This window comes from Dyella acidisoli (genome assembly GCF_030160295.1).
Classification (GTDB): domain Bacteria; phylum Pseudomonadota; class Gammaproteobacteria; order Xanthomonadales; family Rhodanobacteraceae; genus Dyella_B; species Dyella_B acidisoli.
Map to the genome: position 1 here is coordinate 171948 of NZ_BSOB01000061.1, position 57199 is coordinate 229146.

The 57199-nt window shown below is 59.6% G+C and carries 48 protein-coding genes and 12 tRNA genes (2 of these 60 only partly in view); 34 read left to right on the forward strand and 26 right to left on the reverse strand.

Going from position 1 to position 57199, the window contains the following annotated elements; translation table 11 throughout:
- From QQJ86_RS21550 to QQJ86_RS21580, 7 genes are all read right to left on the reverse strand, one after another.
- On the reverse strand, positions 1-734 hold the 5' portion of the coding sequence (locus QQJ86_RS21550) for a YhdH/YhfP family quinone oxidoreductase (protein ID WP_284323034.1). The gene continues 262 nt to the left of window position 1, outside the view; only the first 734 of its 996 coding nucleotides appear in the window; the start codon lies at positions 732-734; the stop codon falls past the left edge of the window.
- An 8-nt stretch (positions 735-742) separates the two neighbouring features.
- Positions 743-1339, reverse strand: coding sequence for an LOG family protein (locus QQJ86_RS21555; RefSeq protein WP_284323035.1), 597 nt, complete (start codon positions 1337-1339; stop codon positions 743-745).
- Between the two features lie 229 nt (positions 1340-1568).
- On the reverse strand, positions 1569-2993 hold the full coding sequence (lpdA, locus tag QQJ86_RS21560; RefSeq protein ID WP_284323036.1) for a dihydrolipoyl dehydrogenase: 1425 nt from the start codon (positions 2991-2993) through the stop codon (positions 1569-1571).
- A gap of 112 nt (positions 2994-3105) precedes the next feature.
- The gene (odhB, locus tag QQJ86_RS21565; protein ID WP_284323037.1) at positions 3106-4305 is read right to left on the reverse strand and encodes a 2-oxoglutarate dehydrogenase complex dihydrolipoyllysine-residue succinyltransferase; all 1200 of its coding nucleotides are present in this window, start codon (positions 4303-4305) and stop codon (positions 3106-3108) included.
- A gap of 50 nt (positions 4306-4355) precedes the next feature.
- Complete coding sequence (locus QQJ86_RS21570; RefSeq protein ID WP_284323038.1) at positions 4356-7199, reverse strand: 2-oxoglutarate dehydrogenase E1 component; 2844 nt, start codon at positions 7197-7199, stop codon at positions 4356-4358.
- Positions 7200-7458: 259 nt separating this feature from the next.
- Positions 7459-7974, reverse strand: coding sequence for a DUF7931 domain-containing protein (locus QQJ86_RS21575; RefSeq protein WP_284323039.1), 516 nt, complete (start codon positions 7972-7974; stop codon positions 7459-7461).
- The gene (locus QQJ86_RS21580) at positions 7971-9182 is read right to left on the reverse strand and encodes a cupin domain-containing protein (RefSeq protein ID WP_284323040.1); all 1212 of its coding nucleotides are present in this window, start codon (positions 9180-9182) and stop codon (positions 7971-7973) included. The genes QQJ86_RS21575 and QQJ86_RS21580 overlap by 4 nt, the downstream gene beginning before the upstream one ends.
- 82 nt (positions 9183-9264) lie before the next feature.
- On the opposite strand from QQJ86_RS21580, the gene QQJ86_RS21585 reads away from it, so the two are divergent.
- A complete protein-coding gene (locus QQJ86_RS21585; RefSeq protein ID WP_284323041.1) occupies positions 9265-9873 on the forward strand; it encodes a hypothetical protein in 609 nt (202 codons plus the stop codon).
- Positions 9874-9901: 28 nt separating this feature from the next.
- Here the strand turns inward: QQJ86_RS21585 and QQJ86_RS21590 are convergent, their stop codons facing one another.
- Complete coding sequence (locus QQJ86_RS21590; RefSeq protein ID WP_284323042.1) at positions 9902-10651, reverse strand: sulfite exporter TauE/SafE family protein; 750 nt, start codon at positions 10649-10651, stop codon at positions 9902-9904.
- 67 nt (positions 10652-10718) lie between these two features.
- A complete protein-coding gene (gene purB, locus QQJ86_RS21595; protein WP_284323043.1) occupies positions 10719-12086 on the reverse strand; it encodes an adenylosuccinate lyase in 1368 nt (455 codons plus the stop codon).
- A 223-nt stretch (positions 12087-12309) separates the two neighbouring features.
- Here purB and QQJ86_RS21600 point away from each other — a divergent pair, with 223 nt between their 5' ends.
- Positions 12310-13707, forward strand: a complete 1398-nt coding sequence (locus QQJ86_RS21600) for a class II fumarate hydratase (RefSeq protein ID WP_284323044.1) — start codon at positions 12310-12312, stop codon at positions 13705-13707.
- Between the two features lie 72 nt (positions 13708-13779).
- Here QQJ86_RS21600 and QQJ86_RS21605 read toward each other — a convergent pair whose 3' ends face one another.
- The 6 genes from QQJ86_RS21605 to QQJ86_RS21630 are packed head-to-tail and all read right to left on the reverse strand — an operon-like array spanning position 13780 to position 17488.
- Entirely contained in the window at positions 13780-14379 is a 600-nt protein-coding gene (locus QQJ86_RS21605; RefSeq protein ID WP_284323045.1) for a YggN family protein, read from the reverse strand.
- A 10-nt stretch (positions 14380-14389) separates the two neighbouring features.
- A complete protein-coding gene (locus QQJ86_RS21610) occupies positions 14390-14917 on the reverse strand; it encodes a YggN family protein (RefSeq protein ID WP_284323046.1) in 528 nt (175 codons plus the stop codon).
- Between the two features lie 49 nt (positions 14918-14966).
- Positions 14967-15938 (reverse strand): ABC-2 transporter permease, encoded by a 972-nt coding sequence (locus tag QQJ86_RS21615; protein WP_284323047.1) that lies wholly within the window; start codon positions 15936-15938, stop codon positions 14967-14969.
- Positions 15935-16792: an ABC transporter ATP-binding protein gene (locus QQJ86_RS21620; protein ID WP_284323048.1), complete on the reverse strand. Its 858-nt coding sequence runs from the start codon at positions 16790-16792 to the stop codon at positions 15935-15937. The genes QQJ86_RS21615 and QQJ86_RS21620 overlap by 4 nt, the downstream gene beginning before the upstream one ends.
- Complete coding sequence (locus QQJ86_RS21625; protein ID WP_284323049.1) at positions 16789-17163, reverse strand: GntR family transcriptional regulator; 375 nt, start codon at positions 17161-17163, stop codon at positions 16789-16791. Before QQJ86_RS21625 ends, QQJ86_RS21620 begins: the two co-directional genes overlap by 4 nt.
- 4 nt (positions 17164-17167) lie before the next feature.
- The gene (locus QQJ86_RS21630) at positions 17168-17488 is read right to left on the reverse strand and encodes a hypothetical protein (protein WP_284323050.1); all 321 of its coding nucleotides are present in this window, start codon (positions 17486-17488) and stop codon (positions 17168-17170) included.
- A gap of 279 nt (positions 17489-17767) precedes the next feature.
- Here QQJ86_RS21630 and QQJ86_RS21635 point away from each other — a divergent pair, with 279 nt between their 5' ends.
- From QQJ86_RS21635 to zipA, 4 genes are all read left to right on the forward strand, one after another.
- Positions 17768-18070 carry a YciI family protein gene (locus QQJ86_RS21635; RefSeq protein ID WP_284323051.1) on the forward strand — a complete coding sequence of 101 codons (303 nt, stop codon included), beginning with the start codon at positions 17768-17770 and terminating at the stop codon, positions 18068-18070.
- On the forward strand, positions 18067-18327 hold the full coding sequence (locus tag QQJ86_RS21640; protein WP_284323052.1) for a BolA family protein: 261 nt from the start codon (positions 18067-18069) through the stop codon (positions 18325-18327). The genes QQJ86_RS21635 and QQJ86_RS21640 overlap by 4 nt, the downstream gene beginning before the upstream one ends.
- 135 nt (positions 18328-18462) lie before the next feature.
- Complete coding sequence (gene smc / locus QQJ86_RS21645; protein ID WP_284323053.1) at positions 18463-21972, forward strand: chromosome segregation protein SMC; 3510 nt, start codon at positions 18463-18465, stop codon at positions 21970-21972.
- Between the two features lie 29 nt (positions 21973-22001).
- Positions 22002-23006 (forward strand): cell division protein ZipA, encoded by a 1005-nt coding sequence (zipA, locus tag QQJ86_RS21650; RefSeq protein WP_423372990.1) that lies wholly within the window; start codon positions 22002-22004, stop codon positions 23004-23006.
- A gap of 113 nt (positions 23007-23119) precedes the next feature.
- On the opposite strand, the gene QQJ86_RS21655 is transcribed toward zipA, so the two are convergent.
- On the reverse strand, positions 23120-23701 hold the full coding sequence (locus QQJ86_RS21655; protein ID WP_284323055.1) for an FMN-dependent NADH-azoreductase: 582 nt from the start codon (positions 23699-23701) through the stop codon (positions 23120-23122).
- A gap of 115 nt (positions 23702-23816) precedes the next feature.
- Between QQJ86_RS21655 and QQJ86_RS21660 the strand changes: the two genes are divergently transcribed.
- The 18 genes from QQJ86_RS21660 (at position 23817) to QQJ86_RS21745 (ending at position 40339) form a co-directional block, all read left to right on the forward strand.
- A complete protein-coding gene (locus QQJ86_RS21660) occupies positions 23817-24806 on the forward strand; it encodes a LysR substrate-binding domain-containing protein (RefSeq protein ID WP_284323056.1) in 990 nt (329 codons plus the stop codon).
- Between the two features lie 41 nt (positions 24807-24847).
- Complete coding sequence (locus QQJ86_RS21665) at positions 24848-25993, forward strand: pyridoxal phosphate-dependent aminotransferase (protein ID WP_284323057.1); 1146 nt, start codon at positions 24848-24850, stop codon at positions 25991-25993.
- Positions 25981-26784 (forward strand): amidohydrolase, encoded by an 804-nt coding sequence (locus tag QQJ86_RS21670; RefSeq protein ID WP_284323058.1) that lies wholly within the window; start codon positions 25981-25983, stop codon positions 26782-26784. The genes QQJ86_RS21665 and QQJ86_RS21670 overlap by 13 nt, the downstream gene beginning before the upstream one ends.
- A 174-nt stretch (positions 26785-26958) precedes the next feature.
- Positions 26959-27035 (forward strand) — tRNA-Arg (locus QQJ86_RS21675).
- 169 nt (positions 27036-27204) lie between these two features.
- Positions 27205-27281, forward strand: a tRNA-Pro gene (locus tag QQJ86_RS21680).
- 23 nt (positions 27282-27304) lie between these two features.
- Positions 27305-27381, forward strand: a tRNA-Arg gene (locus tag QQJ86_RS21685).
- A gap of 14 nt (positions 27382-27395) precedes the next feature.
- Positions 27396-27472 (forward strand) — tRNA-His (locus QQJ86_RS21690).
- Positions 27473-27487: 15 nt separating this feature from the next.
- Positions 27488-27563 (forward strand) — tRNA-Lys (locus QQJ86_RS21695).
- Between the two features lie 371 nt (positions 27564-27934).
- Positions 27935-30277, forward strand: coding sequence for a glycoside hydrolase family 31 protein (locus tag QQJ86_RS21700; protein ID WP_284323059.1), 2343 nt, complete (start codon positions 27935-27937; stop codon positions 30275-30277).
- Positions 30278-31052: 775 nt separating this feature from the next.
- Positions 31053-31137, forward strand: a tRNA-Leu gene (locus QQJ86_RS21705).
- 83 nt (positions 31138-31220) lie between these two features.
- Positions 31221-32513 carry a trigger factor gene (tig, locus tag QQJ86_RS21710; protein WP_284323060.1) on the forward strand — a complete coding sequence of 431 codons (1293 nt, stop codon included), beginning with the start codon at positions 31221-31223 and terminating at the stop codon, positions 32511-32513.
- A gap of 234 nt (positions 32514-32747) precedes the next feature.
- Entirely contained in the window at positions 32748-33377 is a 630-nt protein-coding gene (clpP, locus tag QQJ86_RS21715; protein WP_284323061.1) for an ATP-dependent Clp endopeptidase proteolytic subunit ClpP, read from the forward strand.
- A 106-nt stretch (positions 33378-33483) separates the two neighbouring features.
- Positions 33484-34785 (forward strand): ATP-dependent Clp protease ATP-binding subunit ClpX, encoded by a 1302-nt coding sequence (gene clpX, locus QQJ86_RS21720; RefSeq protein WP_284323062.1) that lies wholly within the window; start codon positions 33484-33486, stop codon positions 34783-34785.
- A 268-nt stretch (positions 34786-35053) separates the two neighbouring features.
- Positions 35054-37564, forward strand: coding sequence for an endopeptidase La (gene lon, locus QQJ86_RS21725; RefSeq protein WP_284323063.1), 2511 nt, complete (start codon positions 35054-35056; stop codon positions 37562-37564).
- A 327-nt stretch (positions 37565-37891) separates the two neighbouring features.
- Positions 37892-38164 carry an HU family DNA-binding protein gene (locus QQJ86_RS21730; protein WP_284323064.1) on the forward strand — a complete coding sequence of 91 codons (273 nt, stop codon included), beginning with the start codon at positions 37892-37894 and terminating at the stop codon, positions 38162-38164.
- A gap of 17 nt (positions 38165-38181) precedes the next feature.
- Positions 38182-38256, forward strand: a tRNA-Val gene (locus QQJ86_RS21735).
- Positions 38257-38263: 7 nt separating this feature from the next.
- Positions 38264-38340 (forward strand) — tRNA-Asp (locus tag QQJ86_RS21740).
- Positions 38341-38422: 82 nt separating this feature from the next.
- On the forward strand, positions 38423-40339 hold the full coding sequence (locus QQJ86_RS21745) for a SurA N-terminal domain-containing protein (protein ID WP_284323065.1): 1917 nt from the start codon (positions 38423-38425) through the stop codon (positions 40337-40339).
- 285 nt (positions 40340-40624) lie between these two features.
- Here QQJ86_RS21745 and QQJ86_RS21750 read toward each other — a convergent pair whose 3' ends face one another.
- Both QQJ86_RS21750 and gloB read right to left on the reverse strand, forming a co-directional pair.
- A complete protein-coding gene (locus tag QQJ86_RS21750; protein ID WP_284323066.1) occupies positions 40625-41869 on the reverse strand; it encodes a LysM peptidoglycan-binding domain-containing protein in 1245 nt (414 codons plus the stop codon).
- Positions 41866-42630, reverse strand: coding sequence for a hydroxyacylglutathione hydrolase (gene gloB / locus QQJ86_RS21755; protein WP_284323140.1), 765 nt, complete (start codon positions 42628-42630; stop codon positions 41866-41868). Before gloB ends, QQJ86_RS21750 begins: the two co-directional genes overlap by 4 nt.
- Before the next feature lie 262 nt (positions 42631-42892).
- On the opposite strand from gloB, the gene QQJ86_RS21760 reads away from it, so the two are divergent.
- The 3 genes from QQJ86_RS21760 to dnaQ are packed head-to-tail and all read left to right on the forward strand — an operon-like array spanning position 42893 to position 44771.
- The gene (locus QQJ86_RS21760) at positions 42893-43570 is read left to right on the forward strand and encodes a methyltransferase domain-containing protein (protein WP_284323067.1); all 678 of its coding nucleotides are present in this window, start codon (positions 42893-42895) and stop codon (positions 43568-43570) included.
- A gap of 41 nt (positions 43571-43611) precedes the next feature.
- Complete coding sequence (gene rnhA / locus QQJ86_RS21765) at positions 43612-44055, forward strand: ribonuclease HI (protein ID WP_284323068.1); 444 nt, start codon at positions 43612-43614, stop codon at positions 44053-44055.
- The gene (gene dnaQ / locus QQJ86_RS21770) at positions 44052-44771 is read left to right on the forward strand and encodes a DNA polymerase III subunit epsilon (protein ID WP_284323069.1); all 720 of its coding nucleotides are present in this window, start codon (positions 44052-44054) and stop codon (positions 44769-44771) included. Before rnhA ends, dnaQ begins: the two co-directional genes overlap by 4 nt.
- A gap of 29 nt (positions 44772-44800) precedes the next feature.
- Here dnaQ and QQJ86_RS21775 read toward each other — a convergent pair whose 3' ends face one another.
- The 4 genes from QQJ86_RS21775 to ppsA all read right to left on the reverse strand — a co-directional run bounded on the left by QQJ86_RS21775 (position 44801) and on the right by ppsA (position 49138).
- Complete coding sequence (locus tag QQJ86_RS21775) at positions 44801-45502, reverse strand: PP2C family protein-serine/threonine phosphatase (RefSeq protein WP_284323070.1); 702 nt, start codon at positions 45500-45502, stop codon at positions 44801-44803.
- A 275-nt stretch (positions 45503-45777) separates the two neighbouring features.
- Positions 45778-45867 (reverse strand) — tRNA-Ser (locus QQJ86_RS21780).
- Between the two features lie 74 nt (positions 45868-45941).
- On the reverse strand, positions 45942-46640 hold the full coding sequence (lepB, locus tag QQJ86_RS21785; protein WP_284323071.1) for a signal peptidase I: 699 nt from the start codon (positions 46638-46640) through the stop codon (positions 45942-45944).
- A gap of 122 nt (positions 46641-46762) precedes the next feature.
- The gene (ppsA, locus tag QQJ86_RS21790) at positions 46763-49138 is read right to left on the reverse strand and encodes a phosphoenolpyruvate synthase (protein WP_284323072.1); all 2376 of its coding nucleotides are present in this window, start codon (positions 49136-49138) and stop codon (positions 46763-46765) included.
- Between the two features lie 227 nt (positions 49139-49365).
- Between ppsA and ppsR the strand changes: the two genes are divergently transcribed.
- Positions 49366-50181, forward strand: a complete 816-nt coding sequence (gene ppsR, locus QQJ86_RS21795; RefSeq protein ID WP_284323073.1) for a posphoenolpyruvate synthetase regulatory kinase/phosphorylase PpsR — start codon at positions 49366-49368, stop codon at positions 50179-50181.
- A 179-nt stretch (positions 50182-50360) separates the two neighbouring features.
- Complete coding sequence (locus QQJ86_RS21800; protein WP_284323074.1) at positions 50361-50822, forward strand: DUF1249 domain-containing protein; 462 nt, start codon at positions 50361-50363, stop codon at positions 50820-50822.
- 158 nt (positions 50823-50980) lie between these two features.
- Here the strand turns inward: QQJ86_RS21800 and QQJ86_RS21805 are convergent.
- From QQJ86_RS21805 to QQJ86_RS21815, 3 genes are all read right to left on the reverse strand, one after another.
- Positions 50981-51057, reverse strand: a tRNA-Asp gene (locus QQJ86_RS21805).
- Positions 51058-51141: 84 nt separating this feature from the next.
- Positions 51142-51217 (reverse strand) — tRNA-Glu (locus QQJ86_RS21810).
- 8 nt (positions 51218-51225) lie between these two features.
- Positions 51226-51301 (reverse strand) — tRNA-Ala (locus QQJ86_RS21815).
- A 157-nt stretch (positions 51302-51458) separates the two neighbouring features.
- Between QQJ86_RS21815 and QQJ86_RS21820 the strand changes: the two genes are divergently transcribed.
- The 5 genes from QQJ86_RS21820 to QQJ86_RS21840 all read left to right on the forward strand — a co-directional run bounded on the left by QQJ86_RS21820 (position 51459) and on the right by QQJ86_RS21840 (position 56504).
- Positions 51459-53225, forward strand: coding sequence for a cation:proton antiporter (locus QQJ86_RS21820; RefSeq protein ID WP_284323075.1), 1767 nt, complete (start codon positions 51459-51461; stop codon positions 53223-53225).
- A 168-nt stretch (positions 53226-53393) separates the two neighbouring features.
- On the forward strand, positions 53394-54191 hold the full coding sequence (locus QQJ86_RS21825; RefSeq protein WP_284323076.1) for an FKBP-type peptidyl-prolyl cis-trans isomerase: 798 nt from the start codon (positions 53394-53396) through the stop codon (positions 54189-54191).
- 153 nt (positions 54192-54344) lie between these two features.
- Entirely contained in the window at positions 54345-55688 is a 1344-nt protein-coding gene (locus tag QQJ86_RS21830; RefSeq protein WP_284323077.1) for a UDP-glucose dehydrogenase family protein, read from the forward strand.
- 2 nt (positions 55689-55690) lie between these two features.
- Complete coding sequence (locus QQJ86_RS21835) at positions 55691-55903, forward strand: SlyX family protein (RefSeq protein WP_284323078.1); 213 nt, start codon at positions 55691-55693, stop codon at positions 55901-55903.
- Positions 55904-55949: 46 nt separating this feature from the next.
- Positions 55950-56504: a DUF2058 domain-containing protein gene (locus tag QQJ86_RS21840; RefSeq protein ID WP_284323079.1), complete on the forward strand. Its 555-nt coding sequence runs from the start codon at positions 55950-55952 to the stop codon at positions 56502-56504.
- Positions 56505-56600: 96 nt separating this feature from the next.
- Here the strand turns inward: QQJ86_RS21840 and QQJ86_RS21845 are convergent, their stop codons facing one another.
- A protein-coding gene (locus QQJ86_RS21845) for a 3-hydroxyacyl-CoA dehydrogenase NAD-binding domain-containing protein (RefSeq protein WP_284323080.1) crosses the window boundary here: on the reverse strand, positions 56601-57199 show its 3' end. 1465 nt of this gene lie beyond the right edge of the window; 599 of the gene's 2064 nt are visible here — the last part of the coding sequence; its start codon lies off the right edge, out of view; it ends in the stop codon at positions 56601-56603.

The following is a 57199-nucleotide window of genomic DNA, read 5'->3' on the forward strand; positions in this document are numbered from 1 at the left end:
CCGCAAATGGCGACATTGCCGTAGGGTACGATCAGCGGCAACAGACCGGCGAGCATCGCACCGCCAACGTTGTCCAGTGCGCCGCCAAAACGGGCCGAATCCATGGGCTTGCCGCTAAAGGTGAGCTGATGGCGATCGATGCATTCGGTTGCGCCGAGACTGCGCAAGAAGTCGAAATGCGCAGCCTTGCCACTGATGGCGTGCACTTCGTAGCCCGCGCGCGTGAAGATATCGATAGCCAGCATGCCCACGCCGCCGCTGGCACCGCTGACTGCGATGGGGCCAAGCGCGGGTGTTTGGCGATTGTCCTGCATGCGCAACAAGGCAAGGGCAGCCGTAAAGCCGGCTGTACCCAGGATCATGCCTTCACGGAGATTCAAGCCGGCTGGCAGCGGAATCGCCCACTGCGAAGGCAGTCGGATGTATTCGCCGTAACCGCCGTCACGCGTTTCAGAAAGGCCGCTGCCAGTGCACAGCACTTTGTCGCCTTCCTTGAACAGCGCATCGGAAGAAGCTACGACGACGCCCGCCGCATCGATGCCACCATTGAGTGGATACTGGCGAAGGATCTTTCCTTTGCCGGTGCCTGCCAATGCGTCTTTGTAATTCACCGACGAGTAGGCCACTTTCACCAGCACTTCGCCCGGACTCAGTGCATCAGCGTGCATGGTTTCGATACCGCCGCGATAACCGTGGGCATCGTTGTGGATGCGAAACGCTTGGAATGTAGTCATGGCGTGCCTCAGGCCTTGATGCTGGAGCTATCGATGCCATGCGGAGCAAGACTGACATCGTAGTGGCTCATCCACTCAAACAATTCGTCGATCGACTCGCCGAACCAAATGCTGTCGCGCCGGCTTTGCGCAACGAACCCTTCGGCGACCATATGGTTCATCATGCTACGCAAATGACCGTAATAGCCGTGCGTGTCGAGAAATCCGCACGGATAGCGATGCAATCCAAGTTGTGCCCATGTGAGCATCTCGAACATTTCGTCCATGGTGCCGAAACCGCCGGGCAGGGCGACGAAGGCATTGGATAATTCGTACATGCGCGTCTTGCGCTGATGCATGGTGTCGACCACAACAAGTTCAGTCAGGCCCTTATGTGCAACTTCGCGGTCGACAAGCTGGCGCGGTATGACGCCAATGACTTTGCCGTCTCCTGCCAGTGCAGCATTCGCGACCGTACCCATTAATCCGACTTTGCCGCCACCGTATACCAGCGTGATATCGCGCCTGGCCAGTTCCAGGCCGAACGCGTGAGCAGTTTCAGCATAGACGGGGTTGTCGCCGCTTTGGGAGCCGCAGTAGACGCAGAGAGCGGTGGGTTGGGGCATGGCCTATATCGCGTGATGGTTGAGTGTGAGCCTTCTCCCTCCGGGAGAAGGTGCCCGAAGGGCGGATGAGGGTGCGATCGAAGCGTGTTGCCAAAGTCGCGCGCGAGCATTTGTTAGCGCGCTTCGCCCGAACCCTCACCCCAACCCCTCTCCCGGCGGGAGAGGGGCCAAAAAAACCGGCCCGCCCATGTCGCCACGAGCGGGCCGTTCTTCATCATGCCATGGTGTTTCAGTTGCCCTTGTGAATCGCGCGCTTGTCCACCGACAGCGCCGCTTCGTGCACGGCTTCCGACAGTGTCGGATGCGCGTGGACGATACGGGCCAGGTCTTCGGCGGAGCCCTTGAACTCCATCGTCACCACGGCCTCGGCGATCAGCTCTGACACGCCTGGGCCGACCATGTGCACGCCGAGCAGGCGATCGGTTTCGGCATGGGCGATCACCTTCACCTGGCCGATGGCCTCGTTCATGGCCACGGCACGACCGATGGCGGCGAAGGGGAAGGTGCCGATCTTGTACGGCACACCGGCGTCCTTCAGTTCCTTTTCGGTCTTGCCGGCCCAGGCAATTTCAGGCTCGGTGTAGATCACCCACGGCACCGTATCGAGGTTGATGTGGCCAGCTTTGCCGGCGATCCACTCGGCCACTGCGACGCCTTCCTCGGAGCCCTTGTGCGCCAGCATCGGCCCGCGCACAGCATCACCGATCGCCCACACGCCGTCCACGCCGGTGTGGTTGTGCTCGTCGACCACGATGCGTCCACGCTCGTCCAGCTTCACGCCGGTGTCGTCGGCCAGCAAGCCTTCGGTATAAGCGCGGCGGCCGACGGCCACCAGCAGCTTGTCGACGGTAAGTTCGTGTGCGCCGTCCTTGTCTTCATAGGACAGCAGCACTTCATTCTTCTTCACCTCGGCCTTGGTGAGCTTGGCGCCGAGTTTGATCGTGAGGCCCTGCTTCTCGAATTCTTTCTTGGCGATCTTGGCGACATCCGCGTCGGCGACCGAGAGGAAATCCGGCAGTGCTTCGAGAATGGTGACGTCGGCGCCAAGGCGCTTCCACACGCTGCCCAGTTCCAGGCCGATCACGCCCGCGCCGATCACGCCCAGGCGCTTCGGCACTTCGTTGATGTCGAGGGCACCGGCATTGTCGATGATGTTCTTGCCGTCGAACTTGGCGAACGGCAGTTCGATCGGCACCGAGCCGGAAGCCAGGATCACGTTGGTGGCGCTGATCGTCTGCTTGCTGCCGTCGTTGCCAGTGATCTCAACATTGTTGCCCTTCAGCAGCTTGCCCTTGCCAAAGAACGGCGTGACCTTGTTGGCCTTGAACAGCTGGCCGATGCCGCCGGTGAACTGCTTGACGATCTTGTCCTTGCGACCGATGAAGGTCGCCATGTCCACCTTGGCATTTTCGACGCTGATGCCATGCGCCGGCAGGTTGTGCGCCAAGTTGTAGTACTGCTTGGACGAGTCGAGCAGCGCTTTGGACGGAATACAGCCCACGTTGAGGCAGGTGCCGCCGAGGGCCTGCTTGCCGTCTTTGCCGACGAAGGCATCGACGCAAGCGGTCTTGAGGCCGAGTTGTGCGGCGCGGATCGCGGCTACGTAGCCTGCTGGACCGGCGCCGATGACGATGACGTCGAATTTGTCGCTCATGGTTTGGGGTTTCCTAGGGAGCGGAATCGTGCCGTATATGGCGGCGCGTAAGGGATTTCGAAAGAGGTTTGCTAGCCGGGGCTGCAGCGAGTGCGCCCCGGCCGGCAGGCAATTACATGCCAAGCAGCATGCGCTGCGGATTTTCCAGTTGGTTCTTGATGTCGACCAGGAACAGCACTGCATCCTTGCCATCGATGATGCGGTGATCGTAAGACAGTGCCAGATACATCATCGGTGCGGCGATCACCTGGCCGTTCTCGACGATTGCACGCTCCTTGATGGTGTGCATGCCGAGAATCGCGCTCTGCGGCGGATTCACGATCGGTGTCGACAACAGCGAACCGAAGGTGCCGCCATTGGTGATGGTGAAGGTGCCGCCCTGCAGATCATCCAGGCCAAGCTTGCCTTCGCGTGCTTTCTTCGCGTAGTTGGCGATACCGCGTTCGACGTCGGCGAAGCTCATGTTCTGCACGTCGCGCAGCACAGGCGTTACCAGACCTTTTTCCGTCGCCACGGCAATGGAGATGTCCTGGTAGCCGTGATAGACGATGTCGTTGCCATCGACCGACGCGTTGATGATGGTGTGACGCTTCAGTGCCTCTGCAGCGGCCTTCACGAAGAAGCTCATGAAGCCAAGCTTCACGCCGTTCGCCTTTTCGAACTGCTCACCCAGCGTCTTGCGCATCTTGGTGACTTCGGCGAGGTTCACTTCGTTGAACGAGGTGAGCATCGCGATGGAATTCTTCGACTGCATCAGGCGCTCGGCGATGCGCGCGCGGATGCGCGTCATCGGCACGCGCTCTTCCGGACGGGCGCCCGGAGTCGGCTGCGCGACAGGTGCGGCGGTAGCGGGAGCACCGCCCTTGCCGTAGTTCACCAGGTCTTCCTTGGTGACGCGGCCGTCGCGGCCGGTGCCGGCGACTTTGGAGACGTCGATCTTCTCTTCGGTGGCGACACGCAGGCCGGCGGGGGAGAGATTTTCCGTGCCCTTGGCGGCAGCCTGCGGAGCAGCGGCGGCGGGAGCAGGCGCAGGTGCGGCAGCAGCCGGAGCAGGTGCGGCCGCAGCGGCCACAGCGCCTTCCTCAATCACCGCGATCACCTGCTGGCTGGTCACCGTGTCGCCGGCCTGGAACTTCAGTTCCTTCAGCACGCCGTCGACCGGCGAGGGCACTTCCAGCACGACCTTGTCGGTTTCCAGGTCGACCAGGTTCTCATCGCGCTTGACCGCATCACCGGCCTTCTTGTGCCAGGTCGCAATAGTGGCGTCGGAGACGGACTCGGGCAGAACGGGGACTTTGACTTCGGTGGACATAGATGATCCTGGGGTTGGTCGCTCATCCGTGAGCGCGAGAATCCTGGATGTTATTCAGCAGAATGATCGTCGCCGATCGGTGCAACCAGCGCCTGTTCGACTAGCGCGGACTGTTCGGCAACGTGATCGTTGAGGTGACCCGCGGCAGGCGCGGGCGAACGCGCGCGACCTGCATAGGAAAGGCTCTGCTTGCTATTTACGCAGGCTTGCAGGTGATGGCGGATCTGGAACCAGGCGCCCTGGTTCATCGGCTCTTCCTGGCACCACACCACTTCCTTGGCGGAAGGGTATTTTTCCAGTTCGGCCGTGACTTCCGGACGCGGGAACGGATAGAGCTGCTCGACGCGCACGATAGCCACATCATTGAGGCCGCGCTTCTCCGAGTCTTCCAGCAGGTCGTAGTAGACCTTGCCGGCGCACAGCACTACGCGCTTGACCTTCTTCGCCGGCAGATCGCGATGCTCGCCGATCACCAACTGGAAGCTGCCGTTGGCGAGCTCGTCCAGCGTGGACACTGCCAGCTTGTGGCGCAGCAGCGACTTGGGCGTCATCACGATCAACGGCTTGCGCACCGGGCGCAGCATCTGGCGGCGGATCATGTGGAAATCCTGCGCCGGCGTGGTCGGCACGCACACTTGCATGTTGTCCAGGGCGCACAACTGCAGGAAGCGCTCCAGGCGTGCAGAAGAGTGCTCCGGACCCTGGCCTTCGTAGCCGTGCGGCAGGAACAGCGCGAGACCGCACAGGCGATCCCACTTCGCTTCGCCAGAGCTGATGAACTGGTCGATCACCACCTGCGCGCCGTTGGCGAAGTCGCCGAACTGCGCTTCCCAGATGTTGAGCGTGTACGGATCGGTGGTGGCGTGGCCGTATTCGAAGCCCATCACTGCTTCTTCGCTGAGCAGCGAGTCAATCACTTCGACATCGGCATCCGGACGCAGCGAAGCGAGTGGTAGATAGGTGTGGCCGTCCTTCTGGTCATGCAGCACGGCATGACGATGGAAGAAGGTGCCGCGTCCCGCGTCTTGGCCGACCATGCGCAGGTTGTGGCCTTCGTCGATCAGCGTGGCGTAGGCAAGGTTTTCGGCGAAGCCCCAGTCGCCCGGCAGTTCGCCAGCGGCCATCTTGCGGCGGTCGTCGTAGATCTTGGCAACGCGTGCGTGCAGCGTTACATCCTTTGGCAGATCCAGAATGCGGCCGGCCAATTCCACCAGCTTCTGCTTGGGCACCGTGGTGTTGCACGGCGCGGACAGCTTGCCGCCGATGAACTGGCTCCAATCCACTTCCACGTCCTTGGTGAGTGACGGATGCAGATCGGTCATGGCCGCGCCCGCTTCGAGGCGGTTGCGGTAATCCTCGGCCAGCTTCTGCGCATCGCCTTCGGCCAGCACGCCTTCCTTCACCAGTTGCTGCGCGTAGAGTTCGCGCGTGGTGGGGCGCTTGCGGATGATCTGGTACATCACCGGCTGCGTGGCGGCCGGTTCGTCCGCTTCGTTGTGGCCGTGGCGGCGGTAGCACACCAGGTCGATCATCACGTCCTTGCGGAACGTCTTGCGGAATTCGTAGGCGAGACGGGTCACCTGGATCACCGCTTCCGGATCGTCGCCGTTCACATGGAACACCGGGCCGTTGATCATCTTGATCACGTCGGTGCAGTACAACGTGGAGCGTGTGTCCTGCGGGTTGGAGGTGGTGAAACCTACCTGGTTGTTCACCACGATGTGCAGCGTGCCGCCGATCTTGAAGCCGCGGGCCTGCGACATGTTGAACAGTTCCATGTTCACGCCCTGGCCGGCCAGCGCGGAGTCGCCATGGATCAGCACAGCGAACGATTTGGTGCGGTCGTTATCGCGACGGCGCACCTGGCGCGCATGCACCGAACCGGCTACCACCGGATTGACGATTTCCAGATGCGAGGGATTGAACGCCAATGCCACATGCACGCCACCCTTGGGCGTGCGCACGTCGGCGGAGAAGCCCATGTGGTACTTCACGTCGCCGGAATGGGCGGGATCGTCTTCGTGATGTTCGAAGATGCCTTCGAATTCGTTGAACAAGGTTTTCGGCGGCTTGCCGAGGATGTTCACCAGCACGTTCAAGCGGCCGCGATGGGCCATGCCGATGACCACGTCGCGGATGCCGTTGTCGCCCGCGGCCTGCACCACGTCGTCCATCATCGGGATCAGGCTGTCGCCGCCTTCCAGCGAGAAGCGCTTCTGGCCCACGTACTTGGTGTGCAGGTAGCGCTCCAGGCCTTCGGCGCCGGTGAGGCTGCCGAGCAGGCGCTGTTTGCTTGCCTTGTCCAGACCGGCGCTGCCATTGGCCTGTTCAAGGCGGGAGTAGAGCCAATTGCGCTGCGTGTGGTCGGAGATGTGCATGAACTCCGCGCCGATGGTGCTGGTGTACACGCGCTTCAAGCGCGCATACAGCTCGCGCAGCTTCATGCGCTGACCACCGCCGGCGAAGTTGCCGCAGTCGAATTCGGTATCCAGGTCGGCGTCCGACAGGCCGTGGAAGGGCAGATCCAGATCGGGGGCGTGTGTCTTGGGGGCGAGGCCGAGCGGGTCGAGGTCGGCGGCGAGATGGCCGCGCGAACGGTAAGCCGTCAGCAGGCGCAGTACACCGGCCTGTTTACGCGCATGCTCATCGCTGGTGGGCGCTGCCGCCGCGTAGCCGGGGCGCTGTTTTTGCGCCGCCTCTATACGCGCAATGGCCGCGGTATGGGAGACGTCTCCCGACTCGCGGCCCTTGAAGGTCTGGAAGTACGTGTTCCACTCGGCTGGCACCGATGCGGGATCGGCCAGCCAGGCGTCATATAACGATTCGACATAATCGGCGTTGCCGCCTGCGAGTTGCGAGGATTCGAAAAACTCGCGGATCAGGTTTGTGCTCACGTCACCACCGGCAGGGAAAGGAAGCCTCAGCGAACCGCCTTGTCGTAGGACCGGTTCGCCGGCGAAAAATCCTGTTAATTATAGCCTGGGGCTTCCGCACTGCGGCAAGCCGACTCAGGCCGCGCAACGTGCCGTATGGTTTGCCGTTCGACGTCCATTACATATAGGCGACAACCGGCTCCCTTCGCTGCAAACAGGGGGAGGGGCTGATACGAGGCTACATCGCGCAACGGCCCTGATTGGGCATGGCTTGCACGGTTTACAAGCCCAGTGGCTGCACCAGGGTGGCGGGTGCGGCACGTTCCCAGATCTGCTCGAACTGCAACAGCAGAGGTGCCAGTCCCGGCCCATCGCGCAGGGCGGCGCGGCCTTCCCAGCTATCGGCGTTCGGCAGAAACAGGTAGCCGGCAGTGTCGTTGAGTAGCCAGGCGCTCGCGTTGGTCTCGCTGCTCTCTTCGTCATTGTCGGATGGCGTGCGGATGCGTATCGCGCTTGGTAGCCGTTGTGCGAGATCTAACAGGCGATGACCCGCGCGCATGGCCGCGGCAGGGTCACCCAGCACAATGCGAATCTCCGCCCCACGTCCGGAGATGGCGATACGCCGTAATTCTGCCAATTCCACCGGACTGCTGAGGGTGGTGGACGTCAACGTTGGCAGATGGATCGCCAGCTTGAAGCGGGCTGCTGCCAGCACCTGCAAGCGCATGGCGGCAACGGCTTCTTGGCCCGACACGGCCAGAGCACCCTCGTTCGGCACAGCGGATGGCGTGTTCACGCGTTGCGTCCTTTTAGACGGCGAAGAATCAGATGTCCATCATTGATCAATGCCAACAGCAGCGCGGTATCTACAGCCGATAGATTGAACGGAGGTGACAACGTGCGTTGCGCACACAACTGCGTAGCCCATGGTGCTGAGGCGGGATACGCATGGCCATTGGCGTAAAGCGTGCAGCGCGAGCCGGTTTGTGCCCAGGCCATGCGCGACCATGGATGGCGCAGCAGCGAAGCGCCGCCGGCCAATTGCTTCATCAGTGCTGCCTCGCTCAGCGGTTTGGCGGGTGCCAGCGGCGTCTGCGCGGTGCGATAGCGGGTGATGAAGCGGCCGAACCAATCGAGCAGTACGGCGTCATCTAAGGTGGCTGCAAGGGGTACGGCGGCTTGCACGCGTTTTAGAGCGGCTTTGTCGATTTCACCTGCGCGCTTGGCGGGTGCGAGGTCCGGATCGGTGTAACGCTGGTCTTCCGACAGATGTTCGGCGAGATAATCGGCAAGATCACCTACTAGTTCTGCCTGCGAAGGCGCACGCATGCCGACGGAGAACGTCATGCAGGGGCCGCCAAAGGCCACCCCGTCGTGGGGGACGCCAGGAGGCAGATAAAGCATGTCACCCGGATCGAGCAGCCATTCATGCGTGGGCTCGAAGTGCTTGAGCTGCTTGAGCTCGACGTCGGTGCGAAATTCCTTCGGCGCGTTCGGATCGGTGCTGATCGCCCAATGCCGCTGTCCGACGCCTTGTAGCAGGAAGACATCGTATTGATCGACGTGTGCGCCGACGCCACCACCGGGCTCGGCATAAGAGATCATCACGTCATCCACGCGCCAGTTCGGCAGGAACTGGAAATGGTCGAGCAGGGCGGCCACGTCCATGTCCCATTTGTCGACGTCCTGCACCAGCAGCGTCCAATTGGCGTTGCCGGTCTTGGCGAAATCGCTTTCCTTGAGCGGACCGGTCTTGACGCGCCAGCGTTCGCGGGCTTCATCGTGCTGGATCAAGCGTGAGAGCGCGCCTTCTTCGCAAGCGAGGCCAGCTAGATCTTCCGGCTCGACCGGTGTGGTGAAATCAGGAAAAGCGTTGCGGATCAACAACGGCCGTTTCTGCCAGTAATCGCGCAGGAACTGTGCGGGCGTCATGCCGAGCGGGAGTTTGGGCGTGCCACACACTTCGATGGGCAGGGGCTTGCGGGAAGAAGGCGAGAGCGTCATAGGGCGGCATTGTATGGAATCCACCTGACGATGGGCGTAGCCTCCGCTGCACCCGTCCATCCGGGGACAACAGGAGGAGAGCATGGCTGCGCTGAAACAGGCTGCACCGAAGTTCCTTGTGTCGTTGATCGTGGGGATAGCAGGGTCGATGGGAGCCGCCTTTGCGGTCGGCGCGGATGAGAACGTGCAAAACCCCACTGCGATATTCGCCGGGCCGCAGCATGACGGCTCGCATGATTTCGATTTCCTCATCGGCGACTGGAAAGCCCATGTGCGCCGCTTGCCGGATCGCCTCAATGGCTCCCATGCCTGGGTGGAGTACGACGGCATTTCCAACCATCATAAGCTGCTCGATACCAACGCCAATTTCGAACAGTTCGAAGTCACCAGCACGGACAAGAAGCAGCACATCAAGGCGCAGACGTTGCGCATGTATAACCCGCAGACGCATCAGTGGATCATTTACGGCTTGGATTTGGATAACGCCGAACTTGATCCCGCTGCTCCCGTCGTGGGGCAGTTCCACGGCAACCGCGGGGAGTTCTTCAACCGCACCATCTGGAACGGACGCGTCGTGCTGGTGCGATGGATGTGGCTCAACGTTTCGCCACACGCGGCGCACATGGAGCAGTCGTTCTCACCCGATGGCAAAAACTGGGAAGTGAACTGGATCTGCGATCTGTCGCGGTAGGTTAGGGTTTACACCGCAACCTACGTGATCACCCCAGCAGGCGATAGAAGTTGTAGATGCCGAGTGCCAGCACGGCGAGGCCAGCCATCAATGTGCATACGCGCGACGGCAATCGCCGCACCAGCCAAGCGCCGAACGGCGCGGCGATCACACCGCCCAGAATCAAACCTAGCACCACGTGCAGCTTGCTCTGTCCGATGCTAAGCAGAAACGTGATGCTGGCCGCCAGGCTTACGATGCACTTGGCCAGATGCACGCTGCCGATCACAAAGCGCGGTTCCTGACCGCGCGCCACCATGGTGGTGACGGTGAGCGCGCTCCATCCGCCACCGCCTGCCGCATCAAGCAACCCTGCAACGAAACCCAGCACGCCTGTGCCGCGCGGTACGTCGGTACGAAGATCCTTGCGTCGCGCGGTGCGAAAAACCAGAAATAAACCCATTACGAGCAGATACGGCGTGAGGAAATAGCGCATCCATATCGGCGACAAATGTGCGAGCACCGTAGCGCCGATAATGGCACCGATCACGCCCGGAATGACCAGCACCAGGAACAACCGACGCCGCACATTGCCCGCCCACCAGTGGCTGAGACCGGAGGCGCCACATGTGAAGGTTTCTGCGTAATGCACACTGGCGCTCGCCATGGCCGGCGGCATACCCAACCCCAGCAACATGCCTGCTGACGTCACGCCATAGGCCATGCCCAGTGCGCCGTCCACGATTTGGGCGAGCGCACCAATGCCGGTGAAGATCAGGAATTCGGAAAGAGGCGCCATGACGCTGGTCGAAGCAGGGCAGATGCCATGATGACAAATGCCGCCCCGCTTTGTCCGGTCCGGCGGGTCAGATCGTCTTTGCCAGATCGGTGGCCAGGCCGATGTAAGTGGCCGGTGTGAGGGCGAGCAGGCGCTGCTTGGCGTCTTCGGGCAATGCGAGGCCGGTGATGAACTCGCGCATCGAATCGCGCGTGATGCCCTGGCCGCGCGTCAGCGCCTTCAACTGCTCGTAAGGTTCGGGCAAACCATAGCGACGCATCACTGTCTGCACGGCCTCGGCCAGGACTTCCCAGCTCGCATCAAGGTCGGTGGCAAGGCGGTCGGCATTCACGTTGAGCTTGCCCAGGCCCTTCTGCAGCGATTCCAGTGCCACCAGCGTGTGGCCGAATGCGGTGCCGAGTGCGCGCAGCACTGTCGAGTCGGTCAGGTCGCGCTGCCAGCGGCTGATCGGCAGCTTTTCGGCGAAATGGCCGAGTAGTGCGTTGGCCAGGCCGAAATTACCCTCGGCGTTTTCGAAGTCGATCGGGTTGACTTTATGCGGCATGGTGGACGAGCCCACTTCGCCCGCCTTCAGCGCTTGCTTGAAATAACCCAAAGAAATGTAGCCCCACACGTCGCGAGCCAGGTCGATCAGGATGATGTTGGCGCGGCGGACGACGTCGCAGTATTCGGCGACGCCGTCATGGGGCTCGATCTGCGTGGTGTACGGGTTGTAATCCAAACCTAGACCGGTCACGAAGCGCTGAGAGAAAGCGCGCCAGTCCACTTCGGGATAGGCGATGGCATGAGCGTTGTAATTGCCCACGGCCCCGTTGATCTTGCCGGGAATTTCCACGTTGGCGAGCTGCTTGCGCTGGCGCTCCAGGCGCGCGACGACGTTGGCCAGTTCCTTGCCCAGCGTGCTAGGCGAAGCGGTCTGCCCATGCGTGCGCGACAGCATCGGCAAATTGGCGTTCGCATGGGCAAGTCCGCGCAGCGTGGTGATGATCTTGTCTAGCCAAGGCAGCAGCACGTGCGTGCGTGCGTCGCGCAGCATCAGTGCGTACGAAAGATTGTTGATGTCCTCGCTGGTGCAGGCGAAATGCACGAATTCCTTGGCTTGCGCCAGCGCTTCGTCGTTGCCGATGCGTTCCTTGATGAAGTACTCGATCGCCTTGACGTCGTGATTGGTGGTGGCTTCGATCGTCTTGATACGCGTGCCGTCGTCAACACTGAAATCGGTGGCGATGGCCTTCAGCCTGGCAACCTGCTCTGCCGTGAAGGCAGGCAGCTCGGCGATACCCTTCTCAGCGGCCAGCGCTAGCAACCATTCGATTTCCACCTGCACGCGACGATGCATCAGGCCGAATTCGCTGAAGATCGGACGCAGCGCTTCGGTCTTGCCGGCGTAGCGGCCGTCCAATGGCGAGAGGGCGGTGAGGGCGTGAGTGGACATCGGGGAGCTTCCGGGAAGATCAGAATCCGGCATTTTACATTGCTCCGCAGTCACCTGAATAAGTCGTCGCCCCGGCGAAGGCCGGGGCCTAGTGACTTTGTTGGCCCCCTTCAAAGACGCTGGGTCCCGGCTTTTGCCGGGACGACGAATCTGGAGTTGGTCAGCGCATCTCTACGTTTGCAGGCTTATAGTCAGGCCGATTTCCACCCGCATGAGGCGAACCATGGCCGACTTCCGCATCGAGCACGACAGCATGGGCGAATTGAAGGTGCCCGCCAAGGCGCTGTACGGCGCACAGACCCAGCGCGCGATCGACAATTTCCCGATCTCAGGCTTGCATCTGCCGCGAGCCTTCATTCGCGCGCTTGGATTGATTAAGGCGGCGGCGGCCGAGGCCAATCTTGCCCTCGGTTATCTGAAGAAAGGGCAGTCGGCGGCGATCCGCAAGGCGGCGCTGGCGGTGGCCGAGGGGCAGTACGACGACCAGTTCCCGATCGATGTATTCCAGACTGGCTCGGGCACCAGCACCAACATGAATGCCAACGAGGTGATCGCGCATCTCGCCGCCAAGGCCGGCAGCAAAGTCCATCCAAACGATCACGTGAATTACGGACAGAGCTCCAATGACGTCGTCCCCACCGCCATCCACGTAAGCGCCGCGCTGACCACGCACGAAGAGCTGCTGCCAGCGCTGAAACATCTCAAGCGTGTGATCGACCGCCGTGCACATGAGTTACGCAACGTGCCCAAGACCGGACGCACGCATTTGATGGACGCCATGCCGGTGACGTTCGGGCAGGAACTGTCGGGCTGGTCGGCGCAGATTGACTCGGCCATTGAACGGATCGGCGATAGCTTAAAGCGCATGCGGCAATTGCCGTTGGGTGGCACGGCAGTGGGAACCGGCATCAACGCCGATCCGAAATTCGGCCCGGCAGTGGCGCGTGAATTGAAGGCACTCACGGATGTCCGCTTTGAATCGGCAGCCAATTATTTCGAAGGCATGGCGGCGCAGGATGCTGCAGTGGAGCTCTCCGGCCAACTGAAAGCGTTGGCCGTGGTGCTGATGAAGATCGCCAATGATCTGCGCTGGATGAATTCCGGTCCGTTGGCTGGATTGGGTGAAATCGAATTGCCGGCGCTGCAGCCGGGTTCATCCATCATGCCCGGCAAAGTCAATCCGGTGATTCCGGAGGCCACCGCGATGGTGGCTGCGCAGGTGATCGGCAATGACGCGACGATTACCGTTGCTGGTCAATCAGGCAATTTCCAGCTCAACGTGATGTTGCCGTTGATTGCGCACAACCTGCTGCAGTCGATCCATATTCTCGCGAACGTGTCGCGGTTGCTGGCGGACAAGGCGATTGATGGTTTTCGTGTGAACACTGAGCGCGTCAATCAGGCTCTGGCGATGAATCCGATTCTGGTTACCGCACTGAATCCGGTGATCGGCTACGAAAAGGGCGCAGCGATCGCCAAGCAGGCTTACAAGGAAAAGCGGCCGATCATGGATGTGGCGCTGGAGCAGTCAGGGCTTTCAAAAGAGGAATTGAAGAAGCTGCTCGATCCACGTGCGCTGACCAAAGGTGGCATTCACGGCGGCGGAGGTGGTGGCGGTTGATGCTTTCGTACTCTCTCATGGCCGTCACGCCCGCTTTCGCGGACATGACGGCCCGCTTTCCCGGCAACCTGTTCAGTCGTCCTTGTCTTTCTTGCAATCGTCCACATCGCTGCCGCTGATGACATTTCCATAAGGCTTGAACGCCGGCAGCGTCGCAGCAAGCTGATCCTGGCTGTTCTTGACGCCGCCAAGGTCGTCGCAGATCTTCATCGCCGCTTCCTTGAGCGGTTTGACCTTGGCGTCGATGTCCTGCTGGATCTTGTCGGGGCTGCCGCTGGCGAGTCGCGTCAGCACACTCTTGGCGGCTTGCTCACCGACCGCAGCCCCGGCTTTGCCGGTGGCGATGCCGTCGGTGAGGATCATCGTGGCGTTGCCGTAGTAAGACTTGAGCAGCTCACGTTGCGCAGCGTTGACTGCAACGTCGCGTTGATCGATGCGCAAATCGCCATTGACAGTGATGACGGCATCAGGCGTGTTGTCGGCGCGCACGGTAACGTCGCCATTGCCGAGATGAATGCTGCCGTGAGACAGCCCGCCGATGTCGCTGTTGATCACCGTGATGCGCCCGTCCGAATGCATGACTGTGATGGAATGATCATCCGAATGATCGCCGCATGCAGTGAGCAGGCTACACAACGCAATGATGCCAACGGAAAGAGAAAAACGACGCATGGCGGCGCTCCTAGTTGTCCTTCATGCATTCATCGATGCTACGGCCGGGGAAGATGCCTCCGTAGGGTTTGAATACCGGAATCTGCGCGGTGAGCTGGTCCTGAACTGCCTTGAGGTTGGCTTCGTCCTGGCACATCTTCAGGGAAAGCTGATGCGTCTGTGAGGACACCTGGTCATCGATCTTCTTCTTTTCGTTTGGGTCGGGTTTGCTGCTCATGGAGTTCTTCAGCGCTTCCACTCCAGCCGCGGCACCAGCTTTGCCCATGCCAAGCGCTTGCTCACGGATGTCCATGACGCCCTGGTAGTACAGCATCAGCAGACCATGTTGCGTTGGAGAGAGCGACACGGCTTTGCCATCGATAGTGAAGTCGCCCGAGGAGCCCAGTGTTGCATTCGGTACCCCGTCGACATGGAGCGTCAATACATCGCTATCCAATGTGATCCTGCCGTTCTTGCCACTGTAGTTGAAGTTAGACATGTCGCAGGCAGCGATGGCGGCACACATGGCCAACAGCACGATCACCCTTTGGTACTTCATGATGTGTCCCCTTCAGATCATGGATCGCCAGATTACGGTCTGACGAGTTTCAGCCTTCGTCGCGCCAGCGGCGGAACCATACAGCGCCGACCAGCATCGCGATACCAGCCACTGCGCCAATCCAGATGTCCGGCGCGGCGAGCACGGCGTAGGAGTTGGACAGGTTGAAGAAGTTGCCGATATTTTCCGGGTTATCACCCAGATGCTGCGCAGCACTGTCATGCAGCCAGCCACCCGGGAATACGCTGAACAGTACACGTGCCACGATCTCGCGCCAGTACCAGTTGCTCTTGAAGCCAGCTGAGCCGAGCAGGTTGAACCAACTGATCATCACGCCAAGCGCCACCGGAATGACCACAGCCCACAAGAACGGCTTGGCTTTGGCCCAGGACGAACACAGCATCAGCCAGCCCACGGTCGGCAAGGCCCACAGCAAATAGAGCGGAATGCTTCCAATCAGGAACCCAACCATCTGGAACGGATGCGCAAGCACCAACAGCGACCACATGCTCACGCCGTGAAACGACAATGTGAGGGTGAACAGCAGCAACATCGCGATGCCAGTAAGCACACCACAGATCACCACGATGACAGGAGCAATAAGCACTGCTGCAATAACTTTGGAAAGCACCGTCGCGGAATCAGAAACCGGCAATGATTTCCAGAACAGGATGCTGCGATCGCGCCGGTCATCGTAGAGCGCGCCAAGGCAGTAGAAAAACACCACGAAGGCGAACACCACGCTGATCAAGAAGCTGGAAGAAAGCATGGCCAGATCAAGCGCGGAGCCCACCTGCTGCATCTGATGGACATCGAGCGACTGAATTTTCGCTGCAAGATCCTGACCCTCCAGCGGACCGAAATGGAAGCCATGACGGGCGCCCAACACTTCTCCGCTGACGATACCCATCATGTTCAACACCAGAAACACAATCCCCGTAATCACTGGCGCCCAGATAAAGCCGCCGCGATGTTCCCAGAATTCGCGCCTGATAAGCCAATAAAGTGTCTTCGCGTTCATGCGTAGGTCCCCTTCATGGTGGCGACGAACAGATCGCTGACCGAAGGCCGGCGGATTTCGCCCAGTGCCCGCAGCTGCGACTGATCGACGCCGTCGAACAGAAAGATGCTCTTGCCGAACACCTGGCGCTCATCCAGCGGTTTGAGCTGGCGTGCGGTCGCGGCCATGTCCGCGCTCACCATCACTTCGGCGAAACGTTCACCCATGGCGTCCATGTCGGTGTTGAGCACGATCCTGCCGTCGCGGATGAACATCAAGTCAGTGAGGATGTGTTCGATCTCCTCGACCTGGTGTGTGGTGACGATGATCGTTTTGTTCTCGTCGAAATAGTCTTCCAGAAGGTTCTGGTAGAACCGCTTGCGATAGAGGATGTCCAGGCCCAGTGTAGGTTCGTCCAGCACCAGTAGCTTGACGTCGATGGCCATCACCAGCGCCAGGTGAAGCTGCACGATCATGCCTTTGGACATCTGCCGTACGCGCTGGTTGGTCGTGAGCTTGGTGCGCGCCAGGAAGGTTTCGCACTTGGCGCGATTGAAGCGCGGGTGCACGTTGGCGACAAAATCGATTGCCTCGTGTACGCGGATCCAGCGAGGCAGCACGGCGACGTCGGCGATGAAACAGACCTCCTCCATCAGCTTGTCGCGCTGTGTGCGCGGGTCCAGGCCCAGCACGTTGAGATGACCCTGGAAGTCGGTAAGACCCAGGATCGCCTTCAGCGCGGTTGTCTTACCGGCGCCGTTGGGGCCGATCAAACCCACGATGCGGCCGGCGGGGATCTGGAAGTTGACGTTGTCCAGCGCAAGCGTGTTCTTGTAGTGCTTGCTCAGACCGTTGGCGGTGACGACCGCATTCATGACGGGTTCTCCGAATCTTTCGGCGCTTCGCGCATCAGGGTTTTCAGGTCCAGCCCCAGGCGCTGCAAGCGTGCATACAGTGCCGGCCATTCTTCGCGCAAAAAGCGCTCGCGTTCGGATTTGAGCAGCGCCTCGCGCGCTCCATCGGTGACGAACATGCCCAACCCCCTCCTTTTCTCGACTAGTTGATCGTCGACCAGTTCCTGGTACGCCTTTGAAACCGTCAGCGGATTGATTTGGAAATCCGCCGCCACCTGGCGTACTGACGGCAGCGGGTCGCCCTCGTTCAAGGCGCCGTCCAGGATCATCGCCACTACGCGTTCGCGTAGTTGGCGATAGATCGGGACGCTGTCGTTCCAGGTGATGGACATGGATTTATTCCTTGCTGATACGGGCGAGCTTGGTGGAGCCAAACGAATAGTAGGGCATGGTCAGCTGCGCTCCGAGCAGGCTTGCACCGCTTTCGACCTTGTTGCTGAGCGGTGAGTTGACGATGGCCAGGCTGGCCGTGGTCAACATGGCGGCGGCGCGCTGGTCTTCGGCAGTGGGGCGCACGTCGACCGCAGGCAAGCTGATCACTTTCATGCCGTTGATCTCGGTAGCGGGGGATTTGGGGGTGTTGGGGCTCAGGGCGATCAGGCTGACCGTGGTGAACAGAACCGCGGCAGTGATGGCGATGGGGTTCGGCGCTTTCATCTCTGCTCTCCTTTGGTGCTCTCGTGGACCGGTGTTGTAGTGAACTATAACACTGTCTTCAAAACCGTCAAGGACGACTTGCTATGACTGATGGCCTAGGGCGTATCGACGGGTCAAAGATGGCGCTGCGTCTGGGTTCCAGGGCGGAAACAAGCGTGCGCGGTATCGGACGAGCCCGGCAGCGGCCGGTGTCAGGGATCGGATCTGACAGGCATCACCCTAGGACCAGGCCCCGCACAGTCGGCTAAAATCGCCGATTCCTTCGAGGAGCACCGACATATGTGGTACGCCATCATCGGTACGGACCGTCCTGGATCACTGGAACGCCGTTTCGCCGCGCGTCCGGCCCATCTGGCGCGCCTGCAGCAGCTGCAGGCGGAAGGGCGGTTGTTGCTGGCTGGGCCGTTTCCCGCCATCGACGCCGAACAACCCGGGCCGGCCGGTTTCACCGGCAGCCTGATCGTGGCTGAATTCTCCTCGCTGGCCCAGGCCGAGCAATGGGCCAAAGCCGATCCCTATGTCGAAGCCGACGTGTACGCCAGCGTGAGCGTCAAACCGTTCCTCAAGGCGCTGCCCGCATGACGACGGCGATGGTCGAGGAAATCCGCCGGCGGCTCGCTGAGGCTTTGCAGCCGATCGAATTGGATGTGGTGGATGAGGGCTACAAGCACGTCGGCCACGCCAATGAAGGGAAGGGGCACTTCCATGTGCGTGTAGTGAGCGCCGCTTTCGCAGGTCAATTACCGATCAAGCGGCATCGTTTGGTGTACGCGGCGCTCGGCGAGCTGATGGATCACGGTATCCACGCGTTGTCGATCGACGCGAAAGCGCCAGAATGAAGCGGATCAATCGCTTGCAACGCAATCCTCGCGTTGCCTGATCGCTCTCTACGCATTGCGGCGCTGTCCCGTGTTTGGCACAGTGACCCGTCGCCCGCCGCAGCGGGCTATCCTCTTTCGAGCTCCTGAATCTGCATGCGCCTAACCACGATCAAACTCGCCGGATTCAAGTCTTTCGTCGACCCTACAACCTTGCACTTGCCCACCAACATGACTGGTGTGGTGGGGCCGAACGGCTGCGGCAAGTCCAACATCATCGACGCTATCCGCTGGGTGATGGGCGAAAGCGCGGCCAGTCGCCTGCGTGGTGATTCGCTGACGGACGTGATCTTTTCAGGTTCCAGCGCACGCAAGCCGGTGGGGCAGGCCACGGTGGAGCTGATCTTCGACAACGCCGACGGCACCATTCAAGGTGAGTACGCCCAATACGCCGAAATATCGGTGAAACGCCAAGTGACACGCGACGGGCAGTCGTCGTACTTCCTCAACGGTGCGCGTTGCCGCCGCCGCGACATCACGGATCTGTTCCTCGGTACCGGTCTCGGGCCGCGCAGCTACTCGATCATCGAGCAGGGCATGATCAGCCAGATCATCGAGGCGCATCCGGAAGAGTTGCGTATGCATCTGGAGGAGGCGGCCGGCATTTCCAAGTACAAGGAGCGCCGCAAGGAAACCGAGAGCCGCATCAAGGCCACGCGCGAAAACCTCGATCGTGTGCGCGATGTGCGCGATGAAGTGGACAAGCAACTCGAACATTTGAACCGTCAGGCGCGTGCTGCCGAACGCTGGAAAGCTTACAAGGAAGAACAAACGCGCAAGGAAGCCGAGCTGCGTGCGCTTGAATACCGTGGGCTCAAGGGCCAACACGATGGTCAAGGGCAGGGCCTTTCCGCTGCAGAAATCGAAATCGAGAAGCGCGTGGCCGAACAGCGCCAGATCGAATCGCAGATCGAAAGCGTGCGTGAGCGGCACATCGAAGCCAGCGAACATTTGAACGAAGTGCAGGCCGAGGTTTACAAGGTCGGCGCCGAGATTGCGCGCGTCGAGCAACAGGTGCGCCATAACAAGGAAACCGCTGAGCGCTTACAGCGCGCGCAGCAAGATGCCGAACGTGAGCACGACGAGCTGGCCTCGCACATCACCACCGATCGCGACCAGGTCGAAACGCTGCGCATGGCTTTGGCCGAAGGCGAGCCGAAGTTGGAAGCCCTGCAGCAAATGCAGGATGAAACCAGCGAAGCCCAGCGCGAAACCGAAACCAAGCTGGCCGACTGGCAGCAGCGCTGGGACACCTACACGCGCACCGCCGGCGAAGCGAGCCGGGCTGCGGAAGTGGAACGTACCAAGCTGGCCTATCTCGATCGCCAGTCAGTGGATCTCTCCAAGCGCAAAGATGCCTTGGAAACCGAGCAGAAGGCCACCGACGTCGATGCGCTGGATGCCGCGGCCGAGCAACTGCACAACGAGCACGATACGCAGCGTGAGCGCGTTGAGTCGCTCGGTGGCATGCTCGATCAGCACAAGCTGGCGTATGAGAAAGTGCTTGACGACGAGCGTCAGGTGCAAGGCTCGCTCAACGATGCGCGTCAACAGTTGCAGACTGCGCGAGGACGCCTGGCGTCGCTCGAAGCTTTGCAACACGCTGCGCTTGGCCAGGAAGAAAGTGCAGCCAGTTCCTGGTTATCGCAATTTGGCCTGGACAAGAACCGTCGTCTCGGCGAAGTGCTGCAGGTTGAAGCGGGTTGGGAAACTGCGGTGGAAACTGTGCTTTCCGGTTTCATCGATAGTGTGCTGGTCGACGGCTCGCACGATCTGGCCAAGGAATTTCCTGGCTTGAGCAATGCCGATGTGGCCTTGCTCGATGCTGCCGAAGGTGGTGCCGCCACCACGGGTACGTTGGCTGCGCATGTGCGTGGCCCGGCGGCCGCCATCACGATGCTTGGCCATGTGCTTACCGCGGAAAACATCGACGAAGCGCATCGCCGCGTTTCGGGCCTGTCCGCATTGGCGCCGTATCAATCGGTGATCACGCGCACTGGCGAATGGCTGGGGCCAGGCTGGGCCAGCGTGCGCCGCGCGCAAGGCAATCAGCTTGGCGTGCTGGCGCGCGAACGCGAGATCCGCATGTTGACCGAGCAGGTCGAATCGCTCGAGGCTCGCATTGAGGAAGCCACTGCGCGCCTCGATGATCTGCGCACTAGCAAGTTCGAGGCAGAGCGCGCACGTGATGATGCGCAGCGCGAGTTGTACAACGCACATCGCCGTCAGTCGGAACTCGCAGGCCAGTTGCAAAGCCATCGCGGCAAAGTGGAAACGGCGCGTGCGCGTGCTGAGAAAGTGGCCGGCGAACTGTCGGTGCTGCTCGAACAGATGGAAGAGCAGCAGATACAGACGCGCGAAGCGCGAGCGCGCCTGGACGAATCCGTCAACAACATGGGCGATCTGGAAGATCAGCGCCGTGAGCTGGAAAACGAACGGCGCGCCTTGCTAGAAGCGCGTGAAGAAGCGCGCATGAACGCGCGAGAGGCTGCCGACCAGGCGCATGCCTTGGCGCTGAGCCTGGAATCGAAGCGTTCCTCGCTCGCCTCGCTGGAACAGGCGCTGGCGCGCATGGAAAACCAGATCCGCCAGATCGAATCGCGTCGCACTGAGATCACCGAACAACTGGCGGCGGGCTCCGATCCGATCGCCGAACTGGAAGCTGAGCGCCAGACGTATCTCGATCAGCGCTTGCTGGTGGATCGCCAGCTGGTGGAAGCGCGTCGTGCGCTGGAAGATTGCGACATCGAGATGCGCAAGCTAGAGCAGCAGCGGCATAACCTGGAACAGGAACTGTCCGGTCTGCGCGAAAGCCTGTCCGAAAAGAAGCTTGCCGCGCAGGCGCTGCAGATGCGCGCCGAACAGCTGGCTGAAGCGATCGCAGCGTCAGGGCTCGATCTTGAAACCCTGCTCAACGAGTTGGCCGAAAACGTCGACGCGGCGCAATGGCGTCAGCAGCTTGCTGACCTCGGGCAGAAGATCGCGCGCCTGGAGCCGGTGAATCTCGCAGCCATCCAAGAGCACGCCGAGCAGAGCGAACGCAAGACGTACCTGGACAACCAGCTCACGGACCTCACTAGCGCGATGGAAACGCTGGAGAACGCCATCAAAAAGATCGACCGCGAAACGCGCCAGCGCTTCAAGGAAACCTTCGATCGCGTCAATGCCGGTGTGCAGGAACTGTTCCCGCGGCTGTTCGGCGGCGGTCATGCTTATCTGGAACTCACCGGCGACGATCTGCTCAGCACTGGCGTGTCGATCATGGCGCGTCCGCCCGGCAAACGCGTCACCAACATCACGCTGCTGTCAGGTGGTGAAAAGGCATTGACCGCGGTGTCGCTAGTGTTCGCAATCTTCGCGCTTAATCCTGCGCCGTTCTGTCTGCTGGACGAGGTGGACGCGCCGCTCGACGAAGCGAATGTCGGCCGCTTCTCAAACATGGTGCGCGAGATGAGCGAAAAGGTGCAGTTCATCTTCGTCTCGCACAACAAGGCCACTATGGAAGCGGCCAGCCAGCTCTGCGGCGTTACGATGCGTGAGCCGGGTGTTTCGCGCTTGGTGCAGGTCGATCTTGCCGAGGCCGCCAAGCTGGCCGGTGCGGCTTGAGGTAGAGGCCACTAGAAGTAAGGATGTTCATCATGCTTGGATCCGAATTGGCTGTTGCGTGGAACCCTTGGGTTGGCATTCCGTTGGCGATCGTCGGCGTGATCGTGCTGTTGCTTGTCTGGTTGTTCGGTGAGCCAAAGAAAGCGCAGGGCAAACGACGCTTGGCACCAGAGCCGACCGCAGAACGGCGTGAGCCTACATTGGGCGGATCGGTCGACGAGCACGAAGCGTTCGGGGGCGACGTGCACGAACGCATGGATCCCCTCTTCCGAGAACCCGAGCCTCAGCAGGGCGAACTGGACGTAAACCTGCGTACGGAACTCGAAAAGCTGGGTGCCGCGTTGGCCGACCAACGGCATGAAACCGTGCATAGTCCCAAGCCAACCGGGCAATCCGCGTCCATTGTGGAAATGCTGCGTTCGCCCTCGCAGCCGGAGTCGGTTCGCATCGCACCCGCCGAACAAACGCCCGTCGCTTCGCCAGTGCCCGCCGCGGCACCGGCCTCTGCTGTTCCGGCGCCTCCTTCTGCGGCACCGTCTCCTCGCATTCCGCCCCGATCCGATCTAGGTAAACGCCCGACGCAAGTTCCGGTTGAGCGCATCGTGAGTTTGTTTGTGATGGCGCGTGAAGGTCAGGCCTTCAACGGTACGGATCTGATTGTCGCGGCGGAAAAAGCCGGCCTGGAATACGGCGATATGGGCATCTACCACCGTCTTGTGGATGGCAAGCGTGAAGCGGGGCCGATCTTCAGCGTGGCCAATATGGTCAAGCCTGGCAGCTTCGACCTGACCCGGCTTGATGCTTTGCGTACGCCCGGCCTGAGCTTCTTCATGACGCTGCCTGGTCCGGTCACGGCGCTGGATGCATGGGATGCCATGTTACCCACTGCACAACGCCTGGCTGAGTTGCTCGACGGCCAGGTGCTGGACGAGGAGCGCAACGCACTGGGTCGCCAACGCATCGCGCATATCCGCGATGAACTACGTGGCTGGGATCGAGAGCACGACGGCGGCGAGATTCGTTTCGGTCGTTGATTCCTCTTCGGTGGGTCATCTTTTCTCCGAAGACCGATTTGCCCTGCCTTTGCCAAAAAAAGAGCGCCCGACTGGGCGCTCAATTTAGAGGGGAGGGGGAGCGAGCCGCTCTATCAGGCAGCTTTGGTCGCCAGAGATCCAATGCTGTCCCGAGCCGAGGCAATCGCCTTCACCTTGTGCTCGGCACTGATGTTCACACCTTCAGCGCGCACGAACTCCACATCGGTGATGCCGATAAAGCCCAGAATCGTGCGCAGGTAGGTTTCCTGGAAATCAAAGCCGGCCGCTGGGCCGCTGGTGTATACGCCGCCGCGGCTGGAGGCCACGATTACGCGCTTGCCGTTGGCCAGACCCTGCGGGCCGTTCTCGGTGTAACGGAAGGTTTGGCCGGCTACCACCACGCGGTCGATCCAAGCTTTGAGCTGGCTGGGAATACCAAAGTTATACATCGGGGCTCCGATGACGATGACATCGGCAGCCTGGAATTCGTCCATCACCTGCTGACCCAACTGAGCCGCGGGGCTTTCGGCATCAAACACCGGAGTCCAATGGGGCAGGGGCTGTGCGGTAAGGTCGCGGTAGGTGATCTGCAGCGAAGGGCCTTCCTGGGCGAGCTGGTCGACAATAGCGGCGCTCAGTTCGCGGGAGACGGAATGTTGGCCCAGCGGGCTGGCATCAAGATGCAAGAGGTTCATGGTCATATCTCATGTCCAAGTCGGGCGGGCCGACGATGGGATTAAAGATATATTCGAAACAAACGCGCGATAAGATAGGGCTTTCGGAACTTATCGTTCCTAAAAGGAAACAGCGATGAACGCCTTGCCAGGGGCCATGCAAGACCTGAACGACCTGTACTTCTTTGCGTCCGTGGTGGAATACGGAGGGTTTTCGGCGGCCGGGCGTTCTTTGGGGGTGCCTAAGTCGAGACTGAGCAAGCGAATCGCCCAGCTGGAAGACCGGCTTGGTGTGCGGCTGCTGCAGCGTACGACACGACGCTTTGTGGTTACCGAGGTGGGTGAGCGTTTCTACGGTCATTGCCGCGCCGTGCTGGAAGAGGCGCGTGCCGCGCAGGAAGCTGTGGACGAACTGCGTGCCGAACCGCGTGGCGTTGTGCGGCTTAGTTGTCCCATTTCGATTGCTCAAACGGTGCTTGCTTACATCCTGCCGGAGTTCATGGCGAAGTACCCGAAGTTGCAAGTGCGGGTGCTCTCGAACAATCGACGCGTCGACCTTATCGGCGAGGGCTACGACTTGGCTATTCGCGTGCGCACCAAGCTCGATACGGATTCCAACATGATCATCCGCAGCTTTGGTCAGGCGCGCATCTTTCCGGTGGCAAGCCCAAGCCTGCTCAAAACGTATGGCCATCCCAAACATCCCGAAGACCTCGCGCGCCTACCGGCTTTGTCGATGCAAGAACACGAGGGTTCACAGATCTGGGAGTTAATCGACGCACAGGGCGAGCGTGTCAGCGTAGAAGTGCAGGCGCGCGTCATCACCGGCGATTTCGCGGTGTTGCTGGAAGCTGCGCGCGCCGGCATCGGTGTTGCCTTGTTGCCGGAGACGGTGTGCGCGCCGGCCATCGCTAACGGTGAGCTGGAGATTCTGTTGCCGGAGTGGAGTGCACCGCAAGGCATCATGCATTTCGTTTATCCCAGTCGTCGCGGCATGATGCCGGGTGTGCGTGCGCTGGTGGATTTTCTGGCGGAGCGCTTGCCGGAAGCTGCCCGCATCAGCCACGAGAAATGCACGCGCCGCCCGCTCCGTGACTTGGAGTCACCCGGCGAGCCTTCCGCCTGACCCGTGCTAGTCTTTGCGTTTAGCCATCCATACTGCTGCCCATGACCGTCGAAACTAAGCTTCCGAAAGTAGGCACCACCATTTTCAGCGTGATGAGTCATCTGGCCGTGCAACACAAGGCCGTGAATCTTGGCCAAGGTTTTCCAGATTTCGAACCGCCGCAGGCGTTGCAGGACGCACTGAGCCATGCCATGGGGAAAGGACTCAACCAATACGCACCGGGCATCGGCACGCCTGCGCTGCGTGAGCAGATCGCGCTGAAGACTGAGCGGCTTTATGGACATAAGCTAAGTCCGGATACCGATATCACCGTCACTTCTGGCGCGACGGAAGCATTGTTCGCAGCCATCGCGGCGGTGGTGCGTGCGGGTGATGAAGTGATCGTGTTCGATCCTGCCTACGATTCGTATGAGCCGGCGATCGATCTGCAAGGCGCGCGCGCAGTGCATATTCCGCTCACCGTGCCGAGTTTTTCAGTCGACTGGCAGCGTGTGCGCGATGCGATCACGCCGCGCACACGCATGATTCTGATCAACAGCCCGCACAATCCTTCCGGCGCCGTGCTGTCTGCGCAGGATCTCGACGAACTGGCAGCGATCGTGCGCGACACGCAAATCATCGTGCTGTCGGACGAGGTTTACGAGCACATCGTTTACGACGGCGCCGCACATCAGAGCGTGCTGCGCCATCCGGAACTGGCGGCGCGCAGCATCGTGGTATCCAGCTTTGGCAAGACATATCACTGCACTGGATGGAAAGTCGGTTACGCGGTGGCGCCGACGAAGCTCTCAGCGGAATTCCGCAAGGTGCACCAGTACCTCACCTTCTGCACGTTCCATCCTGCACAGGTGGCGTTTGCCGAGTTCCTGGCGAGCACGCCGGAGCATTATCTGGAGTTGCCAGCGTTCTATCAGGCCAAGCGCGATCGCTTCCGCAAGCTGCTGGCGCCATCGCGCCTGAAGCTGCTGGATGTGCCTGGCGGCTATTTCCAACTGGTCGACTACTCAGCCATTCGCAACCAGGACGACGTGGCGTTTTGCGAGTGGTTGGTGAAAGAGGGTGGTGTGGCGGCCATTCCGTTGACGCCGTTTTACGAAAAGGCGCCGGGTACACATCTGGTGCGACTGTGCTTCGCTAAAAGCGACGCCACCATGGAAGCTGCGGCGGAGCGTTTATGCAAACTCTGAACGTAACCCTCGTGCAGGGTGCTACGCGCTGGCACGATGCACCTGCCAACCGCGAGTACTACGGTGCGCTGGCGCGTCGCGTGGCAGGGAAGAGCGATCTCGTCGTACTGCCGGAAACGCTGCTTTCCGGCTTCAGCAACGACACGCGAGCCAGTGCGGAAGACATGGATGGCGAAGGTGTGGCGTGGATGCGCGCACTGGCGAGCGAAGTAAACGCCGTCGTTACTGGCAGCTTGGCCATTCGCGAAGGTGACAAGGTCTACAACCGACTAATCTGGGCGCGCCCGGACGGGACGTATGAGCAGTACGATAAGCGCCACCTGTTTCGCATGGCCGGTGAGCACACGCGCTATGGTGGCGGTTCGCAGCGCCTCATCGTTGAACTCAAAGGTTGGCGGATTTTGCCGCAGGTCTGCTACGACCTGCGTTTCCCAGTGTGGCTGCGCAACCACCGGCTGGAATCGGCAGCTGGCGGCATGGATTACGACTTGGCGTTGTTCGTGGCCAATTGGCCCGCACCGAGGCGGCAGCCGTGGCGCACGCTGTTGCGGGCGCGAGCCATTGAAAACCTCGCCTATGTGATCGGTGTGAATCGCGTGGGTGTGGATGGCAACGATCTGCCCTACGCGGGCGATAGTGCGGTAATCGATCCTGTGGGCGAGCCGCTGGTCGAGCTCGGTACGCAGGAGCAAGTGGTTACGGTGGCAATCGATCCCGCACCCTTGCTGCAGCATCGCGAGCGCTTTCCAGCCTGGATGGATGCTGACGAGTTCACGCTCAACGTGGAGTGAGTGGCGTTATCGGGAAGTGGTGCGAGGTGTCCGGCACATGAACACTGTGCTTCAAAAAAACTTCACAAAAGTATTGACGACCGCATCGTCTACCTGAATAATTCCGCTTCTTGCTTCGGCGCATTCCGAATTTCGGGCAGTGACCAAGGTGAAGAAGATTTAAGGTTTAGCCACGCGCCCGTAGCTCAGTTGGATAGAGTACCAGGCTACGAACTTGGTGGTCGGGAGTTCGAATCTCTCCGGGCGCGCCATATTTACAAGACACGGTGTTGGTTTAAGTCGTGTCTTTGCAGGCAAAATATCGCTTGCAAAACCGGACGAAGAAGTCCGGCGTGTTCGATACGGATTGACGGGCCAGAGTGTCACCCGTAGCATTTCAAAGCTCAGGTTGCCAGATCCTGACCGGGTTTCGAAAAAAAACGGGGTATAGCTCAGCCTGGTAGAGCGCCAGCTTTGGGAGCTGGATGTCGTGGGTTCGAATCCCTCTGCCCCGACCAGCAGGTGTTCTGCTTTTAGTCAAGCGCCTGTAGCTCAACCGGATAGAGCATCGGCCTTCTAAGCCGACGGTTGCAGGTTCGATTCCTGTCGGGCGCGCCAGATTCGTGATTACGGTGGGCGTAGCTCAGTTGGTTAGAGTACCGGATTGTGATTCCGGTTGTCGTGGGTTCGAGTCCCATCGTCCACCCCAATTTCAAGTAGTTCTGGGCCGTTAGCTCAGCTGGTAGAGCAGTTGACTCTTAATCAATTGGTCGTAGGTTCGAATCCTACACGGCCCACCAGCTAAACCAGGCACTTAGGGTTCTCCCTGAGTGCCTTTTTCTTTTTTACGGCCTGGCATTTGCTGTTTGTTAGCCGGCTGTCTTCGACTTCGTGATACCCGATGCTTCAGTACGCCCAAGCGGCATCTATCTATTGGAGCTTGCGCGGCCGTCGCTCCGCTCGTGCTTCACGGGCTTGAACTCGGAGCCGTTAACGTTGCCGCCCCTGCTTCGTGCTCGTCTTTTGCTTAATCACCCAACTCGTATAGCGAATTTAATCGCTTGGCCGGGAAGGGCGACGGGGAAGCTCCATTTATATGATAAATAGCCGGACATTCGACTGCGCGCATCTAGTGACGCGGGAAATGTGTGTGCTAACAGGAAGGGGTGTCGTGCGTCCGTCCAACATTGCATTGCTGAGCTTGGGCTTGTCTTTCGCCGCGGCCGTTACTGTCGCTAATGCGGCACCGATGGTCACGCTTGATCGGCACGGTACGTGGGTAAGCGTTGAGGCTTATGGTCCTAATGTCATCCATGTAACGATTGCCGCTGACAAGGCCGAAGCGCTGAAGGCACCGGGCTACGGGATTCTCGCCGACCACGCCGATAATTCGGCTTTCCGTCAAACGAGTGATCAGAGCGGCGACACCTTTGCATCCTCAGCGTTGACCTTGCATGTCGACACAGCGCCGCTGCCGCACACGCCGGGCGTGACAGAGCGGTACTTTGCACCGAATCTGGCACCGGTTCGACTGCAGGTGAAGAACGCCAGGGGCGAAACGATCGTCAACATGACCGGTTGGGAAATGTCGCCGCATGAAGTGGCGGGTGAAGCCACCTATCAAGTTGGTGCTACTTTTTCAGCGCCTGCCGATGAGCACTATTACGGCATGGGTCAGAATCAGGACAGCTTTGGCCCGCTCGATCTGCGCGGCCGTGTCATCGATTGCCAGCACTGGTATGACGCCCCAACAGGCGAAACAGTCTGCGTGCCCTTCATGGTGTCGTCGAAGGGTTACGGCATCATCTGGGACAATCCATCCGATACGCGTTTTGTGGCCGGCATCCGCGGTCGCACGAGTTTCCAATCAAAAGTGGGTGAGCGTGTCAGTTTCTTTGTCGTCACAGGCGACAAACCGGAAGAGATCTATTCGGCTTATGCGCGGGTGACTGGCAAGACGCCGATTCCGCCCAAGGCGGCCTTCGGTCTGATCCAGTCCAAGGCGCGCTATGACAGCCAGGCAGAAGTATTGCGTGTTGCGCGCACATATCGTGAAAAGCACTATCCGCTCGATGTGATGGTTGTCGACTGGTTCTATTGGACGCACATGGGCCAGCTGGATATCAATCCGGCCGAGTTTCCAGATCCCGATGGCATGAACAAACAGCTTCACGACATGGGCATGAAGTCGATCGTGTCGATCTGGCCGCGCTTTGAACGATCCGGGCGTTATTTCAAGGAGCTTGATGCCAAGGGTTACTTCCTGAAGGACAAGGACGGCAAAACAGTCGATGGCTTACCGTTCCGTTCGGACCGTGCAGGCGCTCTCATCGACTCGACCAATCCTGCGGCGCGCAAGTGGTATTGGGAGCATGCGCGCGACAACGTTCTCTCGCACGGCTTCGACTATCCATGGCTTGACGAGACCGAGCCGGATCTGGTGCCAGATGGATATTTCTATTCGATCGGCTCGGGTGACCGTTATCACAACGTTTTCCCGCTGTTGCACGTAGAAGGCGTCGCGCAGGGTATGCGCGCCTGGAAGCCTAGTAAGCGTGTGTTGATTCTTTCCCGTGCGGCTTATCTGGGATCGCAGCGCACGGGTGCGCTCTTTTGGTCATCAGATATCGATCCAACTTGGGAAGCTTTGCAACGTCAGATTCCCACCGGCCTCAACATGACTGCATCCGGCATCGCCTATTGGGGCAATGACATCGGTGGTTGGCAATGGTTACCGCAGACGACCAGCGCCACCAAGCCGCCGTTGCTTGATCCTTCTGATGCACGCGACACAGTGGGTCAGAACAACGATTATCCAGAACTGCTAACGCGCTGGTTCGAGTACGGCACCTTTCTGCCAACCCTGCGTTTGCATGGCGATCGCAAACACACGGAAATCTGGGCTTTCGGTCATCAAGCCGAGGCGATCATGGCGAAGTACGACGCGCTTCGTTATCGCCTGATCCCCTATATCTATAGCCGAGCCAAGACAACGTATGACACGGGTGCACCCTTCATGCGGCCGTTGTGGATGGATTTCCCGAACGATCCCAACGTCGTCAATCTGGGTACGCAATACATGTTCGGTCCAGCCTTCCTGGTGGCGCCTGTCACCGAGCAAGGCCAGACGGAAAAGGATGTTTATCTGCCTGCAGGCAGCGACTGGTACAACTTCTGGACCAACGAAAAGCTGGCAGGTGGACGTTGGGTGAAAGTGGCTGCGCCCATCGATCAAATCCCTGTCTTCGTTCGTGCGGGCTCGATCGTGCCGCTGGGTTCAGACATTCAGTCGACCGCGTCGAAACAGTCGATTGCCGAGATTCGTGTCTATCCCGGCAAGGATGCCGACTTTGCGCTGTATGACGACGACGGCACGTCGTACGGCTATGAAGCGGGTAACAGCTCTACCACCCAACTGCACTGGAACGATGCATCCCGCGCATTGAGTGCGACCGGCGGTGATGACGTGTTCGACAAGACGGTCCCGAAACTCGCCAAGGTGATTGGCAAGTAAGGTCGGAGGGCCAGGCAAAGAGTGTCTGGCCTTCAAGACCCCCTTGTTTCAAGCAACAATGGGGAGGGCAACGTGCAATCCGGATGCATGCGGCTATGGGACAAGAAACACGCTGCGTGTTGGCAGGTCAGATCAACAGCAGTAGCAGATGCTCGCGCAAATCTTGCCGCTGTACGAACATGAGGTCGCACCGGGGATAAGCGCCTTGCCAGTGCAAGGATCGGTCAAGGCGACTCGGTGGCAGCAGCACCTTCGATGTAAAGCGGATCCCTGGATTGCACAGGTCTTCTTCGCCACTCAGCCAACCCGAAACGACTTCACCCACCTGTTGCATAACTATTTCCTTTTGCTACGCAAGAGTTAGAACAGAGAAGGCTGTGTATTACGGCAGCTACAGGTTCCCTCCGCTCCTAAGTCCGAGCCGCTTAGTTGCGTTGAAACACATGGACACGCGGTTTGCCGACAGATTTACGCTCTTGCACGTGGGGCGTTGCGGGCATACCGCAGGTGCCATGCACCGCTGGCGATTCCAGTGTCAATCGCCGGTTGTGCGGCGATTCGCCGTTTCCGCCCGAAAGACGGTGGTGGTTTTTGCGTCGCAGCAACGGGCGAAAGTAGGTGGCACGTGCTTGTGCTGGACCTTCACCGAACCGTAAAATGCATCTCTTTGGCGCAAGGTAGCCATCGCCCCAGGTCGCGGCAGGGCAGGCATTCGACGGTCTTGAGTTGACCCAAGAAAGTCGTTGAGAATCCGCAGCTTAATCCGGCGAACGATGCGAAAGTGGCGGAATTGGTAGACGCACTGGATTTAGGTTCCAGCGGGTAACCCCGTAAGGGTTCGAGTCCCTTCTTTCGCACCATCGGACCTTGAGCTTTTCGTGCAGGCGGCTGGGGCCGCCTGTGGCGCTATCACGGGCCATTACAGGACATTCCAGGAGACGTCATGCAGTTTTCGGTTGAAAACGTCGGCAAGCTCGAGCGCAAGCTCACGGTTAAATTTCCGGCTGAGCGCTTCGAGTCGCAGGTCAGCGCGCGCATCGCTGAGATGAGCCGCACGGTTCGGCTGAAAGGCTTCCGCCCGGGCAAGGTGCCCGCCAATGTGATCCAGCAGCGCTTCGGCGCGCAAGTGCGTGGCGAAGTGCTCTCCGACTTGATCAGCAGCACGCTGCGCGAGGCGTTCGAGAAGGAAAACCTGCGCCCCGTTGCCAACCCGGCCATTAACACCACTGGCCAGCCGGAAAACGGCGAAATCGCCTATACGGCCACTTTCGAGGTGATGCCGGAATTCCCTGAAATCGACGTCGCTGCGCTGGAAATCGCTCGTCCGGTGGCCGAAGTCACCGACGCCGATGTTGAGAAGATGATTGGTACGCTGCGTCAGCAGCGCCGCAGCTTCAATGAAGTCGAGCGTCCCTCCGCCGAGGGCGATTTCGTGATGTTCGAATACGCCGCCGTAACCGGTGACTACCGCTTCCCGGCCGAAGGCCTGGAGCGCGCCGGCAGCGTGTTGGGTTCAGGCACCCTGTTCAAGGCGCTGGATGGCGCGCTCACTGGCCGCAAGGTGGGTGAGTCGTTCGAAGACGACATCGAATTCCCAGCCGATTTCCGTAACGAGCAGCTCGCTGGCAAGACGGCGAAAGTGAACTTCAGCATCGTGAAGGTGCAGGAGCCGAAGCTGCCGGAAGTGGATGCCGAGTTCATCAGCCTGTTCGGCATCGACGATGGCGACATGGATCACTTCCGCAAGGAGGTGCGCGCCAACCTGGAGCGTGAGCTTAAGGCTGCTCTGATGGGCCGCCTGAAGTCTCAGGTTGCCGAGAAGCTGGCCCAGGCACACAGCGAGCTCGAAGTGCCTAACCTGATGGTGCAGGGCGAAGCGCGCAACTTGGCGGCTTCAAGCGTGCCGCGTGGCCAGCAGCCTCCGCCGCAGTTGGTCGACGCCGCTATGCCGGCCGCACGCTTGCGCGTCATCGCTGGTCTCCTCATGGGCGAAATCGCCCGCAAGAAAGAGCTGAAGCTGGATCGCACCCGCTTGGCCGAGCAACTCGCAGCTATCGCCTCAACTTACGAGGAGCCGGAGAAGGTCATTGAACTCTATAACGGCGATCCCCAGTTGATGTCAGGGTTGCAGAACCGCGTCATGGAAGATCAGGTAGCCGAGTGGGTGGCCGAACATGCCAAGACCACCGTGGATAACCTGAGCTTCGACGAAGTGATGCGCCCGGTCGGCGCCTGAGACGATTCGATCAGGGCTGGCTAGCACGCCAGGGCGTAGGGAGAGTGCTTTCCCGCACTTTCCGACGCGCCTGGTTCGACTTATGTCGAATGTGGGTCAGCGCATCGAGCATGCGAAAAATGCTGGATTTGCGGCTGATTTCCATCGGCTTTGCTAGCGAAGGGATTTCCCGACCTGCTAGTCTGGTTTGAGCATACGAATCGCATTCAGTCCCCACTCCGGAGAGTCGCACGCATGGCCATGGACCCGATCCAGAACCTCAACCTTGTGCCGATCGTCGTCGAGCAGACCGCTCGCGGTGAGCGTTCGTATGACATCTACTCACGCTTGCTCAAGGAGCGCGTGATCTTCCTGGTCGGCGAAGTAAACGATCAGGTAGCTAATTTGCTTGTAGCGCAGATGCTGTTTCTTGAGTCGGAAAATCCCGACAAGGACATCCATCTGTACATCAACAGCCCTGGCGGCGCCGTCACCGCGGGCCTCGCCATCTACGACACCATGCAGTTCATCAAGCCCGATGTGAGCACCATGTGCGTCGGTCAGGCATGCAGTGCTGCTTCCCTGTTGTTGATGGCCGGCGCCAAGGGCAAACGTTATTCGCTGCCTAATTCGCGTGTGATGATCCACCAGCCTTCCGGTGGCGCGCGTGGCCAAGCCACGGATATCGAGATCCAGGCTCAGGAAATCCTGTATTTGCGTCGCCGGCTGAACGATATCTACGTCCAGCACACTGGCCAGCCGCTCGATAGGATCGAACGTGATATGGAGCGTGATCGTTTCATGAGTGCTGACCAGGCCAAGGAATACGGTCTGATCGACGCCGTTCTGGACCGTCGCGCCGTCGAAACGGTCAAGTCGGCCTGATTTCAGCCGATTCTCCCTCCACAAACGAGGTTCCGCGTCCGGGTGCGGACTCGGAACCCTGTGCTATTCTCGACCCGTACCGGGATTTTCCAGCAGGATCAAACGAATGACTGACGAGCGGCAGGGCCGTTCCAACGACAGCGGCAAGATTCTTTACTGCTCCTTCTGCGGCAAGAGCCAGCACGAGGTGCGCAAGCTGATCGCGGGTCCATCCGTGTTCATCTGCGATGAGTGCGTGGAGCTGTGCAACGACATCATCCGCGAGGAGCTGGAAGAGAAGGCTGCCTCCGGGCGTAACCAGTTGCCCAAGCCCAAAGAAATCATGGAGACCCTCGATCAGTACGTGGTCGGGCAGACGCGTGCCAAGAAGGCGTTAGCCGTCGCGGTCTACAACCACTACAAGCGGATGGAATCGCGCCAGCGCAGCGACGACATCGAGCTGGGCAAGTCCAACATCTTGCTTATCGGACCGACCGGCTCGGGCAAGACGCTGCTGGCCGAAACGCTAGCGCGCCTGCTCAACGTGCCGTTCACCATCGCCGACGCCACCACGCTGACCGAAGCCGGTTATGTGGGTGAGGACGTCGAAAATATTATCCAGAAGCTGTTGCAGAAGTGCGACTACGACGTCGAAAAGGCGCAGTCGGGTATCGTCTACATCGATGAGATCGACAAGATTTCGCGTAAGAGCGAAAACCCGTCGATCACGCGCGACGTATCTGGTGAAGGTGTGCAGCAGGCGCTGCTCAAGCTGATCGAAGGCACGTTGGCTTCTGTGCCGCCGCAGGGTGGTCGTAAGCATCCGCAGCAGGAATTCCTGCAAGTCGACACGAAGAACATCCTGTTCATTTGCGGTGGCGCGTTCGCTGGTCTGGAAAAGGTCATCCAGCAGCGCTCCGAAACCATCGGCATCGGCTTTGCCGCCGAAGTGCGTTCGAAAGAACGTACGGAAAATCTCGGCAAAGTGCTGTCCGAAGTGGAACCGTCGGACTTGGTACGCTTCGGCCTGATTCCGGAATTCGTCGGACGTTTGCCGGTGGTAGCTACGCTGGATGAGTTGGACGAACCCGCGTTGGTGAAAATCCTTACGGAGCCGCGCAACGCTGTCACCAAACAGTTCCGCAAGCTGTTCGAAATGGAAGGTGTTGAGCTGGAATTCCGTCCGGAAGCTCTCCAAGCCATCGCTCGCAAGGCTCTCAAGCGCAAGACAGGCGCGCGTGGGCTTCGCACAATCCTCGAACAGGTGCTGCTGGATACGATGTACGAGCTTCCTTCATTGGAGCATGTCAGCAAAGTTGTGGTGGATGACGCTGTCATAGAGGGCCAGGCCGAGCCGTATCTCATCTATCGCGGTAACTTGCAGCAACAGGCGCGCATCGGTAGCGAAAGCGGCGACGCAGCCGCCTGATCTTCGCATTCGTGAGACTTTGACGGCCCCGGCGGCTTCCGCCGGGGCCGTATGTTTTTTCCGTTACCTCGCCGGCACTTGTATGCGTTCAGTGATGCCTCCACTTGACGAGTCAGTGGCCTCGGCGCAGTGTCGGGGTCGTCGACCAAGTGACACAGGATGTGCCGCGCGAATTCGGGCCTGTAACAACCGGATCGGTCGATGCTGAAGAGCGGTCAGGATGGCCGTTTGAAGATTCCCCAACCTTATTCGCGAGAGACTCCCTGCGATGGCAAAAAGTGCCGCAATCTCCACTGCTACTGGCGCCGCCCTCGATGTACTGCCGGTGCTTCCACTGCGTGACGTAGTCGTATACCCGCAGATGGTGATTCCGTTGTTTGTGGGGCGCGACAAATCCATGCGTGCGCTGGAACGGGCCATGGAGGGTGAACGGCAGATCCTGCTGGTCGCGCAAAAGAGCCCGGATATCGACGATCCGGCTATCAAGGATCTGCATCAGATCGGTACGCTCGCTGGTGTGCTGCAATTGTTGAAGCTTCCTGATGGCACGGTGAAAGTGCTGGTCGAAGGCCAGGCACGCGTGTCGATTGAGGAATACCAGGACGAGAGCGGCATGCTCACCGCGCGCTCGCGCGTCATCGAGCCGGTCTACAGCATCAAAGAGCGCGAGTTGGATGTTGTGTCGCGTACGCTCGTGTCGCTGTTCGAACAATTGGTCAAACAGAGCCGCAAGCTGCCGCCGGAAGTATTGGCGACACTGTCGGGCATTGATGATCCTTCGCGCCTGGCCGATTCCATCGCCGCGCATCTTTCCGTACGCATGGCGGACAAGCAAAAAGTGCTGGAAACGGCGGATGTCGGTCAGCGCCTTGAGTTACTGATCGGTTTGGTCGACGGCGAAATCGATTTGCAGCAGGTGGAAAAGCGCATCCGCGGCCGCGTGAAGTCGCAGATGGAAAAGAGCCAGCGCGAGTACTACCTCAATGAGCAGATGAAGGCGATCCAGAAGGAGCTGGGTGAGGGCGAAGAAGGCCCGAACGAAATCGAGGAACTGCAAAAGAAGATCGAAGATGCTGGTATGCCCAAGCCCGTGCTGGCAAAGGCACGACAGGAATTTGGCAAGCTGCGGCAGATGTCGCCCATGTCTGCCGAAGCCACGGTGGTGCGCAACTATCTCGACTGGTTGATCGGTGTGCCGTGGAAGAAGCGCAGCAAGGTGCGTAAGGATCTCGCGCTGGCGCAGCAAGTATTGGATGCAGACCACTTCGGCCTGGAGAAGGTGAAGGAACGCATCCTCGAATACCTCGCGGTGCAGCAGCGCGTCAGCAGCATGAAGGGACCGATCCTCTGCCTCGTCGGTCCGCCTGGCGTAGGAAAGACCTCGCTCGGCCAATCGATCGCCAAGGCGACCAACCGAAAATTCGTCCGCATGAGCCTTGGTGGCGTGCGCGATGAAGCGGAAATCCGTGGACATCGCCGCACCTACATCGGTTCGATGCCCGGTCGCATCGTGCAGAACATGAACAAGGTCGGCAGCAAGAATCCGCTCTTCGTGCTGGATGAAATCGACAAGATGTCGATGGATTTCCGTGGCGATCCGTCGTCGGCACTGTTGGAGGTGCTCGATCCTGAGCAGAACCACACGTTCAACGATCACTATCTGGAAGTTGATCTCGATCTTTCCGAAGTGATGTGGATTGCTACCGCGAATTCGCTGAACATTCCCGGTCCGCTTTTGGACCGCATGGAAGTTATCCGCATTCCAGGCTATACCGAAGACGAAAAGCTGGGGATCGCGCAAAAATATTTATTGCCCAAGCAGATCAAGGCCAACGGTTTGAAGCCGGATGAGGTCGCCGTAGACGAAGAGGCAGTGCGCGATATCGTGCGCTACTACACGCGCGAATCGGGTGTGCGCAATCTCGAGCGCGAAATTTCCAAGATCTGCCGCAAGGTGGTGAAGCAACTCACGCTAGGCGAACTGAAAGAAGGCGCAGAGATAGCCAAGGCCGAGAAGAAAAAAGCAAAAGCGACAGTGTCCGGCAAGGTGACAGTGAATTCCGACAACCTTGAAAAATATCTCGGCGTGCGTCGTTTCGATTTCGGCCGCAAGGAGCAGCAGAACGAAGTTGGCCTTGTCACGGGCTTGGCATGGACGCAGGTGGGCGGCGATCTGTTGAGCATCGAAGCATCGATCGTGCCGGGTAAAGGACGACAAGTGCATACCGGCCAGCTTGGTGATGTGATGAAGGAGTCGATCCAGGCCGCTCTGTCGGTCGTGCGCGCGCGCGCAGATCAGCTTGGTATTGATCCGGATTTCCATGAGAAATTCGACCTGCACATTCACGTGCCGGAAGGCGCTACACCGAAGGACGGTCCGAGTGCTGGTATTGCGATGTGCACGGCGCTGGTTTCGGCACTCACTAAGGTACCCGTGCGCTCCGAAGTGGCCATGACTGGCGAAATCACGTTGCGTGGTCGCGTGTTGCCCATTGGCGGCTTGAAAGAAAAGTTGCTCGCGGCGCATCGCGGTGGCATCACCACCGTGATCATTCCGGACGAAAACCGCAAAGATCTGGCCGACATTCCGGAAAACATCACCGGTTCGCTGGATATACATCCGGTGCGTTGGATCGATGAGGTGCTCGACATAGCGCTGGAACGTCCGCTGCAGCCGTTGGTCAAGGAGCAAACAGAAACCACGGCAAAGACTGCCTCAACGAGCGAAACCGTGCCTCAGCACGAGGATGGGGCCGAAACGCCCGCACGTCCGCACTGATTCATCGTTGCATTGAACCTTGCGACAGGCGACACACATCATGTGTCGCCTGTCTTTTCTTGTGACCAACGTTTCTGGATGACCTTTGCTTAGCTTCTGGCCGTGCGCGAATGCGCGCTGCTGAATATCCCGCAATGCGTTGGTATAGCTTGTATTGCGGACCCTTGGGGGCGCTGGTATAAAGGCTCACCGCCATCCTGGGCCTCAAGCCATACACAGCGATGCGGGTCTGCGAGGCCGCGCCCTGCACGATTCCGATGATCCTTTCCCGCGTTGTCCCATCCCAACCGTTCCGCGGGCCGAATACCTGTTTAAGGGAGTAACTCAATGAATAAAACCGATCTGATCAATGCCGTTGCCGAAAAAGCCGAACTGACCAAGGCTGACGCAGGCCGTGCGCTCGAAGCGTTCTTCGAGACCGTGCAGAAGGCTCTGCAGAACGGCGACGACGTCGCGGTCGTCGGCTTTGGCACCTTCACTGTGCGCAGCCGCGCCGCTCGTACCGGCCGCAATCCCCGTACGAACGAGGAGATCAAGATCGCGGCATCCAAAGTCCCGGCCTTCAAGGCTGGTAAGACGCTCAAGGACGCCCTAAACTAAGCGGCCCGATAGGGTCCGGGTGCTTAGCTCAGCGGTAGAGCGTCGCCCTTACAAGGCGAGGGTCGTAGGTTCGATCCCTACAGCACCCACCAGTAATGTGGAGCGGTAGTTCAGTCGGTTAGAATGCTGGCCTGTCACGCCGGAGGTCGCGGGTTCGAGTCCCGTCCGCTCCGCCACGGTTTGCAAGGGCGCCCCCGTGGCGCCCTTGTTGTTTAAGTTACGCGCGGCAACGCGCATACATCATTGCGGAAAGAATCCATGCTGCAGTCATTACGCGACAAGATGCAAGGATGGCCGGCGATAGTCGTGCTGGGGGTTGCCGTATTTGCGATGTCGTTCTTCGGCATTGAAGGCTACTTCAGTTCACACGTTGAAGACTTCGTCGCCAAGATTGGCAAACGCGAAGTCAGCCAGCAGCAGTTCCAAGATACGATCAACCGCATTCGTCAGCAGCAGCGCGCGCAAATGGGCGACCAATTTGACGCGAGCCTGTTCGACAAGCCCGAATTCAAGCAGCAGGTGCTGGACGAGCTAGTCAGTCAACAGTTGCTGCTGCAGGCCAATGAAGACCTTGGCATGCGCGTCTCCGACCAAGCGCTGCGCGACGCGATTGCTGCACAGCCGGCGTTCCAGGTTGACGGCAAATTCGATCCCAACATGTACCGTGCGCAGCTTGCTGGAGCCGGCATCTCGCCGCAGATGTACCAGGATAATTTGCGCACCTCGATGGAAGGCAGTCTGCTGTCTGATGCGATCAGCGGCAGCACGATCGTGACGCCCGCGGACATCGAGCGTTACCTGGAGCTAAGGCTTCAGCGCAGGGACATCCGCTATTTCATCCTGCCGCGCCCCGCGCCGGAGGATAGCCAGGTAACTGACGCGCAAGTGCAAGATTACTACAAGGCACATCAAGCGGATTTCATGAATCCGGAACAGGTGTCGTTGAAGTACGTCGAAGTGAACGGCGCAGATCTGAAGGCGGATACGCAGCCCTCTGAAGACGATCTGAAAAAGCGTTATCAGAACGAGCTCGCTCGCTTCGGTATGCCGGAAGAGCGAGAGGTTTCGCACATCCTGATCAATGTGCCGAAGAACGCAACGCCTGCACAGCAGAAGACCGCGCTGGAGAAGGCCGAAAAGATCGCCGCCGAAGTGACGCCGGCTAATTTCGCCAAACTCGCACAGCAGGATTCGGACGACTTGGGTTCGAAGCTGCAGGGCGGCGACTTGGGCTGGCTGCAGAAAGGTGTAACCAACGCCGCTTTCGATTCGGCCATGTTCGCGTTGCAGAAAGGGCAGGTCTCCAAGCCTGTTCTGTCCGACGAGGGCTATCACATCATCTATCTGCGTGACTTGCGCAGTGGTCAGACCAAGCCGTTCGAACAAGTGCGCGATCAGTTGCTGAAAGAAGCCACGACTGGCGAACTCGACCGCGTTTACAACGAAACCGCGGGTAAGATGACTGACCTGACCTCGCAGAATCCTGGTTCGTTGGAACCGGCAGCGAAGGCACTGAATCTGCAGATCAAGGAGGCGCCGCTGTTTGGCCGTGAAGGCGGTCAGGGCATTGCCTCCAATCCCAAGTTGGTTGCTGCTGCGTTTTCCAATGACGTGCTCGTCGCGGGTAACAATTCCACATTAATCAACCTCGGCAAGAATGATTCCGTCGTAGTGCGCGTGGACAAGCACGTGCCAGCGTCGGTCAAGCCAGTTGCCGAAGTCCATGACGCGATCGTGCAGAAGATTCTCGATCAGCGCATTGCTGACGCGGCAAGCAAGAAAGCTGAGGTGCTGGTGCAGCGCCTGAGCAAGGGCGAGGACCTCGTTGCGTTGGCCAAGGCCGAACACGCCGACCTGCAGAGCGTGAACCAGGCGCAGCGCGTGCAACAGCAGGGCCAGAATGTGCCGCAACCGGTGCTGACGCAAGCGTTCAAGACACCGCATCCCGCCGCTGATGGCAAGCCGCAGTACGCCAATGTCGCGCTGGATCACGGCACATACGCCATCCTGGCCGTGGACAAAGTCGAAGCTGGGGACCTTTCCAAGATGACCGCAGATGATCGCCAACAGCTCTATCGCCAGATGGTGCAGGTGTACGGCGGCATGGAGGCGCAAGGTTTGGTCGACATGCTCAAGGCGAAAGCCAAGGTCGAGATTGCCAAAGAGCGCATGTAATCAAGTGCAGGCGATCTTGCGAAAAGAAAAGGCGGCTCGAAAGGGCCGCCTTTTTCGTTGAATGATTTGCAAGAATTAAACGCCGGTCACGCCCAGGATGTTGTAGTCACATCCGCATAAGCGATTTCACCGGTGATACCCGATGCAAGATCAAGATCGGAGGACAGGAATACCTCAGACATTGACAACCTCGTCGACCGTCACGCTTTGGAGAAGCGATGGGTGCTAATCCACACGGTCGGGCATCGATTGTTCCGCTGCAGCTGGCGACGCTGGCACCAGGCCTTAACGTTTGTCAGGCGAATCGAGCTTGATTACCTGGCCGGGCTTCAACGCTTTGCCGTGCAAATGATTCAGACGCTCAAGCGTACTTACGCTCGTGGAATAACTGCGCGCGATCTGCCACAAGCTTTCGCCGGGCTTCACGACGTGGGTTCTTGCTCGTTGTGGCTTGTCGGCTTCGTCTTGCGAGTTGCTTTCAGGCTGATCTACATAGATGGCCGGTAACGGAGATCGGGCAGACATGCTGGCTGTCATGTCCTGATCGTTGGCAATTTGCATGGCGTTGCGCAGCTGTTCGGCATTGCGATGCGGCATCAATAGATGCCCAGGACCGTTCATGACTAGAAAGTTGTTTTGCAGGGCTGGATTCAGACGCCTGAGGTCGTCAGTTTCCATACCCGCGTGACCCGCGGCAGTGGTCAGCGTCATGCTGCGGTTGACCTCTACCGTTTCCAGATGCTGATCGGCAGGCAACGTGGGCAATTCGACATTGAAGCGCGAGGGATCGCGCACCACGCAGGAAATGGCCAGCAACTTGGTGAGATGTTCGCGTGTAATGCGAGGTACCTGCAGCTTTGGAATGGCTGGCTCATCCGGCGGCAAGCCATGCTGCTGCACTAGTCGCTGCACACCGAATTCGCCGCGATTGTATGCGTAATCGACCAGGCGCCAATCATGCAGCTCGCTGTGATAGTCGTGCAACATGCGCATCACGCCGTCGGTCGAAGCGGATGTATCCAACCGACCGTCGTAACTGTGATCCACATGCAGCCCCATCACACGCGCCGTGCTTTGCACGAGTTGCCACATGCCGGCGGGCAAATTGCGGTGGCCGGGTACGGGCCGATATTGGCTTTCTACCCATGGCAGCAGCACGAATTCACCGGCCACATCGTACTTTTCGGCGGCCTGCTGCACGTAAACGATCTGTGGCAGGGCATCGCTCATTTGCGCTTCGAAGCGTTGTGGGTTTTGCGTGTAGCGGTGTGCCCACACCATGATCTGTGGATCCGCATCGCAGTCCGACATGGCGAAGCTGTCGCGCAGTTTGTCCCACACGTTCGCCGTAGTGATCTCAGGAGTGGTCTGCGGTGCAGGCACTTGCGGTGAGGGCAGGGACGTCGAGGGTGTGGGAACCGGTGGCGGCGTAATGGCCGGAACGTGTGCCGACTTGTTCGCAGGAGGTGTGGCGCACGCAGCAAGCAGCGACGTCAGTGCAACGGGTAGCAGTCGTCGTACGTAACTCATGCGCGGAACACATCCTTGGCAGAGCGCAACGCAGCGAAGCGGGCAACTGGATCGTTGGCAGCACCATGCTGGCGGCACCATTCGATGACGCTTTCGCTGTTGACGCGCAGGAAAGGATTGCAGGCCAATTCGCTCGATAGTGTGGCCGGCACGCTTGGTTGATGATTCGCACGCAGGCGGGCGACTTCGTCCACCCGCTGCTTGAGCGCCGCATTGTTGGGTTCTACGGACTGTGCGAAGCGGCCATTGGCGGAGGTGTACTCATGCGCGCAGCAGACCAGCAGATCACCGGGCAATGAGGCAATGCGCTGCAGCGAGGAGAGCATCTGAGTGGGCGTGCCTTCGAACAGCCGACCGCAGCCCAGGCTGAACAGTGTGTCGCCACAAAGCAGTACACCTTCGCCAACATAAGCGATATGGCTGAGCGTATGCCCCGGCACAGCCATGACTTGGAAGCGCGCGGAAGGTTGACCGAGCACCACAGTGCCGCCGTCTTGTACGCGATGTGTGGCTATCGCAATGCGCGCATCGTCGGGTGCGTAGACGGGCACGTCGTACATGTCGCGCAGCCTGCCCGCACCACCAATATGGTCGTCATGATGATGCGTTAGCAGGATCGCGCACAGCTTGAGCTTGCGAGCGTGCAGGGCGGATTCGACCGGCGAGGCTTCGCCGGGGTCGACGACGATGGCATGGCCGCTGTCGTCGTGCAGCAGCCAGATGTAGTTGTCGGCAAGCGCCGGTAACGGTACGACGTGCAAGGGCGATCTCCGCTCTGTTGCGGACGGCTGGTTCATGCTGCATGGTCACCTTACGGGCCATGTAGACAGACCAGCACATCCTTCGTATCGACTGGCGCAGGCGTCCGGCTTGCGCGAGATCGCCGACTATAAGACCCGAACCGCCCTGGATCGTTAGATAGGCGTTAATCGAAAGATTGTTCGAACGCTGTTGTGCCATGGTTCGTCTTTGTAAAGCCAACCGCTAAACTCTGCCCACATGCTTTTGACAGGCCTCCAGTAGATGCAACAGCGCACCCAGGACATTTATGCAAGTGCGCCGATGCGTAGTCTGTTGGCCGATGAGACGGTCGCCTACATGCCCGACGTGCGCCGCTGCGCAGGGTCCCGGGCCTTGTTGCTCTCCGCGGCGGCGGGCGACGAACCACCGAATCCGCCCTACCTGAGCCAATGGGTCACGCTGCGCCTTGTCGAAGGGCGCTTGTGGGGCGATGTATCCGCTAGCGCCGACGAGCCACTGCCGTTCATGGATGAGGCGTTCGATCTCATTCTGCTGCGCCATGCATTGGAACTGGCCCCGCTGTCCCTGGACGAGATCGTGCGCGTGCTGGCGCCTGGCGGGTTACTGGTTCTGACAGGCGTCAGCCCATTGAGCGGATGGACGCCATGGTGGCTTTGGCGGACGCGTGGCAGCGCCACCCACGCCAAGTCTCCTATTCAACTCGCTGCGCGCCTGCGCCGTTCAGAAGTTTTGGTGGAACGCGTGCAACGTGTAGGCCAGCTGTTGCCGCGGTCTACGGTGGCATCGGGCAAAATATCTGGCTGGCTTGGCGGGGGGTACGTGCTGGTCGCACGCAAAAAGGGTCCGGCAAGCGCGCCGTCCCGCCTGCGTCCCAAGCCCGTCACTGCACCGGTGAGAGCCGGCCTTGCGCCTGGTGCGCGTCGCAGTTCGGTAAGCTGAGTTATTACCCGAAGAACAAGATCAGAGACGGAGCCGAACGAGTGGCAGAAGTGGAAGTGTTTACCGATGGCGCATGCCTCGGCAATCCCGGCCCGGGAGGATGGGCGGCGCTGTTGAGAGCCAAAGGCACCGAACGCATGCTGAGCGGCGGTGAGGCGCAGACCACCAACAACCGCATGGAATTGCTCGCCGCCATCCAGGCGCTCGAAGCACTCAAGCGCCCCTGCAAAGTCGTGCTGACCACCGATTCCCGCTACGTGATGCAAGGCATCGAAGAATGGGTGCCGCGTTGGATCAGCAATGGATGGCGCACTGCTGACAAAAAGCCGGTAAAGAATCAGGATCTCTGGCAACGATTGTCCACTGCTGCCGCGCCTCACCAGATTCGCTGGCAATGGGTGAAAGGCCATAGCGGGCATGATGAAAACGAACGCGTGGATCAGGCGGCACGTGAGCAAGCAGAGCAATTCAGGAAATTGGCATGAGGCAGATTGTTCTAGATACCGAAACCACCGGCTTGGAAGTACGCCAAGGCCATCGCCTGATCGAAATCGCCTGCGTCGAAATGGTCGAGCGCCGGCTTACCGGACGCCATTACCAGACCTATCTCAATCCCGAGCGCGCGATCGATGAAGGCGCGCGTGCAGTTACAGGCATTGAAGACGAGTTTCTGCTCGATAAACCGCGTTTCCAAGAAGTCGTGGATGAATTTCTGGCGTTTATTGATGGCGCGGAGCTGATCATTCACAACGCCGCATTCGACGTCGGCTTTATCGATGCCGAACTCGCGCGAGCAGGTGCCCAATATGGTCGCCTTGCCGATCGCTGCAATGTGCTGGATACGTTGCTCATGGCACGTGAGCGGTATCCAGGGCAGCGCAACAGCCTGGATGCACTGTGCAAACGCCTCGGCGTCGACAATTCCGCACGCGACCTGCACGGCGGCCTGATCGACGCGCAGTTGTTGGCGGACGTCTATCTGGCGATGACGTCCGGGCAGGTGGTGTTGGATCTTGGATTCGAGGGTGGTGCAGAAACCAGTGGGGTTCGCGCTGTGATTGCTCCGCTGGTCCTTGCACGACGGCCGCGTGTGCTGCGCGCCAGCGAGGAAGAAGTTAGCGCCCACTCACAGCGACTCGATGCGTTGGACAAAAGTGCGGGTGGTCAGTCCATATGGCGTAAGCAGGAGTTGGAAGCGTAGCTTGCCTGCCTACGCGAGCACCGAGCGTGCTAGTGAATTCGCGCCAATATGGCCGTGATGTTGTCACTGCCGCCCTCTTCGAGTGCAGCGAGCAGCAGATGGTCGAGACATTCCTGCGCAGCCAGATCGCGGCGGGCGATGATCGCTTCGATGCGACTGTTGTTCACTTCCTCTGTGAGTCCGTCGCTGCAGACCAGAAAACTCATGCCTGCTTCGAGCCGACCTTTCGCCATGCTGATATGCAATTGGTCGAGCGCGGTAATGCCCAGCGCTTGCGTGAGGATATTGCGCTGGGGATGGCGCTTGGCCTGCACTTCATCGATGGCGCCTGCTTCGACTAGCCGCTGCACCAGCGAGTGATCGTGACTGATCTGCCGTAATCCATCTTTCCACTGGTAGATGCGGCTGTCGCCCACCCACACTACTTCGTAGTCCTGTTCGGAAAAACGGATGGCAGCGACAGTAGTGCCCATTGGCAAGGCATCGTCATAGCGTTGGGTGTGTTCCAGCAATCGCGCCGCTGCACTATGCACAGCTTCCGCCAGCGATTTCCCCTTGCGGACCCAATCCACGATGGCATCTCGTGCCAGCGCAGAAGCTACCTCACCGTGCTGATGCCCGCCCATGCCGTCTGCAACCAGAAACAGGCCAAGCGCTGCGTCGGCATAGTAAGTGTCTTCGTTGCGCGTGCGGCGCAAACCGACATGGGTTCCGTGTCCGAATTCGATCATGGGCATCCGCCGGGTGAGTGAGTGCAGCATGCCGGATGTACTGGCGTGGTGCAAAAAGCTCGCGTGCACAACTAACAGTGATGCAAACATTTACAGAGAGGGTGGGATTGTTCGGCCCGTCCATGGGCCTCACCCCTCCGCGCTAAGCGCTCCGGGGCCAGCCTTCGGCTGTCCAAATTCGTTCCAGACGAATTTGTCGAACCATATGGGTTCTCATCGGGCCACCCTCTCCGCCACTCATAAAAAAACGCCCACGAGGGGCGTTTTTTTATGAGTGGCGGAGAGGGTGGGATTCGAACCCACGGTACGCTTACACGTACGCCTGATTTCGAGTCAGGTACATTCGACCACTCTGCCACCTCTCCGAAAAGGTGCGCGTAGGTCTGCGCGAGCCGAACATGATACGTGCTGGACGAGGTTGTGACAACAGGAACAGGGGTTATTGGGGTAGGGAGGCAGGAGCGCTGTCTAGCCGGGCTGCTAGCCGGTGGCTTCGGGGTAGGTAGTGGTGGTCCGGGTCCAGCGATAGCGCCACGTATCGGGAACGCCCGACGATTTCGTTGCGCGGGAAGAAGCCCAGATAGCGTGAGTCCATGCTGTTGTCCCGGTTATCGCCCAGCAGCAGGTAGTGACCGGCAGGGACAACGACCGGGCCGAAATCCCGCGCTTCGCTGGGTCGGTAGAGCGACAGCCGGATGAGGTGTTGCGCGCTGCCCCATTGCTCGACTTCATAGCGGGCCGGGTCTTGCAGATCGTCATGAATGCCATTCACGGTTACCGGCGAATAGTGGGCGGCGACGCCATTGACCAAGAGTACATTGCCGCGCATGGCCACTTCATCGCCGGGAACGCCGATCACGCGCTTGACCAGCCGCTCGTGCGCGGCGTGTGAATCGAGTACGACGATGTCGCCGCGTTGTGGGTCGGCCAAATGGACAAGCGATATATGCGTGAAGGGGACGCGGATGTCGTACGCAGCTTTGTCCACCACGATGCGGTCGCCGATCTGGATGGTCGGTTGCATGGAGCCGGTGGGTACGACGTTCCAGTCGGCGAGGGCGCTGCGGAACATCAGCATGCCGAGCAGGAAAACGAGGGTGCCTTTGTTCTGTGCAAAGAAAGACATTAGGCGGCGCATGGCGTACTCCCGTAGTTGAGGTCTCCTGGTTGGAGTGGACAACCCGAGCGGCGGCTAGTTTCCTGGCACCAAAAATGCCACGGGGCGATGTCGCCATCGCCCCGTGCTTTGCTAACGTGTGCTTATGCCGTGGCTTTCTTCTTCGCCAGCCTCAGCCAGGTATCGACCACGGTATCCGGATTGAGCGATACCGATTCGATGCCCTGATCCATCAGCCACTCGGCCAGATCCGGATGATCGGACGGCCCCTGGCCGCAGATGCCCACGTATTTGCCGCGTGCACGCGCGGTCTTGATCGCCATCGCCAGCAGCTTCTTCACGGCCGGATCGCGCTCGTCGAACAGATGAGCGACCACGCTGGAGTCGCGATCCAGACCCAGTGTGAGCTGGGTGAGGTCGTTGGAGCCGATCGAAAAACCATCGAAGATGTCGAGGAATTCATCCGCAAGCAGCGCGTTGGACGGCAGCTCGCACATCATGATGACCTTCAGTTCATGCTCGCCCTGCTTGAGTCCGTTCTTGGCGAGCACCTCGACCACCTTGCGGCCTTCGTCGAGCGTGCGCACGAACGGAATCATCACCCACACATTGGTGAGCCCCATCACTTCGCGCACGTGCTTGACGGCTTTGCATTCGAGGCCGAACGATTCGGCGAAGCCCGCATCGACGTAACGGCTGGCGCCGCGGTAGCCGATCATCGGGTTTTCTTCGTGCGGCTCATAGCGCTGGCCGCCGAGCAGGTTGGCGTATTCGTTGGATTTGAAATCCGACAGACGCACGATCACCGGTTTGGGGTACACCGACGCGGCAATGGTGGCGATGCCTTCGGCAAGGCGGTCGACATAGAAGCTCACCGGGTCCTTGTAGCCGGCGATGCGTGCGTCGATCCTCGACTTGGTTTCCGCATCCTGCTTACTGTATTCGAGCAGCGCTTTCGGATGCACGCCGATGTGGCTGGCGATGATCATTTCCAGGCGAGCCAAGCCAATGCCTGCATTGGGCAGCATGCCGAAGTCGAATGCACGCTCGGGGTTGGCCACGTTCATCATGATCTTGAGCGGTGCTTCGGGCATGGCGCCAAGATCGGCGGTGACGCGGTCGAACTTCAACTGACCTTCGTAGATGGTGCCGGTATCGCCTTCGGCGCAAGAAACCGTGACCTCGTGTCCATCAGGAATGGCATCAAGTCCATTGCCGGTACCGACCACCGCGGGCACGCCCAGTTCGCGCGCAATGATCGCGGCGTGACAGGTGCGTCCACCGCGGTTGGTGACGATAGCGGAGGCACGTTTCATCACCGGCTCCCAATCCGGATCGGTCATGTCGGCAACCAACACGTCGCCAGGCTGCACCTTGTTCATGTCGGCTAGCGAGCGAATCACGCGTGCCCTGCCGCTGCCGATCTTCTGGCCGATCGCGCGGCCCTCCGCCAGCACCTTGCCTTTTTCATTGAGATGGAAGCGTTCGAGTTGCATCGCGTGCGCGCGCGATTTCACCGTCTCGGGGCGTGCCTGCACGATGTAGAGCTTGCCGGTGTGGCCGTCCTTCGCCCATTCGACGTCCATCGGGCGCTTGTAATGCTGTTCGATCACCAACGCCTGCTTGGCCAGCTCTTGCACGTCTTCGTCGCTAATGCAGAAGCGATTGCGATCAGCGGCGGGCGTTTCTTCGATGCGCACGCGTTCGCCGGGCTTGTTCGAATACACCATTTGCTGTTGCTTGGCGCCGAGGCTGCGGCGCAGTACGGCTGGCTTGCCAGCTTTCAGCGTGGGCTTGAACACGTAAAACTCATCGGGATTGACCGCGCCTTGCACCACCATTTCACCCAGGCCATAGCTGCCAGTGACGAACACGACATCGCGGAAACCCGATTCGGTGTCGAGCGTGAACAGCACGCCCGATGCGCCCACGTCGGAACGCACCATCAGTTGCACGCCGGCGGAAAGGAACACGTCTTCGTGCTTGAAGCCCTGGTGCACGCGATAGGCGATGGCGCGATCGTTGTATAGCGAAGCGAAGACTTCTTTCACCTTGTGCAGCACGTCGTCGATGCCGACCACGTTGAGGAAGGTTTCCTGCTGGCCAGCAAAGGACGCGTCCGGCAGGTCTTCCGCGGTGGCGGAGGAGCGCACGGCGACGGCAATGTTTTCGGCGCCAGCGTCTTTGCACAACTTGGCGTAGGCGTCGCGGATGGCGTTTTCCAGATCGGCGGGCAGGGCGGTGTCGACAATCCAGCCGCGGATTTCCTTGCCGCCCTTGACCAGTTCATCCACGTCATCGACGTCGAGCGTGACCAGGCGATCGGCAATCCGCTTGGAAAGACCGCTCTTTTCGAGGTACTGCTGAAAGGCTTGCGCAGTGGTGGCAAAGCCGCCGGGCACCGACACTCCGAGTTGGGCCAGGTTGCCGATCATCTCGCCGAGCGACGCATTCTTGCCGCCGACTTTGCCAAGGTCGGTCATGCGCAGTTGGTCGAGCCAAAGCACCAGGTCGTTCAAGGGGATCTCCTCAAGAGCTCGCAATGGAAAAAGCGGGGAGCGGCACGGAGCAAAGCCGGCTGCATAAGACTGGTATTGTCCGCTGTCGATGGTGCGCGGCACAAGAAGACCATTGCCGTCATAAGCCGCGCCACCTGCATACCAGTCAGCTCAAAGTCAAGCAAAGACAAGGCTTCGTGCTTGGGTTATGGTGCAAGACAGGAATTCAGATAGCCCACGGACCACGCATGCAACGCTCGGTTTTTTTCATATCCGATTCCACTGGTATTACGGCGGAAACGATCGGGAACAGCATTCTTGCCCAGTTCGAAGGGGTGCGCTTCGAAAAGCACCGTTTACCGTTCATCGACAATCCACAGAAAGCAGAGAGTGCCGCGTTGCGCATCAAGACTCGGTATGCGCAAAGCGGACAGCGGCCGATCGTCGTCAACACCTTGGCCGACCCGGCGTTGTGCGAGATCGTGGCGACCAGTGGCGCGCTGGTGCTGGATGTGTTCGCCCCCTTTATCGGCCCATTGGAAGACGAACTGGGCACGCGTCATTCCGGTGCGGTAAACCGTTCCCATGGTCTAGTGGATTTCGTCAAATACGAGGCGCGCATCAACGCGACCAACTATGCCTTGAGCCATGACGATGGTCTGGCAGTGGATTACGCGCAAGCGGATCTGATACTGGTTGGTGTGTCGCGCTCGGGCAAAACGCCCACGTGCTTGTACATGGCCTTGCATTATGGCGTGTGCGCCGCCAATTACCCCCTCACCGAGGAGGATCTGGAAAAGCTCGAACTCCCGGCGCGTCTGCGCGCTTATAAGAACCGCCTGTTCGGACTCACCATCGAAGCTCAGCGTCTGGCGCAGATCCGCGAAGAGCGACGCCCAGGCAGCCGCTATGCCAACCTCAAGCAATGTCGCTGGGAGTTGGAACAAGCGGATCGGTTGATGCGGCAGGCCAGCATTCCGTATCTCAACACCACGCACGTTTCGATCGAAGAGATCGCGAGCAAAATCCTCGATCAATTCGGTATCGAAAAAACCATGTACTAAGGATGCTCTGACCCATGCTCCGCAGGCACCGCCAGCTCTGTCCATCCACATGCCTTCGGTCCATCGTCTCGACAGACGGTCAGTCTGTCGAGACGATGGTCCTGTGGCCTGCGAACGGACAGAGCTGGTGACACCTACGCAGCATTGATCAGAACATCCAAGGAGACCGTCGCAACCTTATGAGTGCCGTACTCGACCGCCGCACCGCCTTGCTGCCGGGACGCTTCGAGTTCCTGATGGGGCTCTACGCGGAAAATTACCATCGGCTGACGCGCTTGTTCGCGCCACAGCAGTTGGAGCTGGGTGATTACGTCTCGGATATCGATGACGGCCTTCCGGTGCATCTGGTGCTGCAGGAACGCCACCCATACACGCTCGAACTTGAGCTTACGTACGGTTTCGTTGATGCGCAGACCGGCCGTCGGTCACCTTCGGCGCAATTGCGCGTGTACAGCGACGCGCACGTTGCCGAAGCGCTGCATTGCCATCCTGGACGCCATCTTTGGCAGGTATTGGGGCCGTTCCCGCCTGCGCACTCGGTGTTTCAACACCGGTTGCAGATGAACGGTTTCCTCACGCGTTGGCTCGAATATTTGGCGGAGCAGGGACACTCGGCGGGTACGCTCGAACGCGTGCCGTAGGTTGGGGCAAACCCCCGACGTTACCTGTCGACACACATCCCGATGTTGGGGTTTGCGTCCCAACCTACACGCTCGCGGGCGAGATGAGCCTTGATATGTCAGCAGTGGATTTCTGCAGGCAACAAAAAACCCGCGCAAGCGGGCTTCTTGAGAAACAGTGGCGGAGCGGACGGGACTCGAACCCGCGACCTCCGGCGTGACAGGCCAGCATTCTAACCGACTGAACTACCGCTCCACGTTGTACAGCCTTACCAGCAACGAGCTACTAACAACCAACACACTAAGTCCTTTTCCACTCCGCCCGATGATCGGGTGGAAGTGGCGTCCCCACGGGGATTCGAACCCCGGTCGCCACCGTGAAAGGGTGATGTCCTAGGCCTCTAGACGATGGGGACGTATGTGTTGGTGGAGCCAGGCGGGATCGAACCGCCGACCTCCTGCATGCCATGCAGGCGCTCTCCCAGCTGAGCTATGGCCCCGCCGCTGGAAGCACGAAAGAATAGGATGGGTTCTGAATTCCGTCAAGCTCTTTTTAGAAAAAATCATCGCCAATGAACATGTGCGTAGGTGCTGTCTTGCGCAGCAGTATCACCGCATCAGGTTAAGCTGTGATCGAGACATCTCCATGAGCGCGGCATGCACGACATTGGCTTCATTCGCGATCTTGCCTTAGTGATGCTCGTGGCGGGCGCCACGACAATCCTTTTTCAACGTCTGCGGCTGCCAGTGCTTCCCGGTTACATCTTGGCGGGCATGGTGATCGGTCCGCACACGCCAGGTGTGCTGGTGGCCGATCCGCGCGCGATCAGTGACATCTCCAATCTTGGCGTAGTGCTGCTGATGTTTACGCTCGGGCTGGAGTTCAGCGTACGCAAGCTGCGACAAGTGGGTGGCAGCTTGTTGCTGATCACCGTGATCGAAGTGGGTTTCATGTTATGGCTTGGGTATCAGCTCGGTCTGTTGTTTGGCTGGGGTGGTCGGAACGCGTTGTTCATGGGCGGCATCATGGCGCTGTCCTCAACCATGGTGGCTACACGCACGCTGACCGAGAACGGGCTTCGGCAGTGGCCATTCGCACGCCTGGTCGTTGGCATGCTGGTGGCCGAAGACATGTTGACCATCGTGCTGCTTACGCTGCTTACCGCTATCGCCATCAGCGGTACGGTGGAGACGGGGACGGCCTTCAGCGTGGTGGGGCATCTCGGTTTGTTCGTGGTGGCGGGAATGATCGTCGGCCTGCTGCTGTTGCCGCGATTGGTGGATTACGTGGCACGTTTCGATCGCGACGAAACCTTGTTGGTGAGTGTGCTCGGCATCTGTTTCGGTACCAGTCTGCTGGCTGCGTGGTTGGGTTTCAGCGTGGCTCTCGGCGCATTCTTGGCCGGTGCGGTGGTGGCTGAGGCGCACAGCGCCTCGCGTGTGGTGCACCTGGTCGAACCTTTGCGCGACATGTTCGCTGCGCTGTTCTTCGTGGCGATCGGCTTGAAGATCGATCCGGCTCAACTCGCGCATTACGCGCTGCCTGCAGTGTCGATCGCCTTGACCGTAATGCTCGGCAAGAGTCTGGTGTGCAGCGTCGGCATGTTCTTCATCGGCCACGATCTGCGCACGTCACTGCGGGCCGGATTGTGCATGGCGCAGATTGGTGAATTCTCATTCGTGATCGCTGCGCTTGGACTCACCTTGCACGCAGTGGACGATTTCATCTACCCGACTGCGGTCGCAGCTGCGTTGATCTGCATGATCGCCTCGCCTTATCTGCTTCGTTCTGCGGATCTGCTCGTGAGAGTAGGGCAGCGCGCGGTTCCGTTGCCGCTGCGATTGCTGATCAGCAGCTACAGCGTATGGCTGGAAAACCTGCGTCCCGTCAACGAGAACGCCATGCTTGCGCACATGTTCCGCCGGCTGCTTTGGCATATTGCCGTGAACATCGCGCTCGTCGTAACGCTGTTCGTCATCGGTGCTTACGTCAATGCACACAATGCGGTCTGGTTTGATCGCTGGGGATTTGGCAAAGACACGCGTCACTCGGTGATCTGGGCATGTGCTCTGTTTTTCTCATTGCCGTTGTTGATTGCGGTGTATCGCAAGGCCGAAGCCTTGGGGATGCTGCTGGCGGAGTTGGGCATACGCGAGCGCTTTGCCGGTTCCTACACGCAGGCCATTCGGCAGGTTCTTGCGAAACTGATTCCGTTGGCGACGTTACTGGCGCTGGCGCTGCTGGTGGGCGTACTCGGATCCACGATTTTGCCGCCACGCGGTGTGGCGATTTCTCTCGTTGCAGTGTGCGTGCTCCTCGCAGTTATCCTGTGGCGCGGCCTGGTTAAGGTGCATGCGAGGTTGCAAGCAGCATTGCGGGACACGCTGGAAAAGCCTTCATCTCCCCCTAACAAATCAAGTTGAATGAGGTCCTGTGCACATTTGCGATCCTGAACTTTTTGCGAGAGCGAGGGTCCACTGCGAATCGTCGTTGCCAAGACCGGACTTGACACCGCACAATGCGGGGCCAGCCTCCATTTGGGGGGAGGTCCGGCGCGGCACGCCGGCATATCCATGACTAGGGAGTACCAAATGAAGCATTTTCTGCGACCCACGCTGACAGCGGCCGCGCTGGCCATCGCGCTGGGCATGACCGCTGGCGTGCAGGCACAGACGTCCAGCGCTGGTAGCACGAGCGCCACCGGTACGGTTGACAAGATCAAGGCCAGCACCGTGGTCGGCTACGAGTTGGCCGGTTCCGTGCCGCCGATCATGCGTGAAGCCGTGGATCCGGCGACCGTCGCCAAGGCCGTCCAGGACGCACTTTCCGGCAAGAAGCCGCCGATGAGCGAGCAGGAGTTCAACTCCACTGCTCAGGCCTTTGAGGCGCAGCTGCGTAGCAAGGCTAAGTCCGAGTTCGATGCGGCCTCCGCCAAGAACAAGGCAGAAGGCGATGCCTTCCTTGCCAAGAACAAGAGCGCTGCGGGCGTGAAGACCACTGCTTCAGGTTTGCAGTATCAGGTGATCTCGCAAGGTACCGGTGCTCGTCCGGGCCCGAACGACACCGTGAAGGTGAACTACAAGGGCACTTTCGTGAATGGCGAAGTGTTCGACAGCTCTGATAAAAACAATCCGCCAGGGCCGACCGCGATCCCGCTGGCTCGCGTGATCCCGGGTTTCCGCGAAGGTCTGCAGTTGATGCAGGTGGGTGGCCATTACAAGTTCTTCATCGCGCCGAACCTGGCTTATGGTGCAGAACCGAATCGTCCGTTCCCGCCGAACGCCACGTTGATCTTTGACGTCACCCTGGTAAGCACCGGTCCGACGCCGGCCGGCGCAGCGGGTGGCGCTCCTCAAGGTGGTGGCAGCGACGGTAGCAGCGGCCAGTAATCACCGCGCTAGAACGAGCTTGTATGAACGGGGCGCGAACGATTCGCGCCCCGTTTGCTTTACACGGGCTCACACGCCTGTGTCGTTGACATAGGCGTTTCTTTTGGGGCTGTTAGAATCCTCGCCCCTTAACTAAGGCGTTGATCCCCCGCGATGAAAGTCACCATTTTTGGTACCGGTTATGTGGGCTTGGTTACTGGAGCCTGCCTGGCCGAGATGGGCAATCATGTCGTTTGCGTAGATATCGACGAGAACAAAGTAGGGCGCCTGCGTCGTGGCGAAATCCCCATTTTCGAACCGGGCCTCGAGCCGATCGTGCGGCGCAATTACGCCAATGGGCAACTTGAATTCACCACAGATGCGGCATTGGCTGTTGCGCATGCGCAAATCATCTTCATCGCCGTGGGTACGCCGCCGGACGAAGACGGCAGCGCCGATCTGCAATACGTATTGAGTGTGGCTCGATCCGTCGGGCGTCATCTGGATCGCTATGCGGTGATCGTCAATAAATCCACCGTGCCGGTGGGGACAGCCGATCGCGTGCGTGAAGCGGTGGCGGCTGAGCTTGCTGCTCGTGGCGTCGAGATCGAATTCGATGTGGCGTCCAACCCCGAATTCCTGAAAGAAGGTGATGCGGTCGAAGATTGTCTGCGTCCCGACCGTATCGTGATCGGCACTTCAAGCGCACGCGCAATCGCTTTGCTGCGCAAGCTCTATGCGCCCTTCAATCGCAATCATGATCGCACTGTGGTCATGGATGTACGTTCCGCTGAGCTGACCAAATATGCGGCCAACGCCATGCTGGCGACGAAGATCAGCTTCATGAACGAGATCGCCAACATCGCCGAGCGCGTGGGTGCGGACGTGGAGCTGGTGCGCCAAGGGATCGGTTCGGATCCGCGCATCGGTTATCACTTCATCTATCCGGGCGCCGGTTATGGCGGCTCGTGTTTTCCGAAGGACGTGCAGGCCCTGGAGCGCACCGCACGTGCGGTGGGTTACAGCGCGCGTCTGCTCGGAGCGGTGGAGGCGGTCAACCACGATCAGAAGATGAAGCTGTTCGACTTCATTCTCAGTTACTTCAATGGCAACGTGCGTGGGCGCACGATCGCCCTATGGGGCCTGGCGTTCAAGCCCAACACGGACGACATGCGCGAAGCTTCCAGCCGCAGGCTGATGGAGGCGCTATGGGATGCCGGAGCCAACGTACGCGCGTTTGATCCAGAAGCGCGCGAGGAAGTGCACCGCTTGTACGGTGACCGTGGCGATCTGGTGCTGTGCGATAGCGCCTATCAGGCGCTGGACGGCGCGGATGCATTGGCGATCATCACGGAATGGAAGGCATTCCGTAGCCCAGATTTCGCCCGCATTCGCGCGGTACTCAAGGAGCCGGCCATTTTCGATGGGCGTAATATCTACGAACCCGCGGTGGTGGAAGAGGCAGGCTTGGCGTACTACGGGATTGGCCGCGGGCGTAGCGTCGCACGTTCGGAGTAATCATGAGCAGCACCGAGCAGCGTCTTACGGAGCTGGAAGTCCGGCTCGCTTTTATCGATGATGCCGTCCAGGCACTAATCGTGGCTGATGCGGAGCAATCCGTGCGCATCGCCACATTGGAACGCCTGGTCCGCGACCTGCGCGGCGAATTGGAAACTGTGCGCCTCGGACAGGGACACGATCCGCATAGCGAACCGCCGCCGCCGCATTATTGAAACTGCATTACCTAGAAACCGTACCAACGCACCACCGGATTCGATCATGGCCGATTCATTGCGAGATCAGCTCTTGAAGAGCGGCATCGTCAAGCAACTCAAGGACGATAAGCGTCAACAGCAACCTGCGCCCAAGCCGCAGAATTCGTTCGCCAAGGGTAAGCCGCCGCACAAGCCGCGCCCCCCGCGCAGCGACGAGATTGACCTGGGTAAGGCTTACGCGATGCGCGCGCAAACGGAAGCGCAAGAGCGCAAGCGTGCCGAGCAGGAGGCAGCCGAACAGGCGCGTATTAAACGCGAGCGCAAAGCGAAAGTGCAGAAGCTGCTGGAAGGCCAGGCGCTCAACAAGAACGATGTCGATCAAGTGCGCCACTTTGAATACGGCGGCAAGATTCGCCGAGTGCATGTTGATGCAGGACAGCTCGCCGATCTGAATGCCGGCAAGCTGGGCATTGTGCAGAATGCTGGTCGTTATCTACTGGTAACGCAGGCCGTAGCGGAACAGGTGCGCGACGTTGATCCGCATCTGGTGGCGTTGCTGGTGGATCCTGCAGCGGCCGGTGTGGATGAGGATGGCATTCCGGATGATTTGATGTGGTGAGCCGCTTCAAGGCTTGCTTGGTTGCGTAGGTTGGGTGCAAACCCCAACTTCAGCTCCACAAATCGTGAGGTTGGGGTTTGCACCCCAACCTACACATTAAGCACTTTCGTTCTGCGTCAACGCGGCGTTGTCCCACCCATTCTTCGGTAGGAAGCGATCACCGTACCGCTTTGCCAGCATTTCGAGTTTCTGTCGGATTTTCTCGACGCCTTCACTGCGCACGTATTGAATAGGGCCGCCACGGAACGGGGCAAAGCCGGTACCGAAAATCACACCTGCATCGAGCAGGTCTGCATCATCTACGACCTCGTCGCCGAGGCAGGCAACGGCTTCGTTGACCATGGCGAGGATCATTCGATCTTGCAGATCCGGTGGCGGCGTGTAGTCGGGGTCCACTTGAGGCTTCTGCGGCTTGCCTTCCTGCCAAGTGTATAGGCCCTGGCCATCCTTCTTGCCGCGCTTGCCGGCTTCGAGCTTATCTTCCAGCCCCGGTGGTAGCTCCAATCCAAGGAATGGCGCGAGCTCTTTGCCGACCGATGCGCAAACATCGAGGCCCACGGTGTCGGCCAGTTCGATTGGCCCCATCGGCATGCCGAAGATTTTTGCTTCCTTGTCGAGCACGGGTCCTGGCACACCTTCGTTGTAGAGACGCAGTGCCTCGAGCAGGTAGGGCATCAGGATGCGGTTCACCAGAA

What these genes read in the sequence shown, in the direction of transcription:
- QQJ86_RS21625 (WP_284323049.1), bottom strand. Translation starts at nt 17,163, where the DNA reads ATGTCCATCACCTGGAACGACAGCGTCCCGATCTATCGCCAACTACGC.
- QQJ86_RS21600 (WP_284323044.1), top strand. Translation starts at nt 12,310, where the DNA reads ATGGCCGACTTCCGCATCGAGCACGACAGCATGGGCGAATTGAAGGTG.
- lon (WP_284323063.1), top strand. Translation starts at nt 35,054, where the DNA reads ATGGCAAAAAGTGCCGCAATCTCCACTGCTACTGGCGCCGCCCTCGAT.
- lepB (WP_284323071.1), bottom strand. Translation starts at nt 46,640, where the DNA reads ATGCGCCGCCTAATGTCTTTCTTTGCACAGAACAAAGGCACCCTCGTT.
- smc (WP_284323053.1), top strand. Translation starts at nt 18,463, where the DNA reads ATGCGCCTAACCACGATCAAACTCGCCGGATTCAAGTCTTTCGTCGAC.
- clpX (WP_284323062.1), top strand. Translation starts at nt 33,484, where the DNA reads ATGACTGACGAGCGGCAGGGCCGTTCCAACGACAGCGGCAAGATTCTT.
- QQJ86_RS21840 (WP_284323079.1), top strand. Translation starts at nt 55,950, where the DNA reads ATGGCCGATTCATTGCGAGATCAGCTCTTGAAGAGCGGCATCGTCAAG.
- QQJ86_RS21635 (WP_284323051.1), top strand. Translation starts at nt 17,768, where the DNA reads ATGTGGTACGCCATCATCGGTACGGACCGTCCTGGATCACTGGAACGC.
- lpdA (WP_284323036.1), bottom strand. Translation starts at nt 2,993, where the DNA reads ATGAGCGACAAATTCGACGTCATCGTCATCGGCGCCGGTCCAGCAGGC.
- QQJ86_RS21580 (WP_284323040.1), bottom strand. Translation starts at nt 9,182, where the DNA reads ATGACGCTCTCGCCTTCTTCCCGCAAGCCCCTGCCCATCGAAGTGTGT.
- QQJ86_RS21655 (WP_284323055.1), bottom strand. Translation starts at nt 23,701, where the DNA reads ATGAACCTCTTGCATCTTGATGCCAGCCCGCTGGGCCAACATTCCGTC.
- QQJ86_RS21800 (WP_284323074.1), top strand. Translation starts at nt 50,361, where the DNA reads ATGAGTGCCGTACTCGACCGCCGCACCGCCTTGCTGCCGGGACGCTTC.
- ppsR (WP_284323073.1), top strand. Translation starts at nt 49,366, where the DNA reads ATGCAACGCTCGGTTTTTTTCATATCCGATTCCACTGGTATTACGGCG.
- odhB (WP_284323037.1), bottom strand. Translation starts at nt 4,305, where the DNA reads ATGTCCACCGAAGTCAAAGTCCCCGTTCTGCCCGAGTCCGTCTCCGAC.
- QQJ86_RS21745 (WP_284323065.1), top strand. Translation starts at nt 38,423, where the DNA reads ATGCTGCAGTCATTACGCGACAAGATGCAAGGATGGCCGGCGATAGTC.
- QQJ86_RS21630 (WP_284323050.1), bottom strand. Translation starts at nt 17,488, where the DNA reads ATGAAAGCGCCGAACCCCATCGCCATCACTGCCGCGGTTCTGTTCACC.
- QQJ86_RS21820 (WP_284323075.1), top strand. Translation starts at nt 51,459, where the DNA reads ATGCACGACATTGGCTTCATTCGCGATCTTGCCTTAGTGATGCTCGTG.
- QQJ86_RS21730 (WP_284323064.1), top strand. Translation starts at nt 37,892, where the DNA reads ATGAATAAAACCGATCTGATCAATGCCGTTGCCGAAAAAGCCGAACTG.
- QQJ86_RS21830 (WP_284323077.1), top strand. Translation starts at nt 54,345, where the DNA reads ATGAAAGTCACCATTTTTGGTACCGGTTATGTGGGCTTGGTTACTGGA.
- clpP (WP_284323061.1), top strand. Translation starts at nt 32,748, where the DNA reads ATGGCCATGGACCCGATCCAGAACCTCAACCTTGTGCCGATCGTCGTC.
- QQJ86_RS21660 (WP_284323056.1), top strand. Translation starts at nt 23,817, where the DNA reads ATGAACGCCTTGCCAGGGGCCATGCAAGACCTGAACGACCTGTACTTC.
- purB (WP_284323043.1), bottom strand. Translation starts at nt 12,086, where the DNA reads ATGTCCACTCACGCCCTCACCGCCCTCTCGCCATTGGACGGCCGCTAC.
- QQJ86_RS21640 (WP_284323052.1), top strand. Translation starts at nt 18,067, where the DNA reads ATGACGACGGCGATGGTCGAGGAAATCCGCCGGCGGCTCGCTGAGGCT.
- QQJ86_RS21665 (WP_284323057.1), top strand. Translation starts at nt 24,848, where the DNA reads ATGACCGTCGAAACTAAGCTTCCGAAAGTAGGCACCACCATTTTCAGC.
- QQJ86_RS21585 (WP_284323041.1), top strand. Translation starts at nt 9,265, where the DNA reads ATGGCTGCGCTGAAACAGGCTGCACCGAAGTTCCTTGTGTCGTTGATC.
- QQJ86_RS21610 (WP_284323046.1), bottom strand. Translation starts at nt 14,917, where the DNA reads ATGAAGTACCAAAGGGTGATCGTGCTGTTGGCCATGTGTGCCGCCATC.
- QQJ86_RS21615 (WP_284323047.1), bottom strand. Translation starts at nt 15,938, where the DNA reads ATGAACGCGAAGACACTTTATTGGCTTATCAGGCGCGAATTCTGGGAA.
- dnaQ (WP_284323069.1), top strand. Translation starts at nt 44,052, where the DNA reads ATGAGGCAGATTGTTCTAGATACCGAAACCACCGGCTTGGAAGTACGC.
- QQJ86_RS21750 (WP_284323066.1), bottom strand. Translation starts at nt 41,869, where the DNA reads ATGAGTTACGTACGACGACTGCTACCCGTTGCACTGACGTCGCTGCTT.
- QQJ86_RS21835 (WP_284323078.1), top strand. Translation starts at nt 55,691, where the DNA reads ATGAGCAGCACCGAGCAGCGTCTTACGGAGCTGGAAGTCCGGCTCGCT.
- QQJ86_RS21605 (WP_284323045.1), bottom strand. Translation starts at nt 14,379, where the DNA reads ATGCGTCGTTTTTCTCTTTCCGTTGGCATCATTGCGTTGTGTAGCCTG.
- QQJ86_RS21775 (WP_284323070.1), bottom strand. Translation starts at nt 45,502, where the DNA reads ATGATCGAATTCGGACACGGAACCCATGTCGGTTTGCGCCGCACGCGC.
- QQJ86_RS21555 (WP_284323035.1), bottom strand. Translation starts at nt 1,339, where the DNA reads ATGCCCCAACCCACCGCTCTCTGCGTCTACTGCGGCTCCCAAAGCGGC.
- QQJ86_RS21590 (WP_284323042.1), bottom strand. Translation starts at nt 10,651, where the DNA reads ATGGCGCCTCTTTCCGAATTCCTGATCTTCACCGGCATTGGTGCGCTC.
- QQJ86_RS21825 (WP_284323076.1), top strand. Translation starts at nt 53,394, where the DNA reads ATGAAGCATTTTCTGCGACCCACGCTGACAGCGGCCGCGCTGGCCATC.
- tig (WP_284323060.1), top strand. Translation starts at nt 31,221, where the DNA reads ATGCAGTTTTCGGTTGAAAACGTCGGCAAGCTCGAGCGCAAGCTCACG.
- QQJ86_RS21760 (WP_284323067.1), top strand. Translation starts at nt 42,893, where the DNA reads ATGCAACAGCGCACCCAGGACATTTATGCAAGTGCGCCGATGCGTAGT.
- QQJ86_RS21670 (WP_284323058.1), top strand. Translation starts at nt 25,981, where the DNA reads ATGCAAACTCTGAACGTAACCCTCGTGCAGGGTGCTACGCGCTGGCAC.
- QQJ86_RS21620 (WP_284323048.1), bottom strand. Translation starts at nt 16,792, where the DNA reads ATGAATGCGGTCGTCACCGCCAACGGTCTGAGCAAGCACTACAAGAAC.